The following is a 57,671-nucleotide window of genomic DNA, read 5'->3' on the forward strand; positions in this document are numbered from 1 at the left end:
GTCATTTTACGGCCTTCAGCCTTCGAATCGCCAACTGTCCACTCAGTTGTGCAGTAGATAGCCCCAGTAGTACCCTTGTCGCGAAGTAACTGTTTTTGCTCTTCCTTGCATTCACGGATCTCGCCCTTGAACGCCTCTGATGTTTCGAAGTCAAAATGAGACTCATAAAAGCCCAACTCGAGTAATTCTGCGTCATCATTGTAGATGCCAATTTGATGGACGAGAGAATCAAAAATAGTTTTCTTTTGTTTGTATTGAGTTTGAAGGCCAGTGATATTTTCATTTGTTTGAGCATATTTTAGTTCTGCTTCTTTTTGATACTCAGATAGCTGTTTCTTTCGGAGTTCAACTTCCTTATCTATATCAATAACGCCTGAAAATTTTTGCTCGTAATCTGCAAGGGCTTGATAACTTGCGGCTGTCTCTTCTTTAGTCGATGAAAGTTGCTTCTTTATAGAATTGAGTTTTGCAACAGCGACCACTAAAGCGATAAAAAGTACACCAGTTGCAACGATGAAAGGCAGTGATGGTAGTGATTGGAAGAGTGTTTCAGGCATCTTAACTCCACGCGATAAATATCAGTAGGTACAGTTCGTATCTCGATGTGAACTGGTAAAGAGCTAGGTCGGAAAATAAACCTAGTCATTATTTACTATAAAGTCATTAGTATGCTCGACTCAGAGAACAGCAGTCAAACAAACTCAAATGGAAGTGTGAACGAACACGGTTGTAACAAGAAGTGGGGCAAATCCGTGTTAGGCCAGAATAGGGCTGAGTCAAATCAATCGAACGAGTATGGCAGTGAGCCTTAGCTTATGTGTTGTGGCATTACACCAGATTGACCACTGCTTCGTTTACTTAGATTTATCTGTCCACTTTTCATTGTGAACCAGTTGGTCTAGTTGTTCTCTAGGTAGCCAGCCAAACTGTTCTAGCTCTGGTTTTTCGCTAAAGCTCGACACATAGCCCAGGCACAGGTAGCCAATAATTTCTAAACGCTCGGGAATGGCAAGGGTGTCGCGTAATACTTGATCATGAATAATGCTTACCCAGCCTAGGCCGAGATTTTCGGCACGCGCGGCCAGCCACATGTTTTGAATAGCGCATACGGTGCTGTATAAATCCATTTCTGGTTTTATGGTGCGGCCAATCACTACTGGGCCATTGCGTTCTCTGTCGCAGGTAACACAAATGCCAAGTGGGGCTTCTAATATGCCTTCTAGTTTAAAGCGTTGGTAGGTATCGCGTTTTTCTTGAGAGAAAAGCTTGGCCGATTCGGCACTGGCGGCTTGATAGCCGCGTTTAATCGCCTGTTTAGTTTGCTCTTGGGTCACTAAGATAAAATCCCAAGGTTGGCTAAAACCGACACTTGGTGCATGATGCGCCGCCGCCAGAATTCGTTGAACAACATCTTGTGGAATGGCTTTGTTGATGAAGTCTTTACGCACGTCTCTGCGCGAATAAATCACTTTGTAAAGTGCATCTCTTTCGGCTTGGCTGATGTTCATACTGTTCTTTATTATTGCTTATTTGGCCACATTAAACCTGAGTGGGCTGCGGGGTTCAACTTATTCAGGGCGGCCGAAACAGGGTATGAAAACAAAAACAGGCCAATACTTTGGCCTGTTTGTTAGTTCATTAAAACCTAAGTTTAAGGTTTATCATCAGCCTTTGGCTGGTCTTGCTCAAAATCGTCTAAATAGTTTTTAGGCGGTGGCGTCCAGCCTCTATCGGTTAGAGAGTGGCCGTCACTTCGGTCTTTGTTCATGGCTTTGCCTAACAGATCTTCTAGTTGCAAAAACAGATCGCGATAGTCATTACTAAAGCGGTTATCTTCGCTGCTCGCCAGCCAAGTTTGATAAAGCTTCTCTTTGTTGTCTTTTTCAATTTGGTCGAAAGCATTTTTAAGCTGTTCAGCCTTAAACGGATGAAAGCCTAGTTCAGACAGTGCTCGACCGCCCATCTCCAGCGCCGAGTAGTAGGCTTCGGTAATAATGTGGTCTGCTCCTAAGCTACGAAGCTCGTAAGCGTGGCCACGGTCAAAGGCACGTACCATTAAGCGCACATGTGGAAAGTTATGTTTTACGTACTTAACAATGTCTCTTACCCGCTCTTTATCATCAATGGTGACTACCATGAGCTTGGCTTCTTCAATGCCTGCAGTGTGCAATAACTCGGGTTGTGTGGCGTCTCCAAAGTAGCTTTTGATGTTAATTTTGCGCATCAATTCTACTTGAGCAACTTGGTGGTCGAGCACCACGGTTTTTATGCCATTGGCCACTAGGAAGCGGTTTACAATTTGCCCAAAACGACCAATACCGGCAATGATTACCGTGCCTTTTTCGTCAATTTCATCGGGTTCTTGATGGTTCTCGGCTTCTTCGTAACGCGGCAATATCACTTTGTCGTAAAGAATAAACAGGCTAGGGGTTAAGAACATGGAGAAGGCCACAACCAAAGACAGTATTTGCGCAATGTCTTGAGGGATAACGTGGTTTTGGACGGTATAGCTAAGTAATACGAAGCCAAATTCACCCGCTTGCGCCAAACTAAGTGCAAACAACCAACGGTCGCTGTTTTTAATTTTAAAGATGATGGCCAGTACAAACAGTACTGAGGCTTTAATTAGCATAACCGCTAAGGCCATGGCGATAACTTTAGGCCAATGAACTTGTAGTACCCCAAAATCTACGCCTGCGCCAACGGTGATAAAAAATAGCCCCAACAGCAGCCCTTTAAAGGGCTCGATGGTGGATTCTAACTCGTGCCTAAACTCACTGTTGGCCAATACTACCCCAGCCAAAAACGCGCCTAATGCCGGCGATAAACCAATCAAGCCCATTAACGCTGCTATGCCAATTACCAGCATTAAAGTAGCGGCAGTGAAGATCTCACGCAGGCCAGAGCTTGCTACATAACGAAACAGGGGGCGACTAAGATAATGGCCGCCTATCACTAAGGCTGCAATGGCTAGCACAACCACCAGGGCATAGGCCCAACCGGGGAGGTGAGCCACTAGATTTAAGCTGTCACCATGTTCGGCAGCGGCTTGGCCCAGTTGCTCGGCTTTTTCAATTAACTCTGGTAATGCGAGCAGCGGAATAAGCGCCAGCATGGGAATTACGGCGATATCTTGGAACAGCAACACCGAAAACGACGAACGGCCGCCATCAGTTTTATTTAGGCCTTTTTCATTAAAGGTTTGCAGCACAATTGCGGTAGAAGACAGCGAAAAGATTAGGCCAATGGCGAGCGCAATGGTCCACTGTAAATCAAAGGCTAGGGCGATACCCATCACCACAATGGTAGTTAACGATACTTGCAGACCGCCTAAACCAATGAGCTTGTGGCGCATATCCCATAACATGCGGGGTTCTAATTCTAGTCCCACCACAAACAGCATCATCACCACACCAAACTCTGCAAAGTGCTGAATGGTGGCGGTTTCGGTGCCAACTAAACCGATTACTGGCCCAATAATGACACCAGCAATTAAATAACCCAGCACCGAGCCCAAACCGAGTTTTTTAGCTAAAGGAACCGCTAATACAGCAGCAATAAGATAGACAAAGGCTTGTAGAAAATAACCGGTCATAAGGCCTCCTTGAACAAGTTATTAGGAAGCTGAGTGAGCTTGTCTAAGCGGCTGGCCAGTTCTAAATCCACCTTGTTTTCAACAAGATTAACCAATAGCTTTTTCCAATTATTTAGATGAACACCCACTCGTTGCTCTTCTGCAGCAGTTCGCGAGGCAAATAACGCAAAGGGCGCTAAGTAACGCATGCCAATTAGTGATGCGGTTTGTTCTAGCGGGTGTAATAGTTCGCGAATAGTGAAGTGGTTATAGCCTTTATCGCAGTAGGCGTTTTCGGCACCGCCAGCGGTGATGGCACAGAGTAAACTTTTGCCATGTAGCATGTTGCCGTCGTGCCCATAAGCAAAGCCATATTCCAGTACTAAGTCTTGCCATTCTTTTAAAATAGCGGGAGTAGAATACCAATATAAAGGGAACTGCATAATCACTATGTCGTGTTCCAATAAGCGCTGTTGTTCTTTATCTACATTAATGCGAAAAGTAGGGTACTCGCGGTATAAATCTACCGCTGTTACTCCTGCAATGTTGCTAGCTAGCTTAAACATAGGCCGATTTATTTCTGAGCGGTCTTGCGAGGGGTGAGCAAATAACACTAATACTTTTTGATTTTGCTGGGGCATTGATAATTCCTTTTAAGCCTAGATAAAGGGCAGCGTTAAAACGGCTTCTAATATTGGTATATTTGCGAACGATTGACAAAGCTGCAACAAACCAAGGCCTGAGTAACAATACTCACCATAGTGAGTTATAGCAGACATTTACATCGGTTTTTTCATGGGCAGCGTATTGTGCGTAAATAGTGCCGCAAATAGCGCTAGTTGATACCTTCTTTAGTCATGGTGCTTAGTTGTGCACTTAGTTTGATTTACTGGTGTTGGTTACCGAAGTCGCCTTGTATCTTTGATGGCTGAAACGTTGCAGATGCTCTACATGTAACAGCTCTAAGTTTATTTGTCCGTTAAAGTAAGGCGCTTGCACCACTAAGGTATGAAACTCTCCATTTTCACCACAAGGGTCAATATCTGGTGGCAGTTCACTAAGCAGTTCCTTGTTGTATTCTCGGCCACAGTATTCTCTTGGTAAGCGTTCACTATCAACAGTGATTAAAAATGTCTTAATACCGCTACTAAGAATATCTGCAGCCAGTGATTCTGAAGCTTCGCCTAACAAGGGGAAAACACATTCCCATCCTGCGGGTTCTATATAACTTCTTCGATAATCAACAATACCGTTACAAAACATGTCTCCAAAGGCGATTGCATCTATCGCAACACCCGATTTTTTCAGCCCATTAATCACGGTACTTTGGTAAATGTGATTACTGGGAAAAACCTCTGGAAGTTCTATGGTGATGAGAGGCAAACCGATAAGGTCTGCTTGCATTTGCACAACGTTTAAAGGGGTTGCTTGAAATGGAACGTCGTTTTTCACATGTGTGGTGTATAAGGCGGTAACCTTATATGTTGGGTCTTTAAGCAGCCGCAAAAGAGTGAGCGTAGAGTCTTTACCTGATGACCAACTAATAACAACGTTCTTTCTCATGGTGTAAGCCTAACAGTGAAAACAGCCCAAAGGCGATGGAGTTTATTCAGCATAAACATGGGCTGTTTTGTGCAATGATTAGCGGCAGCGCATTTGGTACAACTTCAAAACGGGCATGATTAAACTTATGCGGTTCGCCGTCTAAGTTTGTGGGTATAAACTGTTCTGATTTAGTCTCTAACCAAGGAGTTTGCCAAGTCACAATATACTCGCCGTTTTGGATGTCGCCATTGCCAAAAGCAGCGGCTTCTTGCAGTACTTGGCTTAAGGCGGTAGCGGGGAAATCCCGCACAATGCATATGTCCATCAAACCGTCGTTTAAGTAAGCATTTGGCCCCAGTATTTGACCGCCGCCGGCCTGCTTGCCATTACAAAGCGCACCAATGATTAAACCACCGTTAAAGTTTTTATCAGGGCTACTAAGTTCTCCCACATAAGGCTTAAAGTTCAAGGCTTGTACTATTCCAGAGAGGGTATAAGCGCCACCACCTAAAAAGTTTTTTAGCTCTACCGGTGTTTCGGCGGTGATTTGTGCGCCAAAACCGGCGGTGAGTACGTTCATAAAATAGTACTGTTGTTGATTCTCTAAATCTTTAGCGCTTATTACATCCACCATTTGCGCAGAATGTTCCAAGGCAAAGGTGATGGCATTTAAAGGATTAGTAGGAATCTGGCAAGCGGTAGCAAAGTCATTGGCGGTACCGAGGGGCAAAATGGCTAGGCTAGGGCGCTGCTCTGCAGGATAGAGCATTAAGGCTGATACCACTTCTTGTACCGAGCCATCACCGCCGCCAATCATTAGTTTTTTCTCTGGCGAGTTCCAACCTTGTTGGTGTGCTTCGGCGACTAGCCGCTCTACGTCGCCACCTTCCCAGGTGACTCTCACTTGAATGTTGTGCCCTTGCTGGCGCAGCTGAGAGACTGCCTCACGAATATCTGGAAGGTGTGCTTTCTTGCCGTTGAGTATTAGTCTAAGTTCCACAAATAGCCCTTATTTAATCAACATCTTAGTGGTTACTTCTACTATAAGTAGCCTGCGCAAATGTTGCTAGTATTGTCGGCGATTTGTGAACAAACAATCTGTTTACGCTTGCCCTTTCATTCGCAAGTATAAGTTTTCTACTTTATCGCGGGCCCATTGAGTTTTACGCAAAAATTTCAGGCTAGATTTAATGCTTGGGTCGTGAGTAAAGCAGCGAACATTGATCCGCGCGCCTAATTCGTCCCAGCCATAAAAATCGACCAGTTCTTTTAGAATGCTTTCAAGGGTTTTGCCGTGCAGAGGGTTGTTTTCTTGGGTCATGCTGGTAGCCAATAGTAAATTCTTGCTTATTGTAACAGCTCCTATTTATGGCGGGAAAAGTAAAACGACAAAGTTTTACTTAATAGGCTCACCCTTAAACGGGTTTTATAGGGTAAGCTGGAAGTGGATTTTTTACGATGGACAGATGTTTTATGGAAGGTTTGCTTCGTTTAGTGCGAATACTAACAAGTATTGGTTTGTTTGCTTTGGCTGCGGCGATTGTTTTTTTTACTTTAGAGTTACGCCAGTTTCGTGAGCAGTTACCCATGTTGTTGGAAAAAGTAGACGCTACAGCACAACGAGTAGACCCGATAGTGGCAGAGGTCGCCGAGCTTAAAACTTTCATTCCACAAATCATTGAGCAAAGCGCTGGTTACCAAGCGTTGATTCCAGAAGTACTAGAGCGTATTGATGTTATTAACCAACAGTTGCCCATAATCATTGATGAAGTGACCACGATTAGCCAAGCAATAGAGCCAATATTGGCTGAATCGGATGCGTGGCGTGGTGAACTACCCGCAGTATTAAAGCGAGTTGATGACACTAATACAACGGTGAGAGGCACTAACCAACAAATAGCTAAAGTGGTGCCTCAAGTACCGCTTATTTTGGCTGAAAGTGAAGCCTTACGAGTAGAGATACCAGAGATGATCGCCAGTGCCGATGAGCTAGTAGGTAAGGCTGAAGAAGCCGGAAAAGAAGCAAGCCGTGGTTTGGTATCAGGCTTTGTAGGCGGCATTCTTACTTCGCCATTTAATCTCATTGGTAAAATAGGTGAAAACACCACTGAGCGTTTGGGCTTCAAAAATGCCGACAGCCTCACTGAAACCGACCGAGAACAGTACGCCAAGGCGATGAAAAAATTGATGAAAGCCCCCAAGCAGGATGCGAAAGAGCAATGGAGTAACCGCCGTTCTGGTAACAGTGGTTTGATCACCATAAAATCCATTGATAAACAGGGCCAAGCGATTTGTTATCAATTACTTAGCGACTTTATTATTGCCGAAGGTGAGGATGCTGGTGAACACCAGCTGACGACCGAAACTTGTGAAGAGTAGCAGCATAAAAAAGATCTTTTGTGGTCGAGAAAGCTAAAGTTATTCTCAATAAAGCCGCTACAGAAGCGATTACCAGGAATCAGGAGGTAGAATGGAAATCAATGGTGCAAGCACTTCTCAATCAATGGAAGTGATTTCAGCCAAGTTGGCTAAAAGCCAACAAGAGCAAGACGGTAAAGCTGTACAAGAATTAGTTGCCGCAGCTGATGTTCCTGAGGCCGCGCCAGCGAGCCGATCGGGACTAGGCGAAACAATAAACATTAAAGTGTAAGTAGACTAAGCCGCAGTAGCGGCTTATTTTTTTGCTTTTTATTCAATGTGCCATATTGAATACCTTCCCATAGCTCCCCCCTCTATATGTGTTCAACAGGTTGAAGTACTCCATCATCATAAAAGTCATCCCAGTGCATGACTAAAATGGAATCGAGCTTAGTGTGTGATGACATTACAGAGCAAAAAGCCGCTTAAAGTAAACTTGAGCATAGCAAGCGCTAAGAGCTTGGATAAACCTAATGTACCGGCGGCATTCCAAGCTGTATTGACTCAACACCATGGTTAGAAGATTAATTAAGCGCTAGTCAAATTACTTGGGTAGGGAGCTGCAAGCGCGTTCGAGTGCTTTGGAATGTTGACCTAGACCAATACTCAAGATGGCGAGCCTTGCCATTATTGAAGCGTTTAGCTTGCGAATTATGGCGCCGAAAAGAATGGAGCGACACAGTTTGTACAAAGATTGAGAATCCTATCAACCACACTATTCATTGAGGTAAAAATTTTGTCGCTAAGGCTGACAATACGCTTATTTTATCTTTAGTTTGGACATTAATAGGGCATCACCTTCGATATAAAGGCTGGTATCTATTGGTAGTTTAAGCATGAGCATTTTAAGAAAAGCTTCGATGTAAGCTGTATTTTTTGAACATTGATCACTATTCGGACGACGGTATTAGACCTTAATCGCATTTATCAATACCCAGTCACATTTGTATTATTAAATTATATTACAATTGGTGTTCGTTAGAGTTTGAAAACACTATTGTATAGGGTTTTAGATAATGTGGAAAAGGATATAGCTGTTATTTCCACATCAATACACAGCGCTAAATTGGTTTTGTACTACAAAATGCATTATCGATTTATACAACATTAGGTGAATGGGTAAATGAAACATATCTATCTTAAAAGCTTGTTAGCAACGTCTGTTTTTTTAGCTGTAGGTTGTACATCAACCTCTGATCCTGTTAATGAGTTCGTTAATAACAAGGAAACGGGTGAAGCTTTATTAACGCCAGTAGCAGTTACAGCAAGTAGCCACGATGGTAACGGCCCTGACCGTTTATTGGACCAAGATCTTACAACGCGTTGGTCTTCAGCGGGTGACGGTGAATGGGCAATGTTGGACTTTGGTTCTGTTCAAGAGTTTGATGCCGTTCAAGCTGCATTTAGTAAAGGTAACCAGCGCCAGTCTAAATTTGATATCCAAATGAGTGTTGATGGTGAAAACTGGACTACTGTACTCGAAAGCCAAATGAGTTCGGGTAAAGCCCTTGGTCTAGAGCGCTTTCAGTTTGAGCCTGCGGTAAATGCACGTTACGTAAAATACGTTGGGCACGGCAATACTAAAAATGGTTGGAACAGTGTTACTGAGCTAGCTGCCGTGAACTGTGACATTAATGCTTGTCCTTCAAGCCACATCATTACGTCAGCAGTTGTTGCTGCTGAAGCATCAATGATTGCCGAAATGAAAGCGGCAGAGAAAGCGTATAAAGAATCGCGTAAAAACCTTCGTTCAGGTGATTTTGGTGAGCCAGCAGTATACCCTTGTGATACTACGGTAAATTGTTCGCGTAGTGAGCTTCCGCCAACACCAAGCTTGCCAGCAACCCCTCTAGCAGGTAATGCACCGAGCGAAAACTTTGATTTGTCATATTGGTACCTATCTCAGCCTTTTGACCATGATAAAAATGAACGTCCAGACGACGTGTCTGAATGGAACTTAGCAAACGGTTACCAACACCCCGAGATTTTCTACACCGCTGATGATGGTGGCCTAGTATTTAAGTCTTACGTGAAAGGTGTTCGTACCTCTAAAAACACCAAGTATGCTCGTACCGAGCTTCGTGAGATGCTACGTCGCGGTAACATGTCACATAGCACTAAAGGTGTGAACAAAAACAACTGGGTATTCTCAAGTGCTCCTGAAGCAGACTTAAAAGCGGCTGGCGGTATTGATGGCGTTTTAGAAGCAACCCTGAAAATTGACCACGCTACGACTACCGGTAAAGCCAATGAAGTAGGTCGCTTTATCATTGGTCAAATCCACGACCAAAACGATGAGCCAATTCGTTTGTACTACCGTAAACTGCCAAACCAAGCAACAGGTGCTGTTTACTTTGCACATGAAAGCCAAGATGCCACAAAAGAGGATTTTTATCCGCTAGTGGGTGGCTTGACAGCTGAGGTTGGTGAGGATGGTATCGCTCTAGGTGAGATCTTCAGCTACCGTATTGAAGTGGTTGGCAACATGATGACAGTTAGTGTTATGCGTGAAGGCAAAGAAGACGCCGTTCAGGTAGTTGACATGAGTGACAGTGGCTACGATGTTGGCGGCAAGTACATGTACTTTAAAGCTGGTGTTTACAATCAAAACATCTCTGGTGACTTAGACGATTACGCTCAAGCTACCTTCTACAAGCTTGAAGCCTCTCATGATACATACACAGAGAAATAAGCTTTAGTTATCACTCTGTTTGTAAAAAAGAACCCCGCTCAGAGCGGGGTTTTTCTTTATTAGGATTTTAAATCTAGCGGCATTCTTAATCACTCTTCTTCGTTAAGTGGGCTTGTTCTTTCCTCCTCTTTCTCATTCAGCTGCAACCAAGGAACAAGCTATTCCAGCAAGCCGCTCAGAACTCGGTGGAGCAATAAGTATTAACGAGTAGGTAGACTAAGCTGCAGTTGTCGTTTATTTTTTTGCTTTATATTCAATGTTTAAGTAATCAAAGACAAAGCCCATTAACCATAAAGGGCCAATCAGTAAGTATTGAATGTCTTCAAAAAATGAGGGCTTTTCCCCTTCAATTTTATGGCCAATAAACTGACCAATCCAGGCCACTACAAATATCCAGATACTGCATTGCCAAAGAGGAATTGGGCTCAATGTACTGATCAAATCGCATAACAGAAAACACGACAGGGTGAATAAAGCCATCGCCAACGCGAGTGCTTTGGATAAGCGTAAGTAAAACCAATGAATAGGTAGAGCTAAAAGGCTGGCGACATTTATCCAAGGGGAAAGTTGTTGATCACTGACAAATGCTGATAAAGGCAGAGACCATAAAAGGCCAACAATACTGAAATAGATGGCAGGCACCATAAACCAGTGAATGGCTTTGTTGGTAGGGTTTTTATGGCTCACGGCATATTCATTAAACCATTGCTGCACGGGTTTTGGCATAACTTGGCATCCTGCTAAGTGTTAACAGTTTGTTACCATAACAGTTGCAGCTCTGACCAGTTAGCCGAAGACTAGAACTTGAGATCAAGATCTCATGTGGCAATGGAGAAGCGTATACCGTGGCCAAATAATTAGCCTTGGTCGAGGTGTTTGAGTTGTTTTATAAAGCTATCTATCGCTTTATCGTCATGCACCGAAAACTGGTATTTATTGTGAAAAAATACACTAAGATCCAATTGTTGGTTACTGAGCACAATGGTGTAACCATCCCAATCGGAGCTAGCCTGTAAACCTTGATACAGGTAGCCTTCACCCTGCTTTATGCCTAAGCGGGTAATTTTTTCATATACTCGAAGCGCTAGGTTTACATCAACAACGCGTTGCATCACTTTCTCCTAAAATGTTTAGCATGGTTTAGTCAAACTGCTTACCTACGCCACAACTTTGTTCATCGCAACGGGCTTTGCCAGTTAACAAACGTGATATTTTGAAGCGATTTTTAGCAAACACCAAATAGGCTTTGTCAGATACTCCACGTAATAGCGGGGTGCGTAGCAGTTGTATCCATGGCTTTTGATTCACCAGCCCCCAAGCTTGAGCGGTAACATCTAAGCCTAGTAACAATGTTCCTGTTTCGGTTTCTGCATGTAGTATATCGCTGGCTTCTGTTCGGTTTATGTGTGGAAATTTGTCGGTAAACTCAGCTTGGTTGATGTCTTGTAATTCTATTAGCTCTCGGTGATCAAAAAACTTAAGTTGACGCATTTCTTCTGCACATAAAGGGCATTGGCCATCATAAAAAATTCGTAATTGCATAAGTACTCCGGTTTATTGGTAGGCAAGTATTAGTAGGTGAGTGCTCACCACTACGCAGGTTAAAATTAAGCGTAAACGTTGGTAAGACGGACTTAAGCGGCTAGGAGGATGGCTATGCCATTCACGGTAATAAATAACTATATAAGCACCGGCCAGTAAAATGAGTGCACTGCTGGTGGAATTTAGCATTAAACATACAAAGCTGAGTACACTCAGTAGGTTGCTAATAATTAGTTGTTTACTGCTATGGCTTTCGCCGTTTAATGCTTGCGCCCACAAGCTTCCACAAAGAAAGCTTAAGATGACTGCGCTATATCCAACAAACAATTGCTGAGGGCTGTGTGTGAACAACTTTATTTGCATTAGTGTGGCCAAACATAAAGCGATGAAAACACTTAACCCTGCGTATCCTAAAAAAGTGATTGTGCGCTGTAGTTTGTCCAAAATACCGTCCTTAACGATTTACTACTTTATTAAACGTAGTAAGCAGGCATTTGGATCGACCTTGTTAAAGGTGCAAGCTTAGTGGGGTATATGGTTACAACTAAGTAAAGCCTTAGGTACCCGATTTATCCAAGGGTAGTACATTGCAAAATAGCTCTCGCTCGTATTGTTTTTCTAGGTGATCACGCCAATTGCGTTTCTGAATGGGAACCAAATAAAAGGTTTCACGGCTAGTGTCGGTAACAAACGCCATACCACGAGGCATGAGTTCATAGTGAATATCGTGCACAAAACCCAGTGAAAAGCTTTGGCGGCCAGTAAGGTGGTTAATGTCTTCTCGCGACAAACAAACCCCTTTTTTGTCTTCGGCGAAACGGTCGCATAACCATTCTGAAAACTGTTTAGCGCTGATCATAGTCATTGCAATCGCCTCCTAAATGCTGAGTGTTTTTTAGTCAGTTGAATAGTTAAGGTATAGCAGATGTAACAGTCTTTTTTTTATAAGTATTTATGTCAGTTTGTTTTTTTTGCTGTAAATGACGAGATAAAACAGAGGCTTACTATTTAGAGGGAATGCAGTAAATGCATCCCCTCTGAGTAATGCTAGAAGTTAGCTAAGAAGAATGGAATCAATAAGGCATTCACCAAATCAATGAAGAAGGCACAGACCAAAGGCACAATAATAAAGGCGAGGTGTGAGTTACCATAGCGCTGCGATACCGCTGACATATTTGCCATTGCAGTAGGTGTAGAGCCTAGCGATATACCACCAAAGCCTGAACAAATTACTGCGGCGTCGTAGCTTTTGCCCATTGCTGGGAATACGATGAAAATGTTCACTAGAATGGCAATCACAAACTGGGCGCTTAGGATGGCAAAAATAGGACCCGCTAAATCAATTAGCGTCCACAATTGCATGCTCATTAGCGACATCGCTAAAAAAGTACCTAGGGAAATATCGGCAATTAATGCAATGGCGGGTTTGCGGGTTGGCCATTGGGTACCCGTTATACGCGGTAGCGAAGACGGTACCAAGTTGGTCATTACAATACCGGCAAATAAACAGGTTACAAATAGCGGTAGCTGTAAGCCCACGTTGGCAATGATTTCATTCAGTATGAAGCCTAAAATGACACAGATGTGAATCGCTAAAATGGCATCTAAAAAGTCAAAACCAGTGATCCCTTTATCTTTGTTCTCTTCTGCCACTCCAACGTCTAGCGGCTCATCTTTTTTAGGGCTTAGGTTATGTCGGTTCACTAAGAATTGAGCAATTGGGCCACCCATTAAGCTGGCAAGTATTAGCCCGAAGGTTGCACTGGCAATACCAATTTCCATGGCGTTTGTTACGCCAAAATCTTCGGCAATTCGTGGTGCCCACGCAATGGCCGTACCGTGTCCACCAATTAACGATACACTTCCGCCTAAGAGGCCCACGGCAGAGTCTAGACCGAAAATTTTCGCCACAGTGATACCGGTGAGATTTTGAAGAATCATGTAACCGATGGTAATGCCGAGTAAAATCACTAAGGGCATCCCACCTTTTAGCAAATCTTTTAAACTGGAGTTGATTCCAATGGTGGTGAAGAAGTAGACCAGCAAAATATCGCGAGCGATTAAGGTGAACTCAATCTCTACTGAGGTGAGGGCGTAAATAAGACCAATGATTACCGAGAACAAAATGCCTCCGGTAACGGGTTCAGGAATACTGAACTCTCTTAAAAAATTAACCGCTCTGTTAATTCGTCGGCCAATAAACAACACCAATATGCCGATGGTGGCGGTAAAAAAGGAGTCAAATACTAAAACTCCGTCATTGAACTCAATGCCCATACAATTTCCTATTAGCTAAATGTTATTAAGCAAGCTGGGCTTGCTGAGTAAGATCCATCCTACTTAGGGTGATAAGTGGCGAAATAGTTGCAGTGAATGCTGAAAATATTTCGCTATTTAGTGTAGAGATAGTTCTAATCAGAGTAAACCAAGGTATGTAAACGCAGCAGGCCATGGGGCTTAGGTGAGGTTTGTTGCTTGGAGAAAAGCCTAAGGAAATAAAATTATTCAGCAGAGCTTGTTAGTATCAAAGGGCTATTTATAGGCTGTTAATCTCGCCAATTATGTTTTTTTAGGAACTAATCCTGCCAAATTCGCATTTATCACTTCTGTCACAAACTAAAGATAGACCATTTAGCTTGGCTTGCGATAGAGTCGGTGTTCAGTTTGTAAAGGTAAGCAATAATGCGACGCATCATTTTAATTATGGCGGCGTTGATTACTGTTGCTACATGGATGTTTTACAGTAACGACGCTGCTGATTCGGCAGCCATTCCGAATAAACCCGTTACCGTAGAAGTGGTGACTATAGAGAAAGGCCAGCTGCGCGAACAAGTGCATTTGTTAGGCAACGTATTCTCCGCCAGCTCGGTGAATATTAACCCTGAGGTTGATGGCCGTATTGCTACTGTGGCAGTTAAATCTAGCCAAGCAGTTAGCAAAGGCCAGCTATTGGTGCAGCTTGATAACCGCCATCAACAGGCGGTGTTACAGCGTGAACAAGCCCGTTTAGACGACATTCTTCGCCAACATAAAAACTTACTACAACTGTTACCCAAAGGTGCCACTACTCAGGCTGAAGTAGATCGTTATGAGTCACAAGTAGCGATGCAGAAAGCTGAATTAGCGATTGCCACGGCAGCTTTGCAAGATAGAGCTATTCGAGCGCCTTTTAGCGGCAAACTGGGGCTGGTTGACTTAAGCCCCGGCCAATTGGTGAATACCGACACCACTCTTACGACGTTAGATAATGCTGATACTTTACGCCTCAATGTACCGGTGGCAGCCCGCTATTTAGGGCGAGTTGCCGTTGGCCAACAAGCGCAAGTGCATCAAGCTGGGCTTCAACATCAAGTGTTTGATGCCACGGTGAGTAGTATTGATAGCCGAGTGCGTGGCGAAAGCCTCAATGTTTACATTCAGTTGTCTATTGATAATAAACAAGCGGGTTTGGCACCGGGGGCTCTGGTTACGGGTGAGTTAGCATTAAGCGCGCCAGAGCGTTTACTGTTGCCCTTGCAAGCGGTGGCCTACGACGGTGATCGCCGTTTTGCTTACCGAGTAAACCAGCAGCAGGTGGACAAAGTTGAACTAGAGTTGGGCGTGCGTGGCAATAATGTAGTGGAAGTACTGAGTGGTTTGGAAGCAGGCGATAAAGTGGTGTATCGCGGATTAGTGAAGCTTCACGATGGGATTGAGGTTGACGTACTAAACTAATGAAAATTTCAGATCTGTCGATGTATCGCCCGGTAGCGGCGATAGTACTAAGCATATTATTGATGTTATTTGGGGTTGTTGGCTACAGCCAACTGCCGGTGCGCGAAATGCCCGACATTGAAAGCCCTGTCGTTTCTATTGGTACGCCATATCGTGGCAGTGCTTCCTCCATCGTCGAATCGCAAATCACCAACCCGATAGAAGATGAACTTAGCGGCATTGATGGTATTGATTACATCTGGTCATCGTCTTGGGATGGCTGGTCTGGCATTACTATCACCTTCAAGCAAGGCTCTGACATGCTGGCGGCGGTGAGCGATGTGCGAGATGCGGTAAGCCGTGCGCGTAATCGTCTGCCTGATGATGTAGATGAACCGGTGGTGCGTAAAAACGACAGTGAAGAAGCGCCATTTATGTGGCTAAACCTTACTGCTACTTTGCAAGACCGCGTTGAGTTAAGTGACTTTGCCGAACGGATACTGATTGAACGTTTAAGCCTACTACCCGGAGTGAGTGCGGTAAATACCTCTGGTTTGGTTGAGCGGGTAATGTACGTGGAGTTAGATCCCATTGCGATGGCCGGGCGCGGGCTCACCACCAATGATGTTATTGATGCGCTTAATCGAGAAAACCTGCAGTTGCCGGCCGGTTATGTTCGAAATGACAGCCTAAATATTGTGGTGCGCATGGAGCGCATGTATCAGCAAGCCGATGATTTTGCTGAGCTACAAATTGCTAACCTAAATGGCGACAGCGTTACCCTCGATGATATCGCCCACATCTACATTGGCGCTAAAAAAGACACCACTACCTTTAAAAGCAACGGCGTAGACAGCATGGGCTTGGGCATTGTTGCTATGTCTAAAGCTAATCCTTTGGAAGTGGCTGATACGGTTAACAAAGAACTGGCTTCTCTGCAGCGTTTCTTGCCTGAAGGCGCTGAGTTAAGTGTTGATTACGATAGCACTATTTTTATCCGCCAGGCGATTAACGAGGTGTATTCAACCCTAGCGATTTGTGCCTTGTTAGTGGTGGCAGTGTTGTATTTATTTTTGGGACGACTAAGCGCCACCATTATTCCTGCGGTAACCGTACCTGTATCTTTAGTGGCTGCTTTCTCGGTGGCTTATATGCTGGGTTACAGCATTAATTTAGTGACTCTGATGGCCCTCATTTTAGCCATTGGTTTGGTGGTGGATGATGCGATTGTGGTGGTGGAGAATATCATTCGCCATAGAGCCGCGGGCGCACCGCCTTTGGTTGCGGCGTTTCGCGGTGCAAAAGAGCTAAATTTTGCTGTTATTGCTACCACTGTTGTATTGGTCATGGTGTTTTTGCCGCTGGTATTTATGCAGGGAAAAATTGGCGATTTGTTTAGCGAATTTGCGGTGTTGCTGTCGGCTGCGGTGATTTTCTCTTCTTTAGTGGCGCTGACTCTTGCACCCGTAATGGCGGGTAAGCTATTTGAGAAAGATCCCACTAAGGTGACTTGGCTCAATCGCTCGGTAGGCCGAGCAATGACAGCGCTGCAGAACAGGTATGCGGCTTTGTTGGAAAAAGTGGTGCATTTTAAAGTGAGCGCTATGCTGGTGGTTGTGGCGTGTATGGTCTTGCTTGTGTGGGCTTATCAGCAGCAAAATCCGGCCTTTGCACCTAAAGAAGACCGAGGGGTTGTTAACGTATACGTTGGTGGCGTGGAGGCGACCAGTTACGATCGCATGGTAGAAAGCATGGCGCAAATTGAGCAGCGTTTATTGCCAATGATGGATCAAGACGGCCCTATCGACACCCTTAATTATTCTGCCCCTGCTTTTGGCAGTTGGGCCGACCACCAGGGCTTTTTCATTGTTCGCTTAAAAGATTGGAGCCAGCGAACTCAAAATGCCGCTGAAGTAGTAGAGATGATCCGCGATGCTGCTCATGATGTCAGTGACGTAAAAGTCTACCCCTATCAACCCGGCTTTGGCGGTGGAATGGGCGAGCCAGTGCAATTTGTATTACAGGGCGATGATTACGAAAGCCTTTATCAATACGCTCAAATGCTAGAGAAAGAAGCCAACGATAGCGGCTTAATGCACGGGGTTCAGCTTGATTACAATCCCACTACGCCGGAGATACTGCTACAGGTAAATCGCTTAGCTGCCCGCGAGTTGGGTATTAGTATCGACGATATTGCTAGCACCTTAGAAGTACTGCTTGGAGGACGAGCTCAAACCCGATTCGAAGAGTTTGGCGAAGAGTATGATGTTTACTTAAAAGCCGATGAAAGTCAGTTCCAATCGCCCAGTGATTTGAGCAAGGTGTATCTGCGCAGTGCCAGTGGCGCCTTAGTGTCTTTAGACACCTTAGTAGAAGCGAATGATGTGGCATCGGCTCGAGGCTTGTTTCATTATCAACGGAAAAAGTCGATAAACCTTAAAGCTAACTTAAGTGACGATGTGAGCTTGGGCGAAGCACTGAGCTTTTTGAACCAGGCTTCTAGCGAAATTTTGCCCAGCGGCTATACCGTAGATTACGCTGGAGAATCAAAAGAGTTTTACGATAACCAGCGAGAAATCTGGTTGTTGTTTGCCATGGCTTTATTGGTTTGTTATTTGGTGTTAGCGGCGCAGTTTGAAAGCTTTATTAGCCCCGCCATTGTCATGCTAACCGTACCGCTGGGGCTGCTAGGAGGATTGCTCGGCATCCTTATTACTGGTGAAACTTTTAATATATACAGCCAGTTAGGTTTATTAATGCTTATTGGTATGGCAACCAAAAACGGTATTTTAATTGTAGAGTTTGCCAATCAATTACGCGACCAAGGTTTGGCAGTGAAAGAGGCCATTATTAAAGCGTCTACCAATCGCTTACGGCCGATTATTATGACGGCCATGACCACCTTGCTAGGGGCGGTGCCTATGTTGCTTGCCACTGGCGCCGGTTCGGAAACCCGCTTTGCGATTGGTATTGTAATATTTAGTGGCATGTTACTGGCCACTTTTGTGACGCTGTTTGTGGTACCGTGTTTGTATCATTTATTGGGGGGCTTAAGTGGCTCACCGGAAGCGCGTGCCGAACAACTTAATCAACAGTTACAAGGAAATAGCGCAATATCAAATCGCGACAACAGATGTGAGAACTAATGCGAAAAATGGATAAAAAACGCGATAAGGATATCGTGGCGGCTTTAACAACGGTGTGCGAAGCGGCTAAGCTAGATAACGCGGATTTTAGTTGGATAAGTCACCGAGTGAACTATCAGCGCTTTCCCGATAGTTTAGAAGTGCAGTGCGTTTACGCTCACCAAGATGCACTGCAGAGTGCGGAGCGGGTGGGTGAACAGAAGAAGATTATCGAGCAAATTAACCTAGAGTTAAATGCTAAAGGTATTCAGTTGAATAACCTTAAACGACAAGTTCGTTTTAGTAGCGAAGAATAGCGATTAGTCGCTACTAAAACAGCGCGAGATTATTCGCCTTCTTGCTCTGGCCATATTTGCTCTTCAGCTGGCGCTTGCGGCTTTTCGTCGGCCGCTTTTACGCGAATTTTGTTACCCGCTTGCTTAGTGCCGTTGAGTGCGTCAATCGCTGCTTGAGCGGCGCTATCGTCGGCCAATTCAACAAAGCCAAAACCTTTTGATTTGCCACTTTCTTGATCCATCACTAAGTCGCAACTCTGTACTTCTCCGTGGGCTTCAAATAAGGCTGACAACTCGGTTTCGGTAATGGTGCGAGTTAGGTTGCGGACTAATAATTTCATGGTGTACCCACTGTTGGCGGAGAAAAAAGGGCGGCGATTGTGCCATATCATCTTGAGGCATACCACCGGAAATCAGCTATTCAATAGCTTTTATTTTATATCACTCATTGTTACGCAATTTTACGTAAAAAGCTCGCGACATTTGCTTTACTCTTATTGCTTATCTGTTGCATTAAGCTAAAGCTTGGTTGGTCTAGATGGTATTGATTAGCGAGTTGCTCTAGCAGACAGTTCCATAGCTTGGCTGTCATCTCTGAATCGGCTAACGCTCGGTGAAATACACCGTCGTTATCAATATTGTTGTAAGCCACTAAACTCCCCAGTTTATGGTTGGGGGCGTCGGGAAATAAACGGCGTGACAACAACATAGAGCAGGCAAATTGGCCTTGAAGCCTTCGGCCTATTTGGGCAAATTCGGCCTCTAAAAAACGTTGATCAAATGAGGCGTTGTGCGCCACAAGGTTATGAGACCCCACAAATTGATAGAAACGTTCCATCACCTCTTCACAAGGAGGGGCGTCGCGTAACATGGTGTTACTAATGCCAGTGTAGTTTTCAATAAACGAGTTAACCCTAAACCCCGGATTCATTAATTCTTGAAAGCGCTGAGTGGCTTGACCATTTTCTAGGAGTACTGCCCCTATTTCTATCGCTCGGTCACCTTGGTTCGGTGACAAGCCAGTGGTTTCGAAATCGAGAACAATAACAGTATTAGCGGGGGAGGAAGGGTTCAAAAGTCAGGATCTTTTTAAGGATTACATCAAGGGGCCAATAATACCGCTGTGTGGCAATTAGGCCAAGTGTTCAACTGTTATTTATTGGTTTTGCTTTTTTCATCTTGATGTTGAAACAGTGGTAGCTCTAAGGTGAACAATGCACCACCAATTGGGCTATCGCTTACCTGTGCGTTGCCGCCATGGTTCGCCACAATACGCTCTACAATAGATAAGCCTAAACCGTGACCGCCACTCTGCCTGCTGCGGCTGTCGTCTACTCGAGCAAAAGGTAAGAATATGGATTCGCGATACTGTTCTGGCACACCGATACCGTCATCATGCACTTCAAAAAATACTGACTTATTGGATAAGTAAGCGCGAATAAGGATCAGCTTTTCAGCATATTTTTGAGCATTCACTATCAGGTTATTTAAGGCGCGGCGCAGCAGTTTTTCATCGGCCATTAGCGATAAACCCACTGGACATTCGATTTGTAGTTTTAAGTTAGGACTTAGTTTAGATAAACGCTCACACATATTGTAAAGCAGCGGGTAGGGATTGAGTGATTCGGGATGAATACCGGTAGCCTTAGTGAGCTGAGAAAAGGTAATTAGCTCGTGAGTAAGATCTTCCAAGCTGTCCAAATCTTCATCCATTTCTTGAATGTGCTCATGCATGGTTTGCATATCGGTAATTGAACGGGTCATGTCTAACGCAAAACGCAGGTTGTTTATTGGCGTCTTTAGCTCGTGTGAGGCGGCCATTGTCATGGCGTCTTGTTCTTGAATTAGCGTTTTAAGTTTATAGGCCATCGCATTTAGGCTGCGGGCCATGTGGTTGATTGGCGAAGGGGCTTTTTCGTTTGCGCTTACATCAAAGTTACCTTCACCCAAAGATTTTGTGACCTTAGCAAGGCGGTAGGTATGGCGAGTAATCGAGAACGAGAACCACATTACCGTTGCGGCTAAACACCCTCCAATAAGAGCAACCATATACCAGAATAGCCAATCGCCGTGGTCAATAAACTCTTCATCGAGATCTAGCTCCAACACTTGTTGATTTGGCCATTGGTAAAAAAGGGTGATGTCGTCATCATCCAAAAAGTTAGAGTGTACGGCAATATGTTGGCCATGCCGCATAACATGTAACCGGTTTTCGGCGTCCATTTCAGTGATGGGATAAATGCGAATAAAGAAGGGGAATTCTTCTTGGTAGCGAGTGAGTACTGCTTCTACATCTGGGTTTTCGGCGTGTAATAAGTCGCGTTCTAACAAGTAATATATTGGTAGGGTTATTGTGCCTATTTGGTCTCGCTCAATTTGTTGAACACGCTCTTCAATGATGACTCCATAAATAAAAGTGGCCGCCACAATAGCAAACACCGACGACAGGAATAATCGTAGAAATAGCGTAATCATGGTTGCGTTGCTGACCTAAGCGGCTTTAACAAATAAATAGCCTTTACCACGTACCGACTTAATGTAGCGGTAGGGCGGGGTATTGTCGTTAAGCTTTTTACGAATAGTGGATACACGCATATCGAGTGAGCGATCTAATCCATCGTAGTCAATCCCTCGCATTTCTTTAAACAATACGTCGCGAGGTAATACATGGCCAGCGTTGTCCATTAAGAAGTAAAGCAAATCAAACTCTGCGTCAGTAAGCTCTAATAATTGTTCGCCTAACCAAATACGGCGTTGGGTTTTGTCTGCATCTAAGTCTTGGCAAATAATTCGGTGAGCATTACGCGGCTGTTCAGCTTGATTGGTGTTCTGATTGTCTAATGCTGAAGTGCGATCACTGCGGCGCAGCGCCGAGCGTAAGCGCGCAAGCAAAACATGCGGACGCAATGGTTTACTCAAAAAGTCATCCACGCCCAAATTCAACGCCGACACTTCGGTTACATCATCGCCTTGGGCGGTAACCATAAGAATAGGGCCGGAATAAAAGTCACGCACTACTTGGCATACTTGAATGCCATCCATACCTGGTAGCATTAAATCTAACAATACGGCATCTGGGGAATGTTTAGCGATAAGCGCGGGTGCTTGGTCTCCACGCTCACTAGAAATAACTTCAAAACCTTCACTACGCAAAAATGTTGCCACCAACTGTTGTTGACGTGAATCATCCTCGATTAATACGATTCTTTTATGTTCTTGGCTCAATTTGTTTCCCTGCATAGACAACTCCCCTAGCTGGCTCATTTTAGAGAGCGCCTAAGACGATGCAATTACCTCTTACAAAAATACGACAAATATCATTTAATTGTAAATTTTACCTCACGTTCTGGTTAAGGATTCTGCGAAAGATTGACTATCCCTGACGAAAGACTGACTGATTGAGAATTTGTCGCATTTTACAATCTTCTCAACAACTGATTGAGCGATGAGCACTAATCGCTTTCGCTAGCGTTATATAGGACAGGGAACAGGATGAAAAAATCTCAACAGGCCGTTTCAATAGCTGCCGCTATTACTACTTTATTAGGCGCAGTTAGCCATGCAAATGCGACGGGTTACATTGATGATGAAGCAGGGTTTGGCTTCGAACTGCTATTAGGCGCTACCGTAGGCCAACAGCAATCGCAGTTTGATACCGATGATGACAACGCCACTACCGCAGATTTAAACAACTCAGGGAATAAAAGCTCTGGTGTAGGCCCAGCCGTATTAGGTGAGCTTAATTACACTTTTGCCAACCGTAAAACTCAGATTTTCTTAGGCCAACAAGATGAAAACATTGTTCGAGGTCAAGACCAAATTGAGCTAGGCATAACCCAAATGGTGGGTGAGTACTCAGAGCTTGAGTTAGCCTACTTTCCGCGTATTCCCGGTTTTAGTGAAACTTGGCAAGATCCTTACTTAACTGGCTCAGCACGTCAAAAAACCGATGCCGATAGCAGCGGCTTTAGAATGGCTTGGCGCTATATTTTTGATACGCCAGTTACTTTACGTTATGGCTTTGCTAAAGCGGATATTGAAAACGAACGCAGTGGCGTGGCCTTTGGTTTAGATGCCGCTGAACAACAGTTAATGCAGCGTGACGGTTCGTATCACCGATTGGCGGCTGAGGTCATGGTTTATGACGAAGGCGGGTTAATGATTACCCCACAATTGACCTACACCAAAGCAGATACTGACGGTGATGCGATGGCCTTTGATAGCTATGGTGTTGGCCTGGAAGCCACTTATTCATTTGCTGAGCGCCACTTTACCAGCTTGTTTATGAATTACGACAAGCGCGATTATAAAGGGCGGAACCCGATTTTTAGTCAGACTCAAGATGATGATGATGTAGGTATAAATGCCATTTATGGCTATATGCGCCCCTTTGATTTTGATAATAGCTCGCTGTATGTGATGGCGTCTTACGAGAAAGGCAGTAGTAACATTTCGTTTTACGAGAGTAAGTCTTTGGGCATGTTAGTGGGTATTGCTTACGAGTTTTAGGGCTTAAGGCTTAAGGAGGTTTGCTATGTCGGTGTCTATGAGCATAAGAGTAGTGGTGCTGTTGGCGTTATCGAGCATGTTTGTGGCTAACGTTGCTTTAGCAGCGCATCAATCTAGAACGGTAATTTACCAAATAGAAGTGGAGGGGGATGTGGTTGGTAGTTATCAACTTACACGAATGGTTAACGATTCGCAGCCAACCGCGATGACTATTCAAGAGCAAGTGAATCTCGATTTTAGCTTTTTATGGTTTAACGAGCAGTATCAACGAAACGGTAAAGTAATGTTGGAAGGCGGAAAGCTAAAGCACTTCGCCTATAAGGTCAGCGATGAGGAGGCGCAATACCTGATTTTTGGTAGTGATAGGCTTGAACAAGGTTTACACATTAATGCCGTAGAGCACAAGGCTGAGCAGAACCCCGCTAGGGTAAAACAGCTAGCGAAGTCTATTGACCGAAAAGGGGCTGATAGTGGGATCCCATTAGCATTAAGTGCTTTTTCTGATGCACCTGATGCGATTGTTCAGCAAATTGATTTTGATACTGATTCCGCCAGTTTAGCAGATCACTTAGTTACATCCATTGACCACAAAAATACTCATACCCTGAAAGTACTGGATTTAGATGAATTCGATATCATCTCATACCAGGTTAAATACTTAGGTGAAAAACCCTTAAGTGCCGCTAAGCGAGTATATGTTAGCCATGGTTTTGAGTTAGCGAATAATACCTCGAATACTGAAATTTGGGTGAGTAAAGATAAGTTGGGGGCGTTTATCGTTGAGCAGTCAGGGGTTGATGACGGCGACAGTTTTAAAGTGAATATGCAGCAGTATTTGTTTTAGACCCACTTAATGAGTGACGACTTTAATTAACAAAATACATTTTATTTATAAAAAGAATGATGCTAGCACTTTGCTATCGTTATTCTTTTTGTTTTTATCATTTCTAAAAGCGTGATTGAAAGCGCTATCGCATCACTTTCTTCCTGAATTAACGCAATATTTTAACTTTTACTAACAAAACTAATAATTATTTGGTTATTATAGCCAAAAAATAATAACACATTAGTAATATCAATTAATTAGCACAAATTAGGAAGCGTTAACATGGAAGACTATAAACCGCAAAATAATCCTTTTAGCTTTAATGGAAGAGCCGGAGAGTTCTTTGGTATTTGGATTGTAAATGTACTTCTCACCATTCTTACTCTAGGCATATATTCCGCCTGGGCTAAGGTTCGTAACAAACAGTATTTTTATGGCAACACCGAGCTAGCCGGAGAAAACTTCGAGTATTTGGCTAAGCCTTTACAGATTCTTATTGGTCGAGTTATTGCACTGGTATGTGTCATTGCTTGGGTAGCGTTGCCGGCCGTGAGCGAAGCAGCTAGCGCAATACTGGGCTTGGCGTTTGTCGCCCTAATGCCGGTATTAATGGTTAAAAACTTGCGCTTTGACTCTAGAGTCACTCGTTATCGTAATGTGCGCTTTGATTTTGCCGGCTCTTACGGTGAGGCTTACAAAACGTTTTTAGTATTGCCGTTTGTTTACATGCTGAGTTTTATCTTAATTTTAGTTGTCGTAAGTTACGTATTTACACTTATCTCTAGCGTATTGGGCGGCATTATTAGTGTGGTGTTGTTTGGTTTAGGCATTACCTATGTAAATGCAATGATTGCTACTCAAATGAGCACTTACATTCTAAACAATTACCGCTGGGGTAACTTACAGTTTGCTGCCGACATCGACTCGCGCGCAGTATTCAAAATATTCTTAAAAGTAGCCGCTATGGGGTTAGGCGGATTTATTGGCTTAATGCTAATACTTGCTGTGATTGCATTTGTTGCCTTTAGTACTGACCTAGGCCAAATAGCCATGATGTTTGCCAATATAGGTGAGGGTGGCTTGCAAGACTTTGCTGCTAAAGGATTAATCTTTGGTGTTATTGGCGTTATATATTTGAGCTTTTTCTTACTTGGTTGGTTTGTTACTGCTTATTTACAAGCATGCATAAGAAACTATCAATTCGGCCAAACTGATTTAGAAAGCAAGCTATATATGGATTCAAACGTTAAACCAATGGCTTTTTTAGGGGTGATGTTAAGCAATATGCTGCTCACTGTTTTTTCTCTCGGTTTAGCTATTCCGTTGGCTAAAGTCCGTATGGCTAATTTTATGGCCGATGCCACTGCGGTAATGGGCGAAATTGACACGGTGGCTAACCAAAACCAAGTGAGTGATAGTACTACGGCTATTTCTGATGAAGTGGCCGACGCCTTTAGTATTGAGGTGGGTGTTATTTAAGCCATATGAATTTTAAGGGCAAAGTATTTGTAGCCAATGGCTCTTTGTCTAGAGCAGCGCGTTTGCACTGCTCTGACGAGGGCTGGTTAGAACTGAGTGATGAACAGGGGGCGACTCGCGCTAGGTTTGATGATCTGGATATTTCAGCCGCGATAGGCAACCAGCCGCGAGCTATTAGTTTCAGTAACGGTGATCGCTTTGTTGCGGATCAGCCATTGGAATTAAATGCTTGGTTAGACAAGCACGGCCAATCATCGCTGCTTAAAAGCTTTGAGAAAAACTTTTTGGTTATTGCTGTGGCCATTTTGGTCAGTGCCATGGTGGTATACGTGAGCATAGAGCAAGGCTTGCCTCGCTTGTCTCAGTTTTTAGCAAAACACATTCCTGATGTGGTTGCGGTGGAGCTCGAAGAACGAACGTTAGAGCAGCTTGAATCTGTAGGCTTTGAATCCACCGAGATTGACACAGAAACTCAGCAGCTTATTCAGGGTAATTTCCAGCAGTTGGTTAGTGGTATTGACGACTTACACCCAAGCCCGCAATTGCTGTTCTACAAACTGTCCGACCAAGCTAACGCTTTTGCGTTGGCGAATAGCTCTATCATAGTGACCGATAAATTGGTCGAATTGATGCAACAACCTGAACAGTTGAATGGCATATTACTGCACGAACTCGCTCATGTTGCACATAACGATGTAATGGCAGGGTTAGTGCGTTCGGCACTTGTTAGTACCGCTGTGGTTTTACTGGTAGGTGACAGCAGCTTGCTGGTGGATGGCTTGGTGAGCGCAGCAGTGTTAGGACTAAGTATGGGATACTCCAGAGAAGCAGAAGCAAGTGCAGATCTCTTTGCCTGCCAATGGAGCCAAAAACTGGGTTTATCTGAGCAGCACTTGTTAAGTGGCTACCAACATCTTTTTGAGTATGCCGAAGCAGATATTCCCTCTTGGATAAGTAGCCATCCAGGAGATGAAGAGCGGTTAGAGCAGCTAATGCAGTGCTCAGCCTCTATTGATTAAAAGTTACTTGATAGAGTTAAATTAAGAAGACGGAAAGCCGAAGTTATTCTTCGGCTTTTTTGTTATTAACGTGTAATTCGCTTAGCGGCAGCATTAAGCGCTTTTTCTACTGGTTGCCTTCCGGTGGTGATGTTAGTTAGTGTGGTCGCCATTGCAGCCCAAAATTTGCCCATGGCGGCAGCGTTTGGCATGGGTTCACCTTGTGCTGCACTTGCGTATACAGCTTGAACTTTTGGGTCGTTTGCGAGTTCTTTTTCTAGTTCGAGGTTAGCCATTGCGCCAATGTCGCCACTGCTGAATAGCAAACGTTGGTTTTCTACCGTCATTAGGTAATAGTTTAAAAACTCGTCCACTAGGGCTGGATGTTTAGTGGCGCTATTGACCACTGCGCTCCAAATGCCAACAAAGGCTTTTGCCGGCTTGCCATTCACGCTAGGGAGTGGAGCAACCCCAAAATCCATCCCTACACTGTTAAGCTCATCCCAATACCACGGGCCATTTATCACCATGGCCACTTCGCCTTTAATAAACTGTACATCCATAATTGAATAATCGGCGTTGCGGGGCATCACTTGCTCATCAAGCATCCGTTTTAGCAAGTTTGCGGCATACATGGCGCTAGGGTGGTTTACTCCAGTATCTTTAACGTTATAACGCTGGTTTTGTTTAGCGAAAACGTAAGCGCCGTCGGCCGCTAACAACGGCCAAGTGTAGTAGGTATTGTTGTAGTCCCACAAAATGGCCTTGGCTTTATGTTGCTCTTGTAATTGTTGATCTAATTGAAAAATCTCTTCAAAAGAAGTCGGTACTTGGCTAATTAAAGCCTTGTTATAAATAAGGCTAATGGCTTCTATTCCAATTGGGTAACCGTAGATTTTCCCTTCTACGCTCACAGCATCCCAGGCGTAATCTACCGCAGAAGCTTTTAGTGACTCACTGGGTTTTAATTCACTGATTAATCCTGCTTTAGCCCAATCACCTATTCGGTCATGTGGCCAAAAAATAACATCTGGACCTTCGCCATTTCGGGCTTGTATTTCAAAATTTCCGGTTATATCAACGGGGCGCTTTACTTCAACGCTTACCCCTGTATCGGTGGTGAAATCCTGCGCAATTTGTTGCATTTGAGCATGGCTTTTACCTGTCCATATGGTAATGCTAGGCGCATCGACTTGATCGGCCTTTGCGCAGGCTATACCCAGCACTAATAACGTGGCCGCGAGGCTGCTTATTCTAGTTATCATTTTTTAATTCCCTATTACTTGCGAATGTAGCATTGAGAAAATGACAGTGCTTTGCAAGCAAGCGACTTTGGGCAATTGAGGTTTATCACAATCAATCTCAGGCGTTTTTAATAAATGAGATACAAAACGTAATCACTTGTATTTCGCTTAAAAATGTCGCTTTTCTTTACATTTTTCACACAAGCGCTTTTGCTTAAATATTGAACATCTTGATTTTATTATGTTTGTCATTTTAGGTACTCGTTATGCATTAAGTCATTAGATTGATTTATCACTAGCGTGGGCAACAGCGTGGCAGTGCAATGTTAATTATCTGGCTTAAGAAAGCATGGGATTGGGTATCATCACACCATGGTGTATTGAGTTCTGCTGCCACTATCATTGCGGTTGTTTTAGCGTACGTATCGCTTAAGAGTTCAGCTGACAATTTCACTAGACAACTAGATGAACAAAAGCGTGCTGCGCAGGTGGCGAATGTTGCTTATTTTGTATCGGCTGTGAGTGATGCCATTGTTTTATCTAATACTGATGAGGCGCGCTTAGAACGTTTTATAGTCTCTCGCTCTCAACTGCTGTTTGAAAGTTTAAATTACCCTTCTTTGGTTGCCCAAGTTATTCAGTTTTTAGCAAGTAACGAGCTAGCGTATTTGTTCGACACTACACGCAGCTTTGTGAGTAAAAAGTCGCTTTCGTTGGCGGGTAAAGATTTAAGTGGAGTACAGCTTAAAGACATTACTTTTCAAACAACCACGTTGTATTGCGTCAATCTGGAAAACAGCTATTTGGCTAAAGTGGCGTTTGATATGCCAGAGTCTAGTTACGTGAATTTTCGAAACGTTAACTTTAGTCAAAGTCTGTTTCATGGCGCGCGAGCGTATTGGGGTAACTTCAAAGATGTATCTATTGAGTTGTCTGGTACTAAAGACGAGCGTGCTGATACCTTTTCACGATCAAGTTTTATATTTTCTAATCTAAGCGGTTTACGTATCAATAAATCTAACTCACAAGCTGAGTCTTTAACTGTGAATGAGTTAAAGGCGCAGAGGCAAGTTGAGTTAGGTCAATTGTCTGAAATGCTATTTAAAACGAATACGCTTTATGGTTCGGTAATCGATGATGATTTGCGGCAATACATGAGCCAAAAGGATACGGAACAGTTTAAGCGATTAGTCGATTTAGAACATTTACTCGTGCTCGACTCTGTGGCGAAAGCGGATTTAGTACAACGCAGAAAAGATTATAGAGAGCAGGCTAAAAAGGTAGCGCTAGAGCACAGTTGGAAAAAAGCGTGGGAAGCAAAACTTAAACGATGGTGCGAAAAATGAACAAATGGTTGATTTGTCTTTTGCCTTTCAGTGTATCGGTAAATGCTAACTGTACCTTACAGGGAGATATTTACGATGAAGGTGCGAAATTAGGTAATTTAGTTTGCCTAAATGGAAGTTTTACATCGGCGGATAAAGCCAGCCGAAGTACAACTACGCCTAATGGTGAGGGTGATTTGGTAAGCCGAAATGGCATCCATGTAAGCGCATCATTAACACCACAAACAGACAACAGTGAGCAGCATGCTTTAGGAGCAGAGCAATGAAAAAATTACCGATGTTAGTGGCTATTATTGGGCTTGCTCTTAGTTTGCCAAGCATTGCCGATTGCGTGCATGGCGGCAATGTTTACCCGGAAGGGGCGACCATTGGTAGCTATAAATGCGTAAATGGTTCTTGGGTGGGGCAATAAAAAGGGTAGTTAGGACTATTTTTAGCGTCGCTCGCAAGACGTACAACCTCGGCAGGCCGAGCGAGTGTGTTTGTCTAAACGTTCTCGTTGGGTTTTGCAGTAGGCATTTTTTAATGCGCGACGCGCAGAGAACCAATCATTGGCTTTGCTTATGATCAAATTACCACCAAAGCGTTTAGTGAGAAGTTCTCGATATTCGTCGATAAAGCCATTATCAAAATCAATCTCAAAATAGCGCAGCGCTTCTTCCATACAGGTAAAGTTTTGTATCACCGCATGTATGTCTGTTTTACTCATAAATCGCCTCTTGAACGTTAATCAAAGGCTAGCAAAGCTTTGTAGCTCACATATTGATATAACATAGCCAAGGTGCCAATTTTTGATGCTGTTAAGCGGTAGAGTCGTGGATTGATGCCTATTCGGTATGGGGCGTGTTTGTATACGCGTCTTCATCCTGCGGGCTTTAACTCAGTTACCGAGTGACATTTAACGTAAATAATACTAAATTGTTATCATTATGTTGCATTTTGAGGTGTTAGTGATGAAAACCATATCGGTATTATTTGCGGCTGTTTATTTAGCCGCTTGTTCCAATCAACCTATCGTTAGTTCTGCACCAACAAACATAGAACAAGCTGGCGCTACAGATGACGATTTACTGGCGTCTATTCAGCAGTCTTCAGATTCGACTAAAAATTCCGGTTTAACCGCAGAGCAGCTTTATATGTGGCAAAACATGAGTTGCGGTGGTGGCCATTAAGTTTGTCTAAGCTTTAGGTTTAAGCTGATTTCTGTTGGCTTTTAAAATACTAGCGAGCTATAAAGCTAAGTCTATTTTGCTCGATAGGGTTAGCCGATTAACGTTAGTGAGGTGAGGTTAAGTAAATAAATGTTGCCACTTAAAATCTTAGTATGCATTTAATAGCGGCAATTGATAACGAGCGCTACAAGTACTTCTTTCTTAGAATTTGTATGATGGCTGTGAGTAAGGCTTGAAGACATAAAGTCTAGCATGGAGGTGCAGATGCCACTAAAACCTGCAATTGATCCTGAACAATGGATTCTAGATAGCCCCAACGATCTCATTTCACTTACTAAGTGGCAGCGCACGGTAAACCTGCTAGCCAAATTGTTTGACGCTCCAGCAGGGTTTTTAGTTCAACATACTTCTTCGGGTTACCAAGTCGCTATTGCCAGTGAGCAGCAAAGTAACCCTTACAGCGCGGGTATGGTAGTAGAGCCAGAAGCGAATATTTTTTGCCGCAAAATAGTTGAAACTCGCCAAAGCCTTTATGTTGCTAACGCTACAATAGACCCCTGTTGGGACTCAAACCCTGAAGTGCATAAGGATGGCTTTCGGTCTTATCTCGGTGTTCCAGTGTTTTGGCCTAACGGGAAAGCCTTTGGTACCTTTTGTGTATTAGATTACCGTGAGACCAATTACGACGATACTTACTTTGAGCTGATAGAGCAGTTAAGAGATATCCTAGAAGCGGACTTGTCCTTGCTTGAATTGTACTTACAAATGCAAAAGCTGGCAGTAACCGATCCTCTTACAGAATTAAATAATCGTAGAGGTTTCAGCTCGTTAGCTCAGCAAAGGATCCGTTTGGCCAAACGAATGGGGTCACGCTTAGGTGTATTTTACTTAGATATTGATAAGTTCAAGCAAATTAATGATACCCATGGCCATGCAGTTGGAGACAATGTGTTAATTGATGTGGCTAAAGCAATGCGCCATTGCGTGCGCAGCTCCGACGTTATTGGCCGAATGGGCGGCGATGAGTTTGTTGCATTAGTCTTGATTGAGCAAGATTCTGATTTTGAGGCGATAGCCACTCGCTTTACCGAGCAGTTTGCCCAATATTCGGAATCAGACCTGCCTTTGTACACCGTGACCATTGGTTACGCTGACGTAGATTTAACCATGGAAGTAGAAAACATACTTGCTTTAGCCGATCAAGATATGTATCAGCATAAAACACCTTAAAATAGCTGTTTAAGTTTTGACCGGTACACAAGGCTGGTGTATCATCGCCGCAGATTTTAACTTGCTTACTTTTTCGCCTGCACTAAAGGTATGACTGTTCGCCTCGGATGGCGCGTTTTGGCTATCGGAGAACTACTTGGAACAGTTTATACAATTTTTATATCCCTTCAGTTGGCTTATTTCTATTTTGTCTTTCAGCCCGCAGATTATCCGCTTAATGCGAATCAAAGGACCGGCAAAAGATATCTCATTTATGAGCTGGATTATGTTCCAGTGTAATGCCGTACTTGCATGGACTTATACGGTGTTTGTAGTGGGTGACCCACTGTTATCTGTTACTACTTCTCTAGTGTTAGCCGCCAATCTCACCATGGTGTCGGTATTGGTGTATAAACGCCTCAAGTATCGTGATACAGCCTCTATCGAGGCTTTAAGTGCCTGATTTGATTATGCTTGAAAGCCTCACTTTCAAGCACAATTAGCTATTTTATCGGTAAAAGGTCGCTGGTCTTAGCAGATCCTATTAGCGACCTTGAGCAGTTTTTCTTATGAAAACGCTCTCAAAGTTTCCTGTTAGTTTCATCATTAAAATATTTTTCTTGATTGGTTTCAAGTTTGTCAATAATCGCCTTGAGAACTTAAACGGGCTTGCTAGTTTCTTAAATGAGTCAAACCTCAATAGAAGGTTTACCAAAAAGGTGTATGGCCTAATGAGAACCGCCACGAGTTAGCATGGCATGGTCAAGTTCTCTGTTTGTAATTGGTAAATACGCCAGTGTACTTTCTACCGCCACAAAGATGGCGAGGAAGAAAATAGCTAATTTTGCAAACAAAGAGAGACAAGACATGATGTTAAGGAAAACACTTCTCGCCACGGCGATAGTAACGAGTGCAATGTCGGCGCAAGCGGCCAATTATGGTGAAGCCTTGCAAAAATCCATCTACTTTTACGAAGCTCAGCAATCGGGTGTCATTCCTGATTGGAACCGTACCGAATGGCGCGGCGATTCAGCCTTAAATGATGGTAGCGATAACAATGTAGATCTCACTGGTGGTTGGTATGACGCCGGTGACCACGTTAAATTTGGCTTCCCAATGGCCTCTACTGCGACCATGTTGGCGTGGGGGGTTATTGAATATCCAGAAGCCTATTCTCAAACTAATCAGCTTGAACATATTAAAAATAATCTGCGCTTTGTGGCCGATTATTTTCTAAAAGCGCATACCGCACCTAATGAATTATATGGCCAAGTGGGCGGTGGTAGCATCGACCATGCTTGGTGGGGATCTGCAGAAGTGATGCAAATGGAGCGTCCTTCTTACAAAATTGATGCAGCCAATCCTGGTTCTGATTTAGCCGGTGAAACCGCTGCAGCGCTGGCCGCCATTTCAATGGTATTTGCAGAAAGTGACCCAGTATATTCGGCCACGTTGTTAGATCACGCTAAGCAGCTTTATAGTTTTGCTGACAATTATCGCGGCAAATATTCAGATGCCATTACCGACGCTAAAGCCTTTTACAACTCCTGGAGTGGCTATCAAGATGAGTTAGTGTGGGGGGCAATTTGGTTATACCGCGCCACTAATGATGTTGCGTATTTGGATAAAGCTAAGCTTGAATACCCTAACCTCGGTAACGAAGGTCAAACGGAGTACCGTGCCTACAAATGGGGCCAAGCTTGGGATGATAAATCTTATGGCTCTTATGTATTGTTGGCCAAACTTACTGGTGAGCAAGTCTATCAAGATGATGCCGAGCGCTGGTTAGATTACTGGACCACTGGCTTTAATGGCGAGAAAATTGCCTACACACCAGGCGGCTTAGCCTTTTTAGATGTATGGGGCGCAGCCCGTTACACCTCTAATACTTCATTCTTAGCGCTTATCTATTCTGATTTTCTTAAAGCGAATGCATTGGCACCAACCAAGGCTGCTACTTACTACGATTTTGCGAAAAGTCAGCTAGATTACATTTTAGGGGATAACCCACTCAACATTTCTTATCAAATTGGCTATGGTTCTTACCACCCGACTAAGCCGCATCACCGTACCGCACATGGTGCTTGGGCAGACAGTTTATCCAGCCATCCCGTTGAGAATCGTCACTTACTGATTGGCGCACTAGTGGGTGGGCCAGGTAAAGATGATTCATACGCAGACGATCGCGGTGATTACTACAAAAATGAAGTGGCCACCGATTACAACGCTGGCTTTACTTCAGCCTTGGCCCGCTTGTGGTTAGATCATGGTGGTGCACCGATTGCTGAAGAGGATTTCCCGCCTAAAGAAGTACGCGATACCGAACTCTACATAGACGCCAAAGTTAACTCCGAAGGGCCGCGCCATATAGAGATTAGTGCGCGTGTGCATAACCATACTGCTTGGCCATCACGTGTTACCGATAAGCTTAGCCTACGTTACTGGGTAGATTTAACTGAAGTCGTTGCTGCAGGTTATACCGCAAATGACGTAACAGTAAGCACGGCATATTCACAAGGTTCTGGCTTTAGTGGTTTACACCCATGGGGTAATGAAGGCGATAACATTTACTACGCCGAGATTAGTTTTGATGGTGTAGATATTTACCCTGGCGGCCAGTCTCCTTCGAAAAAAGAAGTGCAGTTCCGTTTGGCATTGCCAACCAGTACCAACAATCCTGATTGGGATAACGCTAACGACCCTTCTTGGGATAGCTACAGTAATGCGCATGAACTTGCACCTAAAATTGCCATGTACGACGCAGGTTTATTGGTATGGGGAGCGGAACCTAGTGCTGCGTGTGGCGGAGCGACCGGTATAAATTGTGCGCCAATCGCGCAAAGTCAAACAGTGGCTACACCGTTTGATACCCCTGCTTCAATTACTCTTGCCGCAACTGATAGCGATGGCACTATTGCCAGCTATGCCATTGCTAGCCAGCCAGCACATGGCTCTGTCACCTTAAGCGGTGATGTTGCCAGTTACGTGCCTACTGCTGGTTACTTTGGTAGTGACAGCTTTAGCTTTACCGCCAGTGACGATCAAGCAGCAGTATCGCAAGCGGCTACGGTAACCGTAGATGTAGCAGCACCGATCATTCCCGCAGTAACCATTAGTTCGCCAACCAATGGCACTGAAGTGAGCCCATCAAGCGATGTGAACTTGCAGCTCGATGTTGCAAATGCTCATGGAGCCAATGTGTACTTAGATGGCGCGCTTGCCACTAGTCGTGTCGGTAGCGGAGCAGTGACCTTAACCATGCCGGATACCGAAGGCACGGTTGCCATCGTGGTGATTGCCACTGATGAACAAGGTACAGAAATAAGTGCCGAAGCCAGTTTAAGCTTGGTGGTTAAGCAAGGTGCGGTGACTCCTGTTGGAGACCTTACTTGTGAAGTTGGTAAAGCTGACTCATGGTCTACCGGTTTTGTTATCAACGCTATCACGGTGACGAATGGTGGCACTGAAGCGGTAACCGGTTGGAAAGTTAACCTAGCATTCAGCGAAGCAGTATCTTTGGCCAATGGCTGGAATGCAGAGCTAAATCTCGCCAGTGATGGCTTAGGTATTAGTGCTAGCAATGTGGTTCATAACGGGCAACTAGCGCCGAGTGCTAGTGCTTCGTTTGGCTTACAAGGCGAGCATTCAGGCAACTTTGTAGCACCAACTTGTGTGGTTTTACCTTAATACTTAACTCCATTTAAAGCGGCTTCGGCCGCTTTTTTCATAGGGAATATGTACGGAGAATTATGATGAATACTAAAAAAAGCTTTCTCGCTAAATGTTTAGGGTTTACCGCTGCTTCGCTGGTAAGCACTAGTTTAATGGCCGCTCCCTTACCGGGAGATGATTGGTTACATGTTGAAGGTAACCAAATTAAAGATATGCAAGGCAATACCGTGTGGCTAACCGGCGCAAATTGGTTTGGCTTTAATACTACCGAGCGGGTATTACATGGTTTGTGGTCGGTGAATTTGGAAAATACTATTCAAGATATCGCCTCGCGTGGGGTGAACCTACTGCGAGTGCCGATTTCAACCGAACTGCTAAAAGAATGGAAAAATGGCCAGTTTGTGGCGATTCAAGTGAATGCTTCGGCTAATCCTGATTTAGCCTCGGCCACTTCCTTAGAAGTATTTGATGCAATGATCGCTGCCGCCAAGGCCAGTGGCATGAAAATCCTACTAGATGTGCACGGCGCTGAAGCGGATAACATGGGGCACATCGCGCCACTTTGGTACAAAGGCGACATTACCTCAGAAGACTTCTTCTCTACTTGGGAGTGGGTGACTGAGCGTTACAAAAACGATGACACTATTATCGCATTTGATTTAGAAAATGAACCACATGGCAACCCTAAACAAAGCGCTGCTGGTGAGTTTGCTAAATGGGATAACTCAACCGACGAGAACAACTGGAAACATGCTTGTGAGGTGGTGTCTAACCGCGTGTTAGATATTAACCCCAATATGTTGGTGATGTGTGAAGGGATTGAAGCCTATCCGGTAGAGGGTAAAAACTGGGAAAGCAAAGGCAAAGACGATTTTCACTTTAACTGGTGGGGCGGAAACTTGCGCGGCGTGCGCGAATTCCCTATCGATTTAGGGGCGCGCCAGCAGCAGTTTATGTACTCACCGCATGATTATGGCCCATTAGTATTTGCTCAAGATTGGTTTTACCCAGGCTTTAATAAAGACACCTTGTATCAAGATGTGTGGAAAGATAACTGGATGTTTATTCATGAAGAAGGCATATCTCCGCTATTGATTGGCGAGTGGGGCGGCTTTATGGATGGCGGACCCAATGAGGCCTGGATGGTGGCTATTCGTGACTTGATTATCGAACACCAACTACACCACACCTTCTGGTGTATTAATCCTAACTCGGGTGATACAGGCGGCTTACTCGGTCACGACTGGACGACTTGGGATGAAGAGAAATACGCCTTATTTCTACCATCTCTTTGGGCCAATGATGCAGGTAAATTTATTAGCTTGGATCACGAAGTGGCATTAGGGGGCGCTAACAGTGCTACCGGTATTAGCCTGAATGATTACTACCAAGGTTTGAATCCGTCGGTAAGTATTAGCTCACCTGCCGCAAATAGCATCGTGCTAACTGGTTCAAGTTTTAGCGTGAGTTATTCGGTGAACAAAGCGGCATCGGTGAACGTTTATCTAGATGGTAGTTTTGTGAAAACCGGGCCGGTTTCAGGTGGCGTGAACTTAACCGCGCCAAGCGCTGAAGGTGACTTTACCGTTTCTCTCGTGGCAGTAAATAGTGCCGGTAGTGAAATGGCGGTGAGCGATAGTATTGCGCTCAGTGCGTTAAACGAAGTACCGTTGCAGCCTGAAATTAGCGTAAGCTCGCCAAATGCCAATAGCCGTATAGAAGCTGCTAGTACCTTTGCGGTAAGCGTGAACCTTAAAGATGCCGCAGGTTTTGAAACCAACTTAGCGGGACAAGTGCTGTCGTTTACTGGCACCAGTGCCGAACTAACAGCGCCTAGTGTAGTTGGCGCCTACACCTTGAAAGTGACAGCGCAAGACGAACAAGGCCAAAACCTGAGTGTTTCAGACAGTGTGGCGCTTAATGTTGTTGAGCCGGCAGCAGCTAACTTAAGTTGTACGGTTGGGCCTGCAGATTCATGGGGCAGTGGTTTTGTGATTAACAGCATTACGGTTAGCAATACGGGTACCGAAACCATCTCTGGTTGGACGGCAGTACTTGATTTTCCTAGTGCGGTTAGCTTAGTGGGCGGTTGGGGGGGCGTATTTACTGCGACAGCCCAGAGTATTGAAGTGAGCAATGAAGCTTATAATACCGACATTGCCCCAGGTAGCAGTCTGTCTTTTGGTCTGCAAGGGGGGCATTCAGGTAACTTTGGCGCACCTACATGTACTATGCGCTAATTTATAAATAAGTCATCGCGCTAAGAACGCGCTTAACTGTAAAGCCCTTAATACACTTTATTAAGGGCTTTTTGTTTTTGTGGCAATCTGCTACTTCGATTTAGATTATTTCTCTGTTAGTGCCGATTGGTAATGTTTACTTTAGTAAATAATTCCATTTTTGTTATGTATATCAAAGGTTAAGTCCTTTTTGGTAAAATTGTCACTTATTAATAAACAGTTTTATCAGAACTAAGGTAAGCTTGCGCTCGTTTACTGGTGGATGTGTTATTTATAGCGGCCATCGCAGGAAGCAAAGACTTGAAAGTTACCAACGTGGACTTGCACAACGCGGTTGGGATCTTTTGTAAAGAGTGTCTGTTTCTGTAAACAGCAGTACTTCTTACCGCTACATAGAATGGCAGAAGGAGGCTTAATACTTTTGACTAAATGATGAGACAGCAAAGATGTTAAGGAAAACTTTACTCGCGACCGCAGTAATTACCAGTGCAATGTCGGCGCAAGCCGCAAATTATGGCGAAGCCTTACAAAAATCTATTTATTTTTACGAAGCCCAACAATCGGGCGTAATTCCTAGTTGGAACCGAAATGAGTGGCGAGGTGACTCGGCATTACAAGACGGCGCTGACAACAATGTTGATTTAACTGGCGGCTGGTATGATGCCGGCGACCACGTTAAATTTGGCTTCCCAATGGCAGCCACCGCCACCATGTTAGCGTGGGGCGTAGTAGATTATCCGCAAGCTTACGAGCAAACCAACCAACTAACTCACATCAAAAATAACCTGCGTTTTGTGGCAGACTACTTTGTTAGCGCTCACACCGCACCAAACGAGCTTTATGGCCAAGTAGGTAAAGGCTCGGTAGACCACGCTTGGTGGGGATCGGCTGAAGTAATGCAAATGGAGCGCCCTTCTTACAAGGTTGATTCCGCTAACCCAGGCTCTGATTTGGCTGGTGAAACTGCTGCAGCATTAGCCGCTATTTCTATGGTGTTTAAAGACAGCGACCCAAGTTATGCAGCAATGCTACTTGAGCACGCCAAAGAGCTATATTCATTTGCCGATAAATACCGTGGTAAATATTCAGACGCCATTACCGATGCCAAAGCGTTTTATAACTCATGGAGTGGTTATCAAGATGAGTTAGTGTGGGGTGCCATTTGGTTGTACCGCGCCACTGAAGACGCTAGCTATTTGAATAAAGCTAAAACGGAATATGGCTCTTTAGGCACTGAACCGCAAACGGATACACGCTCTTACAAGTGGGGCCAAGCCTGGGATGATAAGTCTTACGGCGCTTATGTATTAATGGCTAGCCTTACCGGTGAGGCTAGCTACCAAGCTGACGCAGAGCGTTGGCTTGATTACTGGACGGTAGGTTACAACGGTGAAAAAATTCGTTATACGCCCGGTGGTTTAGCCTTTTTAGATACATGGGGCGCAGCCCGTTACAGTTCTAATACCTCGTTCTTAGCCTTGGTGTACTCAGATTACTTAAGAGAAAATACCGATAAAGATGCTAAGGCTGAAATTTACTATAACTTTGCTAAAGGCCAGTTAGATTATATTTTGGGAGATAATCCGTTAAATATTTCTTACCAAATTGGCTACGGTGATTACCACCCAACTAAGCCTCATCACCGCACCGCTCACGGAACATGGAATGATAATTCGGGTGACCCTGTAGAAAACCGCCACTTATTGGTAGGCGCATTGGTGGGCGGCCCTGGGTTAGATGATTCTTGGGTTGATGATCGCGGCGATTACGTTAAAAACGAAGTGGCTACCGACTACAACGCAGGCTTTACTTCGGCGTTAGCGCGCTTGTGGCTCGACCATGGCGGAGATCCTATTGCCGAGGCTAGTTTCCCGGCTAAAGAGCAACGTGATACCGAGTTATTTGTAGAAGCTAAAATCAACTCGCAAGGTACACGCCATATTGAGTTAGCGACTAGAGTACATAACCATACGGCTTGGCCATCTCGCGTAACTGATCAACTAAGCTACCGTTACTGGGTTGATTTGAGTGAAGTGTTTGAGGCGGGTTACTCGCTAAATGATGTAAAGTTATCAACCGCTTACAGCCAAGGTTCCGGTTTTAGTGGTTTACACGCTTGGGGTGACGAAGCGGATAACATCTATTATGCAGAAATTAGTTTTGATGGCATAGATATTTACCCTGGTGGTCAATCGGCCTCTAAAAAGGAAGTGCAGTTCCGTTTGTCACTACCAACTAATACCAACAACCCCGATTGGGATAATGCTAACGACCCGTCGTGGGATAACTACAACAATGCCTACAAGCTTGCGGGTAAAATCGCATTATACGATAACGGCGAGTTAGTGTGGGGAACTGAGCCAAGTGCGGCATGTGGCGCAGATACAGGCATTAACTGTGCACCTGTGGCGCAAAATCAAAGTGTAAACACGGCTTCTGATACGCCTGTATCTATTGAATTAACCGCAACAGATTCCGACGGTCAAGTCACTAGTTTCACTATCGCGAGTCAGCCAGCTAACGGTATTGTTAGCTTAAATGGCAGCGTAGCGGACTATGTACCTAATACTGGTTCGTTTGGTGTTGATAGCTTCACTTATTTCGCTAGCGATAACCAAGGTGCAAACTCCACTGAAGCAAAAGTAACCGTGAATGTAGCGGCGCCTATTGTTCCTGCGGTGGCGATCAGTTCGCCTGCAAATGGCAGTGAAGTTAGCCCAGGTAGCGACGTACAAGTTCGCTTAGACTTAGCCAACGCTTATGGCGCAAATGTTTACCTTGATGGCGCTTTAGTGACGAGCCGAGTAGGTAGCGGCAATGTAAGTATCACTATGCCAGAGAGTGAAGGTGAAGTAGTGGTACTGGTTATTGCTACAGATGAGCAATCGGCAGAGTTGTCTGCTGAAGCTGTTTTAGCCTTAACCGTTAAAGCGGGTGAACAACCTCCAGTTGGCGGCGAGTCTGAGCTTACTTGTACCGTAGGTGAAGCTAACGTGTGGAATAGCGGCTTTGTATTAGGCAATATTAAAGTGACTAATGCTGGTGGCGAAGATGTAAGCGGGTGGAAGGTTCATTTAAGCTTCCCTCAACCGATTAGTTTGGTAAACGGTTGGAACGCTATGTATCAAGCAGCTAGTGATGGCTTAGGACTTACTGCTGTAAATGAAGTATATAACGGTAACTTAGGTCCGAATGCGAGTACTTCGTTTGGTATGCAAGGTGGCTACAGTGGCAACTTTGAAGCACCTACGTGTGAAGTGCTTCCATAAGTAATCCATAAATATTTAAGGCGACTTCGGTCGCCTTTTTTATTGGCAAAATCGAGTCATTAAGTGAATCTTGGATTGTTCTTGGCTTATTTACCCCAACGCAATTGTGGCATAATCTAGCTTTATAAACAGGCTCTGGGCTTTTAGAAAACATGTTACAGCTGCGAGATTACCAGCAAGCTTCGGTTGATTCCGTATTGGCACACTTTCGACAAAGTGATGACGCTGCAGTAGTTGTATTACCAACAGGGGCCGGTAAAAGCATAGTCATTGCTGAACTAGCGCGTTTGGCTAAACACCCCATTTTGGTATTAGCCCACGTAAAAGAATTAGTGGAGCAAAACCAAAGTAAATTCACCACCTATGGCTTTGAGTCAGGCGTATTTGCTGCAGGCTTAGGGCTTAAACAAAACCAATATTCAGTCACCTTTGCTAGCGTACAATCGCTCAGCCGTAATCTTGACCGGTTTTCGGGCTACTATTCTTTGGTGGTAATTGACGAATGCCACCGCGTAAATGATGGTAGTGATAGCCAATACCAGGTAATTATTAATCACCTAAAGCAGCAAAACCCTCAGCTAAAAGTACTCGGTTTAACCGCCACGCCTTATCGCTTAGATAAGGGGTGGATTTATCAGCAGCATTACCACGGTTATGCGCGAGGTAAAGAAGATGCTTGGTTTAAAAAATGTATTTACGAGCTGCCTTTACGTCACCTGATTAGTAAAGGCTATCTCACTCAGCCATTGTTAGTTGATGCTCCAGCGGCACGATATCAGTTTGATGAGTTACCGACTCAGTACAGTGAGGCGCAGCTAGACCAATTTTTAGCGGGCTGTCCGCGAGTGACTCAGGCCATATGTAAGCAGTTAGTTCAGCTAGCAGAAGACCGTAAAGGCGTGATGGTGTTTGCGGCAACGGTAAAGCACGCTCAAGAGATAGCTCACTACTTACCAGAGGACCAAACAGCAGTAGTGACGGCTGAAACGCCTAATCAACAGCGTGACTCGCTAATTGAACAGTTTAAGCGCCAACAGCTTAAATTTTTGGTGAATGTATCGGTATTAACTACTGGTTTTGACGCCCCCCATGTGGATTTAATTGCGATATTACGACGCACTGCCTCGGTCAGTTTATATCAACAAATTGCTGGTCGTGGACTCCGACTGTATGAGGGGAAAACCGATTGCTTAATTGTTGACTACGCGGGCAATAATTACGACCTATACCAACCAGAAATTGGCGAAACTAAACCCAACCCCAATAGCACTTTAGTACAAGTGAGTTGCCCGCAATGTGAATTTGCCAACATGTTTTGGGGAATCACCGATAAAGACGGTGACATTCTCGAACATTATGGTCGTCGTTGCCAAGGTTTGGTTGAAGACCCAAGTGACCAAACCAAGCAAGTGCAATGCAGTTACCGCTACAAATATAAGCAGTGCTCACAATGTAACGCTGAGAATGATATTGCGGCTCGCCAATGCCATAGCTGTGGTTTTCAGTTAATTGACCCTGATAACCAACTGAAAGATGCCTTGCAGCTAAAAGATCGAAAAGTACTAAGGTGTAGCGGCATGTCGGCAAGCTGTGAGGGTGACAAACTAAAGCTCATCTACCACGATGAAGATGGTGCTGAGCTTAGTGAACATTTTAACTTTGCTTATTCAAAAGCTAAGCAGCAATTTAATACTGTGTTCGCTCGAAGAGTTGAAGGAAATAGCGTTGAAGTCACTAACGCCAAACAAGCTGAAAAAACTATCCAACAAATTGTTGCCCCAGACTTTGTGATTGCCAAAAAACGAAAGCACTACTGGCAAGTTGAGCATCGTATTTTTGATTATCGAGGGAATTACCGCAAAGCCAATCAGCAGTATTAGTTAGGCCGAAAAATCTGAAAGTTCTGAAAGCTCATTAAGGTGAAACTACTTATCAAAAACAGTGGCTTACCCTTTTTATTTATAATTTTGTTTATATCTATGGCGGTGCTTTATTGATAGACTCTTTTGTCTTTTGGTGAAAGGATTCATTGTGAAACGCTGTTGTTCAATAAACCCTAAGTTAACCTTGCTGTCTAGCGCATTATTGTTAGGTGCATGCGCATCCACTCCGGTAGATGAAACGCCTAAAGAGCAAACCGCTGTTGTCACGGCAAAAGTTGTCCTAAATGGTCTGTATGTACCAGATGCTCAAGGTGAACAAGTTGTATATACCCGTGAAAATATGCGAACTATTCATGACAGATTAAAGCCTGATAGCTTTTATATGAAGTGGGCGAGTATTGATGCTAGCGGTATTTTTCGTATGGATAAAAATTTGCTATGGCAACTGGACCATAAAAATAAAACATACCAAGAATGTGCTTTATCAGGCTGCGTAAGTGGCTATGCCGATATGCTTGAATCAGATGAAGGTTCAGAAGAGTATGAAAGCTACGAAGACTTAGGTTGTAAAGTCGAGCTTACCAAAAATGAGTTTGAAGTTTTGTCTACAGGTCATAAACGTCAAATTGGTGGCCAAGCAAGTGAAGAATATAAGGTAAAATGGTCAACTGAGTTCACTGATGAGAAAGGCAAAAAAGATCTAAACTTACTACAGTTTGTATTCTGGACCGCCGATCCTAATGCTGAAATGAAAGAAGCATGGCGTGTGCATGAAATTGCAACTAATAAATACTTGGATTCGGTTGGCGAGAATAACCCTCTAGTACGTCTTTTAGGGCGAGAAGGGTTTAAAACGATTAGTGCATTTACGGGTGATACTGAACAAGCTGATCACCTGGGCTTAAACGCGTTTCAGCAAGAGTTGGCAAAAATTCAAGGTTATCCTTTGTCGATAAAGCTGGAATGGTTTCAGAACATGCAAGCATGTGCTGACAACAAAAAGAAAGAAAAGCGTGATACTAGCATCGATTTTTCTGGTGGATTAGAAGACGCTGCAACTAATTTGTTGGGGAATATCGTTAAAAATGCCGCTGATGATATGGTTGACGAAAAAGTTGATGAGTGGATGAAAGATGCTCGTATACGTTATATCTACGAAGTGAAAACGGTAGAGAATAAACTGGCACACAATAGTAATTTTGATGTGCCTGAAAACTACGACATGCTCGATAGAAACTAAGGCTTTTTATATTCGAAACTGTAAAGGCTTGTATTATTACAAGCCTTTTCTAATTTCACCTTTTAAGTGAAATTAGCCTTGTGATGGTGGTGTGACCAACGGCGCTACAAAGCTCTTATGTTGATGTATTTCTTCTAAGCTCAAGCCGGTTAATTCATAGGGGAAGACCAGCCATTGCTCGGTTTGGTGAAGGCAATAATCAGGTTTTAGCTGAGTTTGATTAAACGCCGGTCTCTGCCATAGTGTGGCTATTTTTACTTGGCTAGGCATATTGCGTTTTAGCTTGCTTTGTAAGCGAGTAAACACCGCTTCAATGTTGTGGCCGCTACTAAATACGTCATCAACAATTAACAGGCTGTCATCGACATTTAGGTTTTCTAATAGATATTGAATGCCGTGTACCCTAATTGACTCTGGTGCTTCGAGTATCTGATGATAGTTCGTTTGTCCTTGGTAGGAGGTACGCAGTGAGATATGGTCGGTTTTCACGCCTAAGGTTTGCAAACACTCTTGCACATAAATACCCACTGCACTGCCACCACGCCATAGCCCAACAATAAAGGTAGGGCGAAAGCCGCTTTCAAAAATATTTACCGCTAAACGAAACGAGTCTTGAATAAGCGTATCTTCATCTAAATAATGCTTTTTAAGTTGTGCGGTAGGCTGGCTCATTGGCATAAGCAACATCCTTGAGTTAAAGGCTTCTACAGTGTTAGTTTTATACTATATCTATTATGAAGAGCTCGGCAATGCTAAGGGGGGGATAAATGAGTGATAAACGTTATATCACTGGGCAGGAGTTGTTAGAAGACTCATTTCGTCTCGCAGAAAAGGTATTGGTAAGCGGCTTTAAACCTACGTTTATCATAGCTGTTTGGCGTGGTGGCGCACCTATTGGTATTGCGGTACAGGAGTTTTTAGCTTATCACGGAATAGATACCGACAACATTGCAATACGCACCGCCTCCTATGCCGCAGGCATTGACCAGCAAGCCAAGCAGGTACAGGTATTCGGGCTTAACTATTTAGTTAAACATGTGCAGCAGCACGATAGCTTATTGATAGTGGATGATGTGTTTGATACTGGCCGCTCTATTGACGCGATTATTAGTGAGTTAAGTCGCCTGGCCAGGCTAAATACGCCCAGTGATATTCGTGTCGCTGTGCCGTATTTCAAACCAGAGCGAAATAAAACCAGCCGGGTGCCTGATTACTTTTTGCATGAAACGACGCAGTGGCTAAAGTATCCGCATTCACTAGAAGGCCTAAGTCCGGCAGAGATTGCTGAACATAGACCCGAGCTTTACCACATCATTAAAGCGCACCTGCCTAAGTAGGCGGATGTTGGTCGCTCATTTTAATATGCATGCTGTAACTTTAGCGAACACCACTGGGTTACATTGAAATAAACTGGGCGATGACTAGTCATAAATTTACAATAATAAAATAGTCAATTTGAACCATACTTGCTTAATGAGTGACCAATAATTAAGCGGAGCAAGTTATGGCGGTAAAACTCTCGATTGCGACAGCAAACACCCTCAATCTTAATCGACCCAATTTGCCTATGTATCGTAATCGAGAAGGGTGGCTACCCAATGAATACGATCAAAAAGTAAAGTGGTTAGTTAGCCAACTAAATGCAGTACAAGCCGATGTGTGGGGGTTTCAAGAGCTCTGGCATGAGCAAGCCTTGCATGATGTGTTTGAACTCGCAGGCTTAGACAATCAATACCAACTGTTAGTGCCAAATGGCCACCAAGGTAAAATTGCTTGTGCAGCTGCGGTACGCAGTGAGCTGATGGTAGGGCAGCCTGAGTGGATCAAAAATTTCCCCGGTAGTTTCAAGCTTGCTAGCCAAGGTGACGACGCGCAAACTGGCGCGTTAGACTTAGATATCGATAGTTTCTCTCGACCTATTTTACATTTTCAAATTAAGCCCCACGCAGACGAAGAAAATGTGCATGTTTATGTATGTCACTTCAAATCAAAACGTCCCACTTGGATCGGCAGAGAAGATTGGTACGACCCAGCGCAACATAAGGTACATGCAAATGCTCTGGGTTATGCTATTTCCACGTTGCGCCGCACCGCTGAGGCAGTGGCATTGCGAATGATACTCACCGAACAAATGAAGCACACTGATACGCCTGTAATTGTATTGGGTGATTTTAATGATGGACAAGGCAGTAATACCTTAAACATTCTTACCGAGCAGCCGCGCTTTTTATTAGATGGTGATGCCAGAGGGGGCGCTGATAACGCTTTATATTCTGCGGGCGTGATGCAGCAATATCGTAGCAGACGTGACGTGTATTACACCCATATTCACAATAACCATTTAGAGTCTTTAGACCACATTTTAGTGAGTGAGCAATTCTACGACAGAAGCCGAGATAGGGTTTGGGCCTTTAAAGGCTTAGAGGTGATTAACGACCATTTAAACGATGAGCACTACGAGTCATTAGGTGCTACTGATCACGGCATTATTAAAGCTAAGTTTGTTTATCGGCCTTTTGATTAAAGTAAATTGCGTTACAGCTTCGGAGTTACGGATAAGTGAGAGTGGGGGGCACTCTCACTTATCCGTAATTAGGTAAATTACTAGTCGTTGTAACCAAAGGCTTTGATAAAGGGCTCAACCTTAGCAAGGTATGGCGCTATAAACTCTTGGTAGTTGCGCCATTTGTAACATGACTCGGTGTAAATAGGTTTAACTACTTGATTGCTGGAAGCAGACATCACCACTTTTTGTTGAGCATATTGATTAAAATTCAGATAATCGTTGTTGGCATCAATCTCTAAAAATTCAAATACCTTCTTCGCTTCTTTTTCTAGATCGCTGACTAAGTCTTCATACCGTACAAAATGAATATTTAAATCTAACTCTGTTTGGTAGCGCTGAAATAGAGAGAAGACTTGTTGGTAGCGTTTAAAGCAGTCTTCCAAGCGGTTCAATTTAGCTTGTTGTTGGTTGTTCGCTGAGTTCTGCTGGAAGTTACTCAAACAAGTATCTGCTGGGTGACGTAAGCAAAAAATGATTTTTGCTTTAGGGAACAAGCTTAGTATTAAGGGTAAGTCTATGGTGTATAAAGGAAACTTATCGACGACGATACTGTTATCTTTTAGCTGAATCTTGTTACGCGTAAAGTAATCAAAATACTCTTGGCGCAATATGTTTAAGTCTTGCTCGTTTAAATTAGGTAAGTCTTGCGGATAGCGTTTGTTAAGTTTGTGGCTAAAGGCTTCGGTAACGTTAAACAGTGAGCGGGTTTCGCTAAGTGCAATAACCTGTTCTTGGGTATCGAGTATGTTCTCTAATAAGGTGGTGCCAGAGCGATTAAAGCCCATCATAAACACTGGTTGATGCTCTCTCGTATGAGTGTTTTTTACATTATGTAGAAATGACAAATCGAGTTTTTGTAAGCTGGCTACATTGTCTGTATGACTAGACGCCTGTGCCCGTTGGTGATTCAAATTAGCCATCGCGGTGAAATCAATAAAGGCCTCGGAGTAACGCTGTTGTTTATCAAATGCTTCCGCTCGAAGCTTATAAGCGGCCTTTTGGCGCATAAAATCTAAGCGCACTATAAGCTCATCACTCAATAATAGCGTTACACTCTCGTGTTCTCCTTGGCGCGCTTTTACTTCTGCTTGGTAGTAACGAATCCAAGGCTTGTTAACAAAGTCTATTTCAGCCTGTTTAAGTAATTTAATTGCACTCTGGTGCTCTCGTATAAACATCAAGGTGTCTATAGCAAACTCCAGTTGCCACTCTTCTATAAAGCTTGAATGCGCTAGAAAAGCGTCAATTCTTTCTAGAGCAAGCTGTTTGTTACCTTGTTTTTTCGCAGCTGAAATCAATAGGGCTTGAGCGGGGGAGTAATACCCAGGCCAGCCTTGCATAAGCTTAGTCAACGTGTCGAGCTCGCCATAGCAGTCTTCATCTAGGTAGCATTCACCTAACTGAGCCGCGATTGGCGCATTATTGATACTGCTATCTAGTGAAAAACATTGTTCAAAAGAGCTGATAGCAACTCGAGTTAAGCCCAGTTTTTTTTGTGTTTTAGCGATATTGCGATAGGTGCTGTTACGCTGTTCATTGTCTTGGCAAAACCCTAGCAGTTGCTGGTAACTCTCTAGTGATTTTTCTAACTTTTGCATATGAAATAGCGCATAAGCTTCTAGCTCAAGGCTTTTATAGTCTTGTTGAGATTTAAGCTTGTTAATTTTATTTACTGTAGAAATAGCTTGGCTATACTTGCCAGCTTGTAAGGCCTTAACGGCTTTTTCCATAATGCTGTGCCGTTGCTCGGGCTTCATACTACTTCCTATTACTCACTTTATACCTCTTCCAATCTTTACTGTATCGCAAGGCCGGGAGATTTGATGCGTGATTTATCTCATTGCAAAAAAACGCAGTAGTTTCATAGCAAAACGTTAAGGCAAGGTGGATTTACCTTTTTTACTTAGGCACTTTGTCGTTGCCCTTAATTGATGCATATAACTGTAAGCGCTATGCAATGGTGCATTTATAGACTAATACAGTGCAAATCCTTAACAGGCTCAGTTAAAGAGCATGCTAAATATTAATGATAAATAACGCTGAGTTGCCTATTTGTTAAGGCTTTGTGTGTTTTTGTGGGCCGTTTGGCGCAACAATTGCTATTTCCCTATTGATGGTCAAGGACAGACCCAAGCAGCAAGTTGACAAAGAGCCTAGAGCTCTACTTGTGAAAGGTACGCTGCGGTAGTTACCGCCGATAACACTGCTCCAAGCCGTAGGATTCAATTTACTACTAAGCAATATAGGGAAATATTATGTCATATCTAGCTCCTTCAGAGTTTGTTACAAAAATGGTGGATGCGGGTGAATCTAAAGTATTCATGTCTACCCGCGATACGGTAATTCGTGCATTTATGGCCGGTGCCATTTTGGCCCTAGCCGCTATTTTTGCTATTACCATTGCTGTAAACACCGGAAACTTTTTAATTGGAGCAATCTTGTTCCCTGTGGGTTTCTGTATGCTTTATTTGATGGGTTTTGACTTATTAACTGGAGTGTTTGTTTTAGTGCCGTTGGCGCTGTTAGATAAACGGCCCGGCGTAGATGTACCTGGCTTGTTGCGTAACTGGGGCTTAGTGTTTTTAGGTAACTTTGGTGGAGCCTTAACCGTTGCGGTGATGATGGCCTTTATTTTCACTTACGGCTTTAACATCGAAGCTGGTGCGGTGGGTGCTAAAGCAGCAGCCATTGGTGAAGCGCGTACCGTAGGTTATGCAGAACACGGTGTGGCAGGTTGGTTTACTATTTTTGTTCGCGGCATGTTGTGTAACTGGATGGTATCAATGGGTGTAGTAGGCGCGATGATTTCTACCAATGTTAGCGGTAAAGTTATCGCTATGTGGATGCCAATATTCTTGTTCTTCTACATGGGTTTTGAACACTCAGTAGTGAACATGTTTTTATTCCCATTTGGTTTAATTATGGGTGGTGACTTCTCTGTAATGGATTACTTCCTATGGAATGAAATTCCAACGGCATTAGGTAACTTAGTGGGTGGTTTGGCCTTTACTGGTCTAACTCTTTACACCACACACGTAAGAACAGCACCTAAGCGTAAAGTGGCTAAATCTGCTGTAGAAGCGCCAAGTAAAACCGCTCCGGCTAACGCTTAATCACGGATACTATATGACGAGCCAGCTGAGTGTTTCCATTGGTCAATGTTCTGATAAAGGCCGCAAGGCCATTAATCAAGACTGTTACGGTGTATCCACTCCGCGAGGCTCGCAGTTAAACCACAAAGGTTTTGCTGCTGTGATGGCCGACGGCATTAGCAGCAGCGAAGTGAGCCAAGTGGCCAGCGAAACCGCAGTGAAAAGCTTTCTTGACGATTACTACTGCACATCTGAAGTTTGGTCGGTTCAGCACTCAGCCGAAAAAGTATTAGACGCCACCAATGCTTGGCTGTATTCCCAGTCACAGCAAAGCCCTTACCATTACGACAAAGACAAGGGTTACGTTTGTACTTTTAGTGCCTTAGTCATAAAAGGCAATACCGCACACATTTTTCACGTGGGTGATACCCGCGTTTACCGTTTAAATCAAAACGGTTTAGAGCAACTCACTAAAGATCACCGCCTATGGGTGAATGAAAATAAAAGCTACCTAAGCCGAGCTTTGGGCATAGATGAATATTGTGAATTTGACTACCAAAGCTTGCGCGTAGAACCAGGTGACATCTTTTTATTAGCCACCGATGGGGTTTATGAGTTTATTGATGCAGCTCTAGTCAACAGCACTATTGAACAGTATCCCAATGAATTAGAAGCCGCAGCCAACAAGATAGTAGAGTTAGCTTATGAAGCAGGCAGCGACGATAATTTAAGCTTACAGATTATTCGCGTTGACCAATTGGCAAAGGCTAGTGCTCAGCACTTAAAGCAGCAAGTAGATAGGCTGCCCTTTCCGCCCATGTTAGAAGCGCGAATGCAGTTTGATGGCTACACCATTGTTCGCCAACTTCACGCCAGCAGCCGCAGCCATGTTTACTTAGCCTTAGACGAACAATCGGGGCAACAGGTAATACTAAAAGCCCCCTCAATAGATTTACGCGATGACCCTGAATACTTAGAGCGCTTTCTCACTGAGGAATGGATAGCTCGCCGCATTAATAGCGCCTATGTACTAAAAGCCAATCTCGACCCGCGCGAGCGTAATTACCTGTATACCGTATTTGAGTATGTTGAAGGGCAAACTCTAGCGCAGTGGATAACCGACAACCCAAAGCCTGAGTTAAGCAGGGTGAGAGAAATAGTTGAGCAAATTGCTAAAGGGCTACGCGCTTTTCACCGCATGGATATGCTGCACCAAGATCTTAAACCCGACAACATCATGATAGATAACACCGGCACCATAAAAATTATCGACTTTGGCTCGGTGTGGGCGGCAGGTTTAGCCGAGCAAACCCATGATTTAACTCAACAGCATTTACTCGGCACTGCACTTTATTCGGCACCAGAGCTGTTTTTGGGTGAGGGCGGTAGCACGCGTGCCGAGCTGTTTTCATTAGCCGTTATTACCTATTTCATGCTGTGTGGGCGCTACCCGTACGGCACCAAAGTGGCGGGCGCAAAAAGCCAGGCCGCGCAAAGGCGCTTGATTTATCAGTCGGTACTCGACACAGACAGTGAAATACCCGTTTGGATTGATGATGCTTTAGAAAAAGCGTTGCAGGTGAATCGCCTTAAGAGGTATGAGCAAATTACCGAGTTTTTGTGTGATTTACGCCAGCCCAATAACGCTTTTTTAAACAAAACTCGCGCGCCGCTAGTGGAGCGAAATCCAGTGGCCGTATGGCAGGGCATATCAGCCATTCTGACTGCGCTAGTGGTTTACTTGTTAAGCCGTTAGCGCGTCGTGAAAATAGACTTCATTTACTGAAAAGGGAAGGAAACGCAAATGATTACTAGTAGAGAAGACGTCACTCAGCTAATTGTGGCAACCAAGGTAAGAAAAGGCATTAAGTGGAGTGAAGTCGCGGCCGCTATTGGCTTGTCTAAAGAGTGGACTACTGCCGCTTGTTTAGGGCAAATGACTTTTGATAAAGCGCAGGCTGAGACTGTCGGCGATATGTTCGAGCTAACTGATGAAGCTATCGCTTGGTTACAAATAGCGCCTTATAAAGGCTCACTGCCTACCGCGGTGCCAACCGATCCGCTTATCTATCGTTGGTACGAAGTGGTCAATGTGTATGGCAGCACCATTAAAGAACTTATTCACGAAGAGTTTGGCGATGGCATTATGAGCGCGATTGATTTTTCTATGGATATTAAGCGTGAAGAAAATCCCAATGGTGACCGAGTAAACGTCGTGTTATCGGGTAAGTTTTTACCTTATAAAACCTATTAAGCGCTATGTAAGATAACTAAAAAAAGCCAGCGAGTTGCTGGCTTTTTTACATGTGTTACGTGACTAGTTTATGCTTTAACAGCCCTCCCATTCACTTATTGCTGATAGCACTAGTCAATCCCCAATCTGAAACGCTAAACTGTCGGCCTATTTTATTTAGTTTAAAGGTAGTGTGATGAACCCGATTCTTGCGATGTTGAGAGAGAACAATATTAGCGACCAACAGATTAGCGAGCTTTTTGAAGTGCTGACGCAAAACCCTCTTGCGGCTATGGCTACCATTAGCCAATTAGGTTTGCCACAAGAACAGCTTCAAATGTTAATGGGGCAAGTGATGCAAAATCCTGCTTTGATTAAAGAAGCCGTTGATGAGTTAGGTTTAGATTTTTCGAAAGTAGAGGCAGCCAAAGAGCAGCTTAAGAAATAACGCTAGCGATGAACTAGGTTAGCAGGCAATGCTAAGCACTAAAGTGTGACAGCACTTATTGTGGTTTGCGTGCTAACAAACGGGTGAGTCTAAGGCCCAAACCCCCTTACAGGGTAATTAGACACTAGACTCAACCCGAATGGTAACATTAGGCTAATAACTAACGACTATAACGTTGTTTTTTACTGCGCAATCGACGTATCCATTGAAAACGCGCCAAACGCTGCATATCTTCAATTGCATCGCTTTCATCAGTAATTTCTTGGCCTAACAAGGTTTCAATGATGTCTTCCATGGTGAGCAAGCCCTGAACCTCGCCGTATTCGTTAACTACTGCTGCAATTAAGTCTCGAGCTTGCAGCAGGCGTTGATAAGCATGACGTATGCTTACGCTGGCGGGGAGCATGAGTAACTCTCTAGAAAACTCACCAACTTGCCGGCTACCTTCTTTATTAAGAGCTGCGCTCATAATGTCTTGTTTATGTACATAAGACACAATGTTATCGCGGTCATCTTGATAAACTGGGATCCTAGAAAACGGTTTGGCGAGATGTGATTCAATAAACTCGTCTACGCTACTGCTATGCTCAATGCGATGAACCACCGCGCGTGGTGTCATCACTTCAGTTATTTTTAACTTCTCTAATTGCAACAAATTGCGCAGTACTTGAGATTCGCCTTGTTCAATAACACCTTGCTGGTGGCCTAACTCGGCAAGTGCACTTATCTCTTCTCGTAGGCTAGAGAAGTCTTCTTCGTGTTTACCAATACGCGCGGTAATGCGATCACTTAACCACACAAAAGGGTAAAAAATCTTAATCATTATTGGCAATAACCAAGAGGCAAAAGGGGCGAGTTTTCGCCAGTAAGTGACTCCTAGAGTTTTTGGCACAATCTCAGATAGTACCAGCACTAGTATCGTCATAATGGCCGAAGAAACGGCGAGATACTGGGATCCGTAAAGAGACGCGACTTGAGCTCCTACGCCAGCAGCACCAGCTGTATGGGCAATGGTATTAAGAGTGAGAATGGCCGCCAGTGGTTTGTCTATGCTGGCTTTTAATTTGGCTAAGCGTGCAGCAGCATTTGGGTTGTGTTGCTGCTGAAGGTGAATATAACTAGGGGAGACGCTGAGTAACACCGCCTCTAAAATTGAACATAGAAAAGAAACAAAAATAGCAAGACATAGAAAACTTACTAAAAGAAACACGTAATCCACCATTATATTAACCCAAAGACACTGTTGGGCGTTCAGTAAACCCAGCGCTATTGGTATGAGTGCTAAGTTAGCTGCAGTTTACCAATTAATATCAACAAAAGGGCAGTAGAATATTAAAACGACTTGAAGCCTTGGATGTGTGGGCGATTGTCACCGATAAATGCTAGGCACAAAAAAAGACACCCTAAGGTGTCTTTTTTTGTAGAATTGGTGGAGCTGGCGGGTTTCGAACCCGCGTCCAAAACCATTCTAACCAATGGCGCTACATGCTTAGTTTGTCTTTAATCTCGTTAGACAGCTGCGAACAAACACGCCACTGAATAACACACCAGAATTCTATTTCGCGGTTCAGCTCTCTAGTCAAAGCATCCCTCGCTATCTTGTTTGGGTTTGAACTTCTATGATTCCCCGTCTTACAAGCGGAAGCTAGGGTAGAAGTGCTCTAACAGGTTATTAAGCTGCTAGTGCGTAGTTTTCGTCGTTTGCGACTATTTTTTTGCGGCTTTTTACGTGGCAAACCGCCCCACGACATGCTCCACAAGCCTTCCTGATCCTGTCGAATCCAATTCAGCCCCGGAATTTCTAGAACATTCTAACACAAGCCGTATACATACTGATATACAGGAGTGTTTAAACGCTGTTTATTTACTCAATCGCAGTTTGCTTACCTAAAGCTATGCTTCATCACACGGTCTTTAGTGCGTTGCCATTCACGATCTTTTTCGTCTTCTCGTTTGTCTTGGTCTTTTTTACCCTTGGCTAAGCCAATTTCTAGTTTGGCCCAAGAGCCTTTCCAGTAGAGGGCCGTAGCCACAATGGTATAACCTTGACGTTCCACTGCTCCAATTAATTTGTCGAGTTCACGACGATTAAGCAGCAGCTTACGAATTCGAGTTGGGTCAGCAACAACATGGGTAGACGCTGACAACAAAGGTTGAATATTTAGACCTGAGATAAAGGCTTCACCATCGCGAACATAAACATAACTTTCTGCGATGTTGACCTTACCGGTCCGCATGGATTTTACTTCCCAGCCTTGTAGTTCTATACCCGATTCGAATTTGTCTTCGATACGGTACTCATGACGCGCTTTCTTATTTTGCGCGATGGTGTTAGAACCAACTTTTGATTTTGATTTATTCTTGCTCATGGCCGCTATTATACGCATGCTGCGGGGCTTTAAAACTGATAATGTGCGCAAAGGCCAAGCTAATGTTAAAATGCTGGCAGATTTGAAGAAAGAGTGGGTTCATGCCGCAAGTAAACCGTAGTGCGTTGGTTATGTTTAGTGCCAAGCAAATGTACCAGTTAGTTAACGATGTACATGCTTATCCAGAATTTTTACCTGGTTGTGTTAATAGCGAGATCTTACAGGAAGGGCCATCATCAATGGTGGCCGAGGTAGGTGTGGCAAAAGCTGGAATAAAAAACAAGTTTGTTACTGAGAACACTCTTACTGAAGACCAGTCTATTCATATGAATTTAGTTGACGGCCCATTTAAGTCACTCTCCGGTGTATGGCATTTTGTTGCGCTGGACGAACAAGCTTGTAAGGTGATGCTAGATCTAAATTTTGAATTTAGTAATCGGTTAATCGCTGCAGCTTTTGGCCGGGTATTTAATGAGTTAGCGGGCAACATGGTACAAGCCTTTGTTGAACGCGCAAAGCAGGTGTATTAGTAGTGGCTGAACAAATTAATATTGAAGTGGTATACGGCTTACCTGATCACCAAGTATTACTCGCGCTAAAAGTTGAACTGGGCTGTGACATTCTCAGTGGCATTCAGCAATCTGGTATTGTGCAGCATTATCCCGAAATTGAACCAGAAAGCGCATCAGTGGGTATATTTAGCAGAGCCGCTAAATTATCTCAAGCACTGAGAGATGGTGATCGAATTGAAATTTACCGTCCACTGATTGCCGACCCCAAAGAGTTACGGAAAATTCGTGCTGAAAGAGCAAAGGCAGAAGGGCGAGCTAGTAAAGTCACTGGTGGTAGGCCAATAGCTAAAGTGAGCGAAAGCTAGAGACAAAAAAGCCAGATGTGATTATCTGGCTTTTTACTATTTATTGGAGTACTTACCCAGCGTCTAGTGGCTGCATAAATTCATCACTCACTTCGTAATCACCTTCCACAAAGGCTAAATGATCGTTCACAAACTGAATCACTAAGTTACGTTTCTCAAAATCGCCATTACCGCTTTGATAGCTATACAGGTAATACCAGCGTTCTTTGTCAAAAGCATCAATTAACATTGGGGTACCAAGAACAAAGCGTACTTGTTCTTTACTCATGTTAATTCGGAGCTGCTCAACTTTGGCATCATCAATGTAGTTGCCTTGGGGGATATCAATTTTATATACCATCCAGTCGAAGGCTGAACAGGCACTAAGGCCTAAGCTGGCCAGTAAAACGAAAATTTTTGCTGAAAAACGCATGGGAATGGAAGCTCCTTGTTAAGGCAAGCATCATAACTAAGCCCCGCCCTAAAAAGAAGTATCGATTACTAAGAAATTAGTCCTCAATCAACAATTCTTGTGCGTTTGCCAGTGCTGAAGGAGTAATTGCATCACCTGCCAGTAAGCGTGCCAGCTCTTCTAAGCGTTGTTTACCGTTGAGTGTTTGCATGTTGGTGATCGTTTCATTTTTCTTTTGCTGCTTACTAACTAACATTTGCTGGTGACCATGGCCTGCTACTTGCGGTAAGTGAGTGACACACATTACTTGGCATTGTTTACCCAGCTGGCGAAGCATGCCACCCACAACCGCTGCTGTTGGTCCGCTAATACCTACATCTACTTCATCAAAAATTAGAGTGGGGGTGAGAATGCTGGCAGAGCAAATAACTTGAATCGCTAAGCCTATACGTGATAACTCACCACCAGAGGCTACTTTTTCAATGGCTTGCATAGGCTGCCCTGGGTTAGTTCGTACTAGCAGTTCAACTCGGTCAATGCCGTTAGCGTTGGTAAATTGCTGTGCATCACTTTGCAGTGAAAACTCACACTGGGCTTTAGCCATGCTCAGCTTGTGGATCTCTTTGGTAATTTGCTTACTTAAACTATTGGCTGCTCGTTCTCGACTTTTCGACAACTTATTTGCTTTGTTTAAATAATGCTGCCAAGCACTTTCAATCTCATCTGCGAGATGTTCAAAACGTTCACTTTGTTGGCTTAGTTGAGTTAACTGCGCCAGTAAATCTTGATGCAAAGCAGGAAGCTGCTCTGGTGAAGTATGGTGCTTCCTTGCCAGCTCCAAGGCAAGGCTCATCCTTTCTTCTAGCTCTGCAAACAACTCAGGATCGTAGTCTAGTTGCTCACTATACTGTCCTAACTGCTGAGTTGCCTCTTCAACCTGAATTTGCGCGTCATGCAAGAGATTATTAATGGTTTCTAATTTGGGGTCTAGCTCAAGTAGTTGGCTGGTTGTTTTGCAAGCTTGGCTGAGCATATCCATAACATTTACTTGATCGTCATGACCAAGTAATTGCGTGAGTTGGTGGCTGCTTTGCTGTAATTCAGTACTGTGTGATAGCCACTGATGTTGTTGCTCGATATCCTGATACTCGCCTTCTTGAAGGGAGAAAGCATCCAGCTCTTTTACTTGGTAATCAAGCAACTGGCGCTGAGCGGCTAGCTCTTTTTGCTGTTGTTCGGCAAGTTCTAGCTCGTTACAGAGCGCTTTCCAGCCTTGGTGAGCTTGTTTTACGTCACCGATTAGCTGAGGATGGGCAGCATATTGGTCCACAATTGATAGCTGTTGGTTTGGCTTTAACAATAGCTGATGAGCATGTTGGCCATGAATACTTACTAAGTATTGGCCAAGGCTTTTTAACTGAGCAAGTGGTACTGCTGTGCCATTAATGTAGGCCTTGGAACGACCTTCTTTTGTTACCACTCGGCGCAGTATGCATTCGTCATCACTCAGTAACTCATTTTGCTGCAACCACAATTGAGCCCGTTGGTTATTGCTTACGTCAAATTGTGCGCTAATTTCAGCCTTATCAGCTTCTTGTCGCACCATTGAGGCTTCTGCTCGATTACCCAAACATAAACCAAGGGCGTCAATGGCAATAGATTTACCCGCTCCGGTTTCACCCGTTATGGTGGTCATTCCTTGATTCAAATCGAGTTCAAGAAA

At 44.0% G+C, this 57,671-nt stretch carries 53 protein-coding genes, 1 other RNA gene and 1 pseudogene (2 of these 55 running past the window's edge); 29 read left to right on the plus strand and 26 right to left on the minus strand.

The window, feature by feature from the left end; all coding sequences use genetic code 11:
- The 7 genes and pseudogenes from ACLD71_RS11545 to ACLD71_RS11575 all read right to left on the minus strand — a co-directional run.
- Positions 1 to 557: the beginning of a DUF4041 domain-containing protein gene (locus ACLD71_RS11545; protein ID WP_303515973.1), read on the minus strand. Its footprint begins 934 nt before the window's first position; only the first 557 of its 1,491 coding nucleotides appear in the window; the start codon lies at positions 555 to 557; its stop codon lies beyond the left edge, outside the window.
- 297 nt (positions 558 to 854) lie between these two features.
- A complete protein-coding gene (gene bluB / locus ACLD71_RS11550; protein ID WP_137671997.1) occupies positions 855 to 1,508 on the minus strand; it encodes a 5,6-dimethylbenzimidazole synthase in 654 nt (217 codons plus the stop codon).
- A 143-nt stretch (positions 1,509 to 1,651) separates the two neighbouring features.
- Entirely contained in the window at positions 1,652 to 3,595 is a 1,944-nt protein-coding gene (locus ACLD71_RS11555) for a monovalent cation:proton antiporter-2 (CPA2) family protein (RefSeq protein ID WP_137671996.1), read from the minus strand.
- Positions 3,592 to 4,215 carry an NAD(P)H-dependent oxidoreductase gene (locus ACLD71_RS11560; protein ID WP_411990797.1) on the minus strand — a complete coding sequence of 208 codons (624 nt, stop codon included), beginning with the start codon at positions 4,213 to 4,215 and terminating at the stop codon, positions 3,592 to 3,594. Before ACLD71_RS11560 ends, ACLD71_RS11555 begins: the two co-directional genes overlap by 4 nt.
- Positions 4,216 to 4,450: 235 nt before the next feature.
- Entirely contained in the window at positions 4,451 to 5,137 is a 687-nt protein-coding gene (locus tag ACLD71_RS11565) for a hypothetical protein (RefSeq protein WP_411990798.1), read from the minus strand.
- Between the two features lie 46 nt (positions 5,138 to 5,183).
- A complete protein-coding gene (yegS, locus tag ACLD71_RS11570; RefSeq protein WP_137671993.1) occupies positions 5,184 to 6,119 on the minus strand; it encodes a lipid kinase YegS in 936 nt (311 codons plus the stop codon).
- A 120-nt stretch (positions 6,120 to 6,239) separates the two neighbouring features.
- A pseudogene (locus ACLD71_RS11575) lies at positions 6,240 to 6,440 on the minus strand (VF530 family DNA-binding protein); the annotation flags it as partial.
- Between the two features lie 137 nt (positions 6,441 to 6,577).
- Here ACLD71_RS11575 and ACLD71_RS11580 point away from each other — a divergent pair.
- The 3 genes from ACLD71_RS11580 to ACLD71_RS11590 all read left to right on the plus strand — a co-directional run bounded on the left by ACLD71_RS11580 (position 6,578) and on the right by ACLD71_RS11590 (position 10,229).
- Positions 6,578 to 7,498: a hypothetical protein gene (locus ACLD71_RS11580; RefSeq protein ID WP_235836151.1), complete on the plus strand. Its 921-nt coding sequence runs from the start codon at positions 6,578 to 6,580 to the stop codon at positions 7,496 to 7,498.
- 91 nt (positions 7,499 to 7,589) lie between these two features.
- The gene (locus ACLD71_RS11585; protein WP_411990799.1) at positions 7,590 to 7,769 is read left to right on the plus strand and encodes a hypothetical protein; all 180 of its coding nucleotides are present in this window, start codon (positions 7,590 to 7,592) and stop codon (positions 7,767 to 7,769) included.
- An 891-nt stretch (positions 7,770 to 8,660) separates the two neighbouring features.
- Positions 8,661 to 10,229, plus strand: a complete 1,569-nt coding sequence (locus ACLD71_RS11590; RefSeq protein WP_137671990.1) for a polysaccharide lyase family 7 protein — start codon at positions 8,661 to 8,663, stop codon at positions 10,227 to 10,229.
- 234 nt (positions 10,230 to 10,463) lie between these two features.
- On the opposite strand, the gene ACLD71_RS11595 is transcribed toward ACLD71_RS11590, so the two are convergent.
- The 6 genes from ACLD71_RS11595 to gltS form a co-directional block, all read right to left on the minus strand.
- Entirely contained in the window at positions 10,464 to 10,955 is a 492-nt protein-coding gene (locus ACLD71_RS11595; protein ID WP_411990800.1) for a DUF962 domain-containing protein, read from the minus strand.
- Positions 10,956 to 11,086: 131 nt separating this feature from the next.
- On the minus strand, positions 11,087 to 11,341 hold the full coding sequence (locus ACLD71_RS11600; RefSeq protein ID WP_137671988.1) for a DUF3081 family protein: 255 nt from the start codon (positions 11,339 to 11,341) through the stop codon (positions 11,087 to 11,089).
- Positions 11,342 to 11,369: 28 nt separating this feature from the next.
- Entirely contained in the window at positions 11,370 to 11,771 is a 402-nt protein-coding gene (locus tag ACLD71_RS11605; protein WP_137671987.1) for a thiol-disulfide oxidoreductase DCC family protein, read from the minus strand.
- A gap of 12 nt (positions 11,772 to 11,783) precedes the next feature.
- A complete protein-coding gene (locus ACLD71_RS11610) occupies positions 11,784 to 12,215 on the minus strand; it encodes a DUF3429 domain-containing protein (protein ID WP_411990801.1) in 432 nt (143 codons plus the stop codon).
- A gap of 112 nt (positions 12,216 to 12,327) precedes the next feature.
- Positions 12,328 to 12,636, minus strand: a complete 309-nt coding sequence (locus ACLD71_RS11615) for a hypothetical protein (RefSeq protein ID WP_137671985.1) — start codon at positions 12,634 to 12,636, stop codon at positions 12,328 to 12,330.
- 182 nt (positions 12,637 to 12,818) lie between these two features.
- Complete coding sequence (gene gltS / locus ACLD71_RS11620) at positions 12,819 to 14,048, minus strand: sodium/glutamate symporter (RefSeq protein ID WP_201798686.1); 1,230 nt, start codon at positions 14,046 to 14,048, stop codon at positions 12,819 to 12,821.
- A gap of 405 nt (positions 14,049 to 14,453) precedes the next feature.
- On the opposite strand from gltS, the gene ACLD71_RS11625 reads away from it, so the two are divergent.
- The 3 genes from ACLD71_RS11625 to ACLD71_RS11635 are packed head-to-tail and all read left to right on the plus strand — an operon-like array spanning position 14,454 to position 18,906.
- Complete coding sequence (locus ACLD71_RS11625) at positions 14,454 to 15,485, plus strand: efflux RND transporter periplasmic adaptor subunit (protein ID WP_411990802.1); 1,032 nt, start codon at positions 14,454 to 14,456, stop codon at positions 15,483 to 15,485.
- On the plus strand, positions 15,485 to 18,610 hold the full coding sequence (locus ACLD71_RS11630) for an efflux RND transporter permease subunit (protein WP_411990803.1): 3,126 nt from the start codon (positions 15,485 to 15,487) through the stop codon (positions 18,608 to 18,610). The genes ACLD71_RS11625 and ACLD71_RS11630 overlap by 1 nt, the downstream gene beginning before the upstream one ends.
- 8 nt (positions 18,611 to 18,618) lie before the next feature.
- Positions 18,619 to 18,906 carry a hypothetical protein gene (locus ACLD71_RS11635; protein WP_411990804.1) on the plus strand — a complete coding sequence of 96 codons (288 nt, stop codon included), beginning with the start codon at positions 18,619 to 18,621 and terminating at the stop codon, positions 18,904 to 18,906.
- A 29-nt stretch (positions 18,907 to 18,935) separates the two neighbouring features.
- Here ACLD71_RS11635 and ACLD71_RS11640 read toward each other — a convergent pair whose 3' ends face one another.
- The 4 genes from ACLD71_RS11640 to ACLD71_RS11655 form a co-directional block, all read right to left on the minus strand.
- Positions 18,936 to 19,226 carry an RNA recognition motif domain-containing protein gene (locus ACLD71_RS11640; RefSeq protein WP_411990805.1) on the minus strand — a complete coding sequence of 97 codons (291 nt, stop codon included), beginning with the start codon at positions 19,224 to 19,226 and terminating at the stop codon, positions 18,936 to 18,938.
- A gap of 110 nt (positions 19,227 to 19,336) precedes the next feature.
- A complete protein-coding gene (locus ACLD71_RS11645) occupies positions 19,337 to 19,960 on the minus strand; it encodes a PolC-type DNA polymerase III (protein WP_411990807.1) in 624 nt (207 codons plus the stop codon).
- Positions 19,961 to 20,037: 77 nt separating this feature from the next.
- Positions 20,038 to 21,360: a sensor histidine kinase gene (locus tag ACLD71_RS11650; RefSeq protein WP_411990809.1), complete on the minus strand. Its 1,323-nt coding sequence runs from the start codon at positions 21,358 to 21,360 to the stop codon at positions 20,038 to 20,040.
- A gap of 15 nt (positions 21,361 to 21,375) precedes the next feature.
- On the minus strand, positions 21,376 to 22,149 hold the full coding sequence (locus ACLD71_RS11655; RefSeq protein ID WP_411990810.1) for a response regulator: 774 nt from the start codon (positions 22,147 to 22,149) through the stop codon (positions 21,376 to 21,378).
- 228 nt (positions 22,150 to 22,377) lie between these two features.
- Here ACLD71_RS11655 and ACLD71_RS11660 point away from each other — a divergent pair, with 228 nt between their 5' ends.
- From ACLD71_RS11660 to ACLD71_RS11675, 4 genes are all read left to right on the plus strand, one after another.
- Positions 22,378 to 23,394 (plus strand): DUF2860 family protein, encoded by a 1,017-nt coding sequence (locus tag ACLD71_RS11660; protein ID WP_411990812.1) that lies wholly within the window; start codon positions 22,378 to 22,380, stop codon positions 23,392 to 23,394.
- A 25-nt stretch (positions 23,395 to 23,419) separates the two neighbouring features.
- On the plus strand, positions 23,420 to 24,238 hold the full coding sequence (locus ACLD71_RS11665; protein WP_411990813.1) for a hypothetical protein: 819 nt from the start codon (positions 23,420 to 23,422) through the stop codon (positions 24,236 to 24,238).
- Positions 24,239 to 24,502: 264 nt separating this feature from the next.
- Complete coding sequence (locus ACLD71_RS11670; RefSeq protein WP_411990814.1) at positions 24,503 to 25,699, plus strand: YjgN family protein; 1,197 nt, start codon at positions 24,503 to 24,505, stop codon at positions 25,697 to 25,699.
- Between the two features lie 5 nt (positions 25,700 to 25,704).
- Entirely contained in the window at positions 25,705 to 26,718 is a 1,014-nt protein-coding gene (locus ACLD71_RS11675) for a M48 family metallopeptidase (protein WP_411990815.1), read from the plus strand.
- 65 nt (positions 26,719 to 26,783) lie between these two features.
- Here ACLD71_RS11675 and malE read toward each other — a convergent pair whose 3' ends face one another.
- Positions 26,784 to 27,962, minus strand: coding sequence for a maltose/maltodextrin ABC transporter substrate-binding protein MalE (malE, locus tag ACLD71_RS11680; protein ID WP_411990816.1), 1,179 nt, complete (start codon positions 27,960 to 27,962; stop codon positions 26,784 to 26,786).
- 302 nt (positions 27,963 to 28,264) lie between these two features.
- Between malE and ACLD71_RS11685 the strand changes: the two genes are divergently transcribed.
- The 3 genes from ACLD71_RS11685 to ACLD71_RS11695 are packed head-to-tail and all read left to right on the plus strand — an operon-like array spanning position 28,265 to position 29,699.
- On the plus strand, positions 28,265 to 29,287 hold the full coding sequence (locus tag ACLD71_RS11685; RefSeq protein ID WP_303549581.1) for a pentapeptide repeat-containing protein: 1,023 nt from the start codon (positions 28,265 to 28,267) through the stop codon (positions 29,285 to 29,287).
- Positions 29,284 to 29,553, plus strand: a complete 270-nt coding sequence (locus ACLD71_RS11690; RefSeq protein ID WP_137671972.1) for a hypothetical protein — start codon at positions 29,284 to 29,286, stop codon at positions 29,551 to 29,553. The genes ACLD71_RS11685 and ACLD71_RS11690 overlap by 4 nt, the downstream gene beginning before the upstream one ends.
- Positions 29,550 to 29,699, plus strand: a complete 150-nt coding sequence (locus ACLD71_RS11695; protein ID WP_154675869.1) for a hypothetical protein — start codon at positions 29,550 to 29,552, stop codon at positions 29,697 to 29,699. The genes ACLD71_RS11690 and ACLD71_RS11695 overlap by 4 nt, the downstream gene beginning before the upstream one ends.
- Positions 29,700 to 29,720: 21 nt before the next feature.
- Here ACLD71_RS11695 and ACLD71_RS11700 read toward each other — a convergent pair whose 3' ends face one another.
- A complete protein-coding gene (locus tag ACLD71_RS11700) occupies positions 29,721 to 29,996 on the minus strand; it encodes a nitrogen fixation protein NifW (protein WP_411990817.1) in 276 nt (91 codons plus the stop codon).
- 244 nt (positions 29,997 to 30,240) lie between these two features.
- Here ACLD71_RS11700 and ACLD71_RS11705 point away from each other — a divergent pair, with 244 nt between their 5' ends.
- From ACLD71_RS11705 to ACLD71_RS11740, 8 genes are all read left to right on the plus strand, one after another.
- A complete protein-coding gene (locus ACLD71_RS11705; protein WP_303549587.1) occupies positions 30,241 to 30,459 on the plus strand; it encodes a hypothetical protein in 219 nt (72 codons plus the stop codon).
- Between the two features lie 264 nt (positions 30,460 to 30,723).
- Complete coding sequence (locus tag ACLD71_RS11710) at positions 30,724 to 31,689, plus strand: sensor domain-containing diguanylate cyclase (protein ID WP_137671969.1); 966 nt, start codon at positions 30,724 to 30,726, stop codon at positions 31,687 to 31,689.
- Between the two features lie 253 nt (positions 31,690 to 31,942).
- Positions 31,943 to 32,131 (plus strand): hypothetical protein, encoded by a 189-nt coding sequence (locus ACLD71_RS11715; RefSeq protein ID WP_137671968.1) that lies wholly within the window; start codon positions 31,943 to 31,945, stop codon positions 32,129 to 32,131.
- A 290-nt stretch (positions 32,132 to 32,421) separates the two neighbouring features.
- Entirely contained in the window at positions 32,422 to 35,355 is a 2,934-nt protein-coding gene (locus ACLD71_RS11720) for a glycoside hydrolase family 9 protein (protein WP_411990818.1), read from the plus strand.
- 62 nt (positions 35,356 to 35,417) lie between these two features.
- Positions 35,418 to 37,580 carry a cellulase family glycosylhydrolase gene (locus ACLD71_RS11725; protein WP_235836149.1) on the plus strand — a complete coding sequence of 721 codons (2,163 nt, stop codon included), beginning with the start codon at positions 35,418 to 35,420 and terminating at the stop codon, positions 37,578 to 37,580.
- A gap of 446 nt (positions 37,581 to 38,026) precedes the next feature.
- Positions 38,027 to 40,849 (plus strand): glycoside hydrolase family 9 protein, encoded by a 2,823-nt coding sequence (locus ACLD71_RS11730; protein WP_411990819.1) that lies wholly within the window; start codon positions 38,027 to 38,029, stop codon positions 40,847 to 40,849.
- A gap of 152 nt (positions 40,850 to 41,001) precedes the next feature.
- A complete protein-coding gene (locus ACLD71_RS11735) occupies positions 41,002 to 42,729 on the plus strand; it encodes a DEAD/DEAH box helicase family protein (protein WP_411990820.1) in 1,728 nt (575 codons plus the stop codon).
- A 151-nt stretch (positions 42,730 to 42,880) separates the two neighbouring features.
- Positions 42,881 to 43,972, plus strand: coding sequence for a hypothetical protein (locus tag ACLD71_RS11740; RefSeq protein WP_411990821.1), 1,092 nt, complete (start codon positions 42,881 to 42,883; stop codon positions 43,970 to 43,972).
- A gap of 72 nt (positions 43,973 to 44,044) precedes the next feature.
- Here the strand turns inward: ACLD71_RS11740 and ACLD71_RS11745 are convergent, their stop codons facing one another.
- Positions 44,045 to 44,650 carry a phosphoribosyltransferase gene (locus tag ACLD71_RS11745; RefSeq protein WP_411990822.1) on the minus strand — a complete coding sequence of 202 codons (606 nt, stop codon included), beginning with the start codon at positions 44,648 to 44,650 and terminating at the stop codon, positions 44,045 to 44,047.
- Between the two features lie 89 nt (positions 44,651 to 44,739).
- Here ACLD71_RS11745 and ACLD71_RS11750 point away from each other — a divergent pair, with 89 nt between their 5' ends.
- Both ACLD71_RS11750 and ACLD71_RS11755 read left to right on the plus strand, forming a co-directional pair.
- Positions 44,740 to 45,309 (plus strand): phosphoribosyltransferase, encoded by a 570-nt coding sequence (locus ACLD71_RS11750; protein WP_411990824.1) that lies wholly within the window; start codon positions 44,740 to 44,742, stop codon positions 45,307 to 45,309.
- A gap of 167 nt (positions 45,310 to 45,476) precedes the next feature.
- Positions 45,477 to 46,496 carry an endonuclease/exonuclease/phosphatase family protein gene (locus ACLD71_RS11755; RefSeq protein ID WP_411990825.1) on the plus strand — a complete coding sequence of 340 codons (1,020 nt, stop codon included), beginning with the start codon at positions 45,477 to 45,479 and terminating at the stop codon, positions 46,494 to 46,496.
- Positions 46,497 to 46,576: 80 nt separating this feature from the next.
- Here ACLD71_RS11755 and ACLD71_RS11760 read toward each other — a convergent pair whose 3' ends face one another.
- Positions 46,577 to 48,295 (minus strand): tetratricopeptide repeat-containing sulfotransferase family protein, encoded by a 1,719-nt coding sequence (locus ACLD71_RS11760; protein WP_411990827.1) that lies wholly within the window; start codon positions 48,293 to 48,295, stop codon positions 46,577 to 46,579.
- Positions 48,296 to 48,793: 498 nt separating this feature from the next.
- On the opposite strand from ACLD71_RS11760, the gene ACLD71_RS11765 reads away from it, so the two are divergent.
- The 4 genes from ACLD71_RS11765 to ACLD71_RS11780 all read left to right on the plus strand — a co-directional run bounded on the left by ACLD71_RS11765 (position 48,794) and on the right by ACLD71_RS11780 (position 52,311).
- Complete coding sequence (locus ACLD71_RS11765; RefSeq protein ID WP_411990829.1) at positions 48,794 to 49,651, plus strand: formate/nitrite transporter family protein; 858 nt, start codon at positions 48,794 to 48,796, stop codon at positions 49,649 to 49,651.
- A 13-nt stretch (positions 49,652 to 49,664) separates the two neighbouring features.
- Positions 49,665 to 51,386, plus strand: coding sequence for a protein kinase domain-containing protein (locus ACLD71_RS11770; RefSeq protein ID WP_411990830.1), 1,722 nt, complete (start codon positions 49,665 to 49,667; stop codon positions 51,384 to 51,386).
- A 48-nt stretch (positions 51,387 to 51,434) separates the two neighbouring features.
- Complete coding sequence (gene cynS / locus ACLD71_RS11775; protein ID WP_137671957.1) at positions 51,435 to 51,884, plus strand: cyanase; 450 nt, start codon at positions 51,435 to 51,437, stop codon at positions 51,882 to 51,884.
- Positions 51,885 to 52,059: 175 nt separating this feature from the next.
- A complete protein-coding gene (locus tag ACLD71_RS11780; protein ID WP_303510057.1) occupies positions 52,060 to 52,311 on the plus strand; it encodes a DUF2999 family protein in 252 nt (83 codons plus the stop codon).
- Between the two features lie 160 nt (positions 52,312 to 52,471).
- Here ACLD71_RS11780 and ACLD71_RS11785 read toward each other — a convergent pair whose 3' ends face one another.
- From ACLD71_RS11785 to smpB, 3 genes are all read right to left on the minus strand, one after another.
- Positions 52,472 to 53,521 (minus strand): CNNM domain-containing protein, encoded by a 1,050-nt coding sequence (locus ACLD71_RS11785; RefSeq protein ID WP_411990831.1) that lies wholly within the window; start codon positions 53,519 to 53,521, stop codon positions 52,472 to 52,474.
- A gap of 217 nt (positions 53,522 to 53,738) precedes the next feature.
- Positions 53,739 to 54,105: a transfer-messenger RNA gene (ssrA, locus tag ACLD71_RS11790) on the minus strand.
- An 89-nt stretch (positions 54,106 to 54,194) separates the two neighbouring features.
- Positions 54,195 to 54,680 carry an SsrA-binding protein SmpB gene (gene smpB / locus ACLD71_RS11795; protein ID WP_137675268.1) on the minus strand — a complete coding sequence of 162 codons (486 nt, stop codon included), beginning with the start codon at positions 54,678 to 54,680 and terminating at the stop codon, positions 54,195 to 54,197.
- 101 nt (positions 54,681 to 54,781) lie between these two features.
- Between smpB and ACLD71_RS11800 the strand changes: the two genes are divergently transcribed.
- Both ACLD71_RS11800 and ACLD71_RS11805 read left to right on the plus strand, forming a co-directional pair.
- Complete coding sequence (locus ACLD71_RS11800; RefSeq protein WP_137675267.1) at positions 54,782 to 55,210, plus strand: SRPBCC family protein; 429 nt, start codon at positions 54,782 to 54,784, stop codon at positions 55,208 to 55,210.
- Positions 55,211 to 55,212: 2 nt separating this feature from the next.
- Positions 55,213 to 55,557 (plus strand): RnfH family protein, encoded by a 345-nt coding sequence (locus tag ACLD71_RS11805; RefSeq protein ID WP_411990834.1) that lies wholly within the window; start codon positions 55,213 to 55,215, stop codon positions 55,555 to 55,557.
- Positions 55,558 to 55,609: 52 nt separating this feature from the next.
- Here the strand turns inward: ACLD71_RS11805 and ACLD71_RS11810 are convergent, their stop codons facing one another.
- The gene (locus ACLD71_RS11810; RefSeq protein WP_137675265.1) at positions 55,610 to 55,969 is read right to left on the minus strand and encodes an outer membrane protein assembly factor BamE; all 360 of its coding nucleotides are present in this window, start codon (positions 55,967 to 55,969) and stop codon (positions 55,610 to 55,612) included.
- A gap of 76 nt (positions 55,970 to 56,045) precedes the next feature.
- Positions 56,046 to 57,671: the 3' portion of a DNA repair protein RecN gene (gene recN, locus ACLD71_RS11815; protein ID WP_411990836.1), read on the minus strand. 42 nt of this gene lie beyond the right edge of the window; 1,626 of the gene's 1,668 nt are visible here — the last part of the coding sequence; its start codon lies beyond the right edge, outside the window; its stop codon occupies positions 56,046 to 56,048.

Origin of the sequence: Agarivorans sp. DSG3-1 (genome assembly GCF_046774965.1) — a bacterium.
Taxonomy (GTDB): domain Bacteria; phylum Pseudomonadota; class Gammaproteobacteria; order Enterobacterales; family Celerinatantimonadaceae; genus Agarivorans.

Coding starts and splice junctions, on each gene's coding strand:
- ACLD71_RS11725 (WP_235836149.1), top strand. CDS start 35,418: ATGATGAATACTAAAAAAAGCTTTCTCGCTAAATGTTTAGGGTTTACC.
- ACLD71_RS11690 (WP_137671972.1), top strand. CDS start 29,284: ATGAACAAATGGTTGATTTGTCTTTTGCCTTTCAGTGTATCGGTAAAT.
- ACLD71_RS11585 (WP_411990799.1), top strand. CDS start 7,590: ATGGAAATCAATGGTGCAAGCACTTCTCAATCAATGGAAGTGATTTCA.
- ACLD71_RS11600 (WP_137671988.1), bottom strand. CDS start 11,341: ATGCAACGCGTTGTTGATGTAAACCTAGCGCTTCGAGTATATGAAAAA.
- ACLD71_RS11650 (WP_411990809.1), bottom strand. CDS start 21,360: ATGATTACGCTATTTCTACGATTATTCCTGTCGTCGGTGTTTGCTATT.
- ACLD71_RS11630 (WP_411990803.1), top strand. CDS start 15,485: ATGAAAATTTCAGATCTGTCGATGTATCGCCCGGTAGCGGCGATAGTA.
- ACLD71_RS11635 (WP_411990804.1), top strand. CDS start 18,619: ATGGATAAAAAACGCGATAAGGATATCGTGGCGGCTTTAACAACGGTG.
- malE (WP_411990816.1), bottom strand. CDS start 27,962: ATGATAACTAGAATAAGCAGCCTCGCGGCCACGTTATTAGTGCTGGGT.
- ACLD71_RS11710 (WP_137671969.1), top strand. CDS start 30,724: ATGCCACTAAAACCTGCAATTGATCCTGAACAATGGATTCTAGATAGC.
- ACLD71_RS11770 (WP_411990830.1), top strand. CDS start 49,665: ATGACGAGCCAGCTGAGTGTTTCCATTGGTCAATGTTCTGATAAAGGC.
- ACLD71_RS11760 (WP_411990827.1), bottom strand. CDS start 48,295: ATGAAGCCCGAGCAACGGCACAGCATTATGGAAAAAGCCGTTAAGGCC.
- ACLD71_RS11755 (WP_411990825.1), top strand. CDS start 45,477: ATGGCGGTAAAACTCTCGATTGCGACAGCAAACACCCTCAATCTTAAT.
- ACLD71_RS11730 (WP_411990819.1), top strand. CDS start 38,027: ATGTTAAGGAAAACTTTACTCGCGACCGCAGTAATTACCAGTGCAATG.
- ACLD71_RS11780 (WP_303510057.1), top strand. CDS start 52,060: ATGAACCCGATTCTTGCGATGTTGAGAGAGAACAATATTAGCGACCAA.
- ACLD71_RS11560 (WP_411990797.1), bottom strand. CDS start 4,215: ATGCCCCAGCAAAATCAAAAAGTATTAGTGTTATTTGCTCACCCCTCG.
- ACLD71_RS11675 (WP_411990815.1), top strand. CDS start 25,705: ATGAATTTTAAGGGCAAAGTATTTGTAGCCAATGGCTCTTTGTCTAGA.
- gltS (WP_201798686.1), bottom strand. CDS start 14,048: ATGGGCATTGAGTTCAATGACGGAGTTTTAGTATTTGACTCCTTTTTT.
- ACLD71_RS11670 (WP_411990814.1), top strand. CDS start 24,503: ATGGAAGACTATAAACCGCAAAATAATCCTTTTAGCTTTAATGGAAGA.
- ACLD71_RS11640 (WP_411990805.1), bottom strand. CDS start 19,226: ATGAAATTATTAGTCCGCAACCTAACTCGCACCATTACCGAAACCGAG.
- ACLD71_RS11735 (WP_411990820.1), top strand. CDS start 41,002: ATGTTACAGCTGCGAGATTACCAGCAAGCTTCGGTTGATTCCGTATTG.
- ACLD71_RS11700 (WP_411990817.1), bottom strand. CDS start 29,996: ATGAGTAAAACAGACATACATGCGGTGATACAAAACTTTACCTGTATG.
- ACLD71_RS11765 (WP_411990829.1), top strand. CDS start 48,794: ATGTCATATCTAGCTCCTTCAGAGTTTGTTACAAAAATGGTGGATGCG.
- ACLD71_RS11655 (WP_411990810.1), bottom strand. CDS start 22,149: ATGAGCCAGCTAGGGGAGTTGTCTATGCAGGGAAACAAATTGAGCCAA.
- ACLD71_RS11565 (WP_411990798.1), bottom strand. CDS start 5,137: ATGAGAAAGAACGTTGTTATTAGTTGGTCATCAGGTAAAGACTCTACG.
- ACLD71_RS11665 (WP_411990813.1), top strand. CDS start 23,420: ATGTCGGTGTCTATGAGCATAAGAGTAGTGGTGCTGTTGGCGTTATCG.
- smpB (WP_137675268.1), bottom strand. CDS start 54,680: ATGAGCAAGAATAAATCAAAATCAAAAGTTGGTTCTAACACCATCGCG.
- ACLD71_RS11615 (WP_137671985.1), bottom strand. CDS start 12,636: ATGACTATGATCAGCGCTAAACAGTTTTCAGAATGGTTATGCGACCGT.
- ACLD71_RS11685 (WP_303549581.1), top strand. CDS start 28,265: ATGTTAATTATCTGGCTTAAGAAAGCATGGGATTGGGTATCATCACAC.
- ACLD71_RS11750 (WP_411990824.1), top strand. CDS start 44,740: ATGAGTGATAAACGTTATATCACTGGGCAGGAGTTGTTAGAAGACTCA.
- ACLD71_RS11605 (WP_137671987.1), bottom strand. CDS start 11,771: ATGCAATTACGAATTTTTTATGATGGCCAATGCCCTTTATGTGCAGAA.
- ACLD71_RS11590 (WP_137671990.1), top strand. CDS start 8,661: ATGAAACATATCTATCTTAAAAGCTTGTTAGCAACGTCTGTTTTTTTA.
- ACLD71_RS11625 (WP_411990802.1), top strand. CDS start 14,454: ATGCGACGCATCATTTTAATTATGGCGGCGTTGATTACTGTTGCTACA.
- cynS (WP_137671957.1), top strand. CDS start 51,435: ATGATTACTAGTAGAGAAGACGTCACTCAGCTAATTGTGGCAACCAAG.
- bluB (WP_137671997.1), bottom strand. CDS start 1,508: ATGAACATCAGCCAAGCCGAAAGAGATGCACTTTACAAAGTGATTTAT.
- ACLD71_RS11745 (WP_411990822.1), bottom strand. CDS start 44,650: ATGCCAATGAGCCAGCCTACCGCACAACTTAAAAAGCATTATTTAGAT.
- ACLD71_RS11720 (WP_411990818.1), top strand. CDS start 32,422: ATGGCATGGTCAAGTTCTCTGTTTGTAATTGGTAAATACGCCAGTGTA.
- ACLD71_RS11800 (WP_137675267.1), top strand. CDS start 54,782: ATGCCGCAAGTAAACCGTAGTGCGTTGGTTATGTTTAGTGCCAAGCAA.
- ACLD71_RS11715 (WP_137671968.1), top strand. CDS start 31,943: ATGAGCTGGATTATGTTCCAGTGTAATGCCGTACTTGCATGGACTTAT.
- ACLD71_RS11555 (WP_137671996.1), bottom strand. CDS start 3,595: ATGACCGGTTATTTTCTACAAGCCTTTGTCTATCTTATTGCTGCTGTA.
- ACLD71_RS11810 (WP_137675265.1), bottom strand. CDS start 55,969: ATGCGTTTTTCAGCAAAAATTTTCGTTTTACTGGCCAGCTTAGGCCTT.
- ACLD71_RS11595 (WP_411990800.1), bottom strand. CDS start 10,955: ATGCCAAAACCCGTGCAGCAATGGTTTAATGAATATGCCGTGAGCCAT.
- ACLD71_RS11695 (WP_154675869.1), top strand. CDS start 29,550: ATGAAAAAATTACCGATGTTAGTGGCTATTATTGGGCTTGCTCTTAGT.
- ACLD71_RS11660 (WP_411990812.1), top strand. CDS start 22,378: ATGAAAAAATCTCAACAGGCCGTTTCAATAGCTGCCGCTATTACTACT.
- ACLD71_RS11580 (WP_235836151.1), top strand. CDS start 6,578: ATGGACAGATGTTTTATGGAAGGTTTGCTTCGTTTAGTGCGAATACTA.
- ACLD71_RS11705 (WP_303549587.1), top strand. CDS start 30,241: ATGAAAACCATATCGGTATTATTTGCGGCTGTTTATTTAGCCGCTTGT.